The following is a 45,365-nucleotide window of genomic DNA, read 5'->3' as shown; positions in this document are numbered from 1 at the left end:
GGCGGTGGCCCGCCACGTCGAACTGGCCGAGTGGGCCCAGGCGGTCGTGGTCTATCCCGCAACCTTCCACTTCACCGCTCGGCTGGCGCTGGGCCTGGCCGACTCCCCGGTGCTGCTCGCCTGCCATTGCACCCGGGCACCCGTGGCGGTGGCCCCGGCCCTGCCGCCGGGCGGGCTGGAGAGCGCCGCCTTCCAGGCGCACTGGGCGGCGCTGGCCGCCCGGCCGAACATCGTCCTCGCACCACCGCACCCGGGCGTCAGCCTGACCACCGGTCGGGCAGACGCATGGGTACCACCCCTGTTGCCGGAGGTCATCGGCATGCTTGAACACCGTCGCGCCGAGCTGGAGGCCGGCCTGCCGGACCGGGAGCCGCCCGCCGCCCCCGCCGAGTTCGCCGCCGACCTGGCCCGCTCATGAGCGGGCCGGAAGCAGCGTCCGGGACCACTCCCACGACGCCCGGGGCCGCTGAGGAGGTGGAGTACGGCACCGATCTGCTGCGCACCCGGGTCAGTGCCCTGCCCGGCGGTCATGAATGGACCAGGACGACCGGACGCCTGGCGCCGGAGCCGTTCCGGACCGCCACCGGGCTCGAACATCGGCTGGCCGCGGCCGGGCGGGCCGACGCCGTCCGTCTGGCCGTGGGCCACGGCGGTCCGACGAGCCGTGTCTACCAGGTCGCGGGCGGCGAGTCGGTGGCGAACGCGCTGCTGACCGTCGGCCCCCTGCCACAGCTGCGGGAACCGCTGCGCGGTCTCGGTCTCGCACTGAGCCGACTGCACGCCGGCGGCCCGCCGAACGCGGACCCGCGACCCGGCCCGCCCCGCGGCCTGCGGCGCCTCGACACCTGGCTGGCGGGACGGGCACCGGTCGCCCGTGCTGCCTACGTGGGCGCCGAGTTGCGCAGCCGGCTGGGACCCGAGCGCTGGTCCCGGGTCACCGCCTGGTGCCGCCGGACCGGCGAGGACAGCGACGTGACCCTGGTGCACGGCGCGCCGGGGCTCGGCTCCCTGGTCCCAGGTGACGGCGACGGTACTGCCACCCTGCTGACGGGCGAGGACCTGGCCGTGGCGCCCTGGTACTTCGACCTCGGTTGGGTCCTTGGCGAACTGGTCGAACTCAGATGGCAGTTGGGCGGGGACCAGCAGGGCTGGCAGTTTCTGCTGGAGGCACTCTTCGAGGGGTACGGCCGGGACGTCGGCGAGCAGTGGAATCGCGTGGCGGCGCTGCGCATCCTGCTGCACGTGCACGACATCGCGGCCTATGTCGGCTGGCACACCGCCGGGTTCGACCACTACGCCACGTTCCTGATGTTCCTGATCGACCTGTGACCACGCGCGCCGGGCAGGTGCCGTGCCCCACCTGCCGTTGCCTTCGCACCGCCTTCACCCCCACGGGAGAGCCACGTCATGAACGCCAGCCGTCCGCAGCCGGGCCTGAGCCGGTTCACCCTGCCGAACGGGCTGCGGGTGGTGCTGGACTGCCGGTTCCCGCAGCCGAGGGTGGCCGTCGCCGTGCACTACGGCACCGGGTTCCGTTCCGAGCCGCCAGGCCGGGAGGGATTCGCCCACCTTTTTGAGCACCTGATGTTCCGCGGCAGTGCCAGCCTGCCCGAAGGCCGTTTCTACGAGCATGTGCACCGCTTCGGTGCCCACGCCAACGGCACCACGCACCAGGACTACACCGACTACTACCAAGTGGTGCCGGCGCAGGCGCTGGAGCGGGCGCTTTTCGCGGAGGCGGACCGCATGCGCGCCCCGCTCCTCACCGAGGCCGCGCTGGCCGAACAGCTGCGTGGTGTGGAGCAGGAGATCCGGCAGGCGGTGCACGACAGGCCGTACGGAGGCTTCCCCTGGCCCGTGCTGTCCGGTGTGATGTTCCGGAGCTTCGCCAACGCGCACGACGGATACGGCGACGTGGAGCGGCTGCGCTCCACCACAGTGGCGGACTGCGCGGATTTCTTCGCGGCGCACTACGTGCCCGGCAACGCCGTGCTGACCATCGTCGGCGCGTCCGAGCCCGAGGCCACCCGCGAGCTGGTGGAGCGGCACTTCGCGGGGATCGCGGCCCGCCCGCTGCCGCTCGCACCCGTGCTCGCCGAGCCCCGTCCCGCCGAGGAGCGGTGGGTGGAGTGCACCGAGCCGGGGGTCGCGGCGACTGCGCTGGCGGCCGGCTACCGACTGCCCGACCCGGATACCGACCTGCCGGGCTACCTGGCGCACGCCGTACTGGCCCGGCTCACCGCAGAGCAGGGCCCGCCGGCGGCCGGTCTGCCCCCGGTCAGCACGAGTTGCGGCTTCTTCGGCCCGCTGGACGCCAAGGACCCCGACGCGCTCGTGGTCACGGCACTGCTGCGGCCCGGCACCGACGCGAGGGAAACACTCGCCGCCCTCACCGGGCGGTGGGCCGACTGGGCGGACCGGCCCCCGGCGGACGCGGTACGGCAGACGGTCGGACTGATGGTGGGCGAGCACCACCGGCTGCACGGGAACCTGGAGACCCGGTGCCGTGCCCTCGGCCGGCTGGAGGTCCTCTTCGGCCAGGCCGACCTCCTCGATCTGCTGCCCGCTCGTCTCGCCGCGGTCGGCCCCGCCGAAGTCGCCCGTGCGGCGGGCGAGCTGGCGGGTTCCCCGGCGTCGGCGCTGGTGCTGCGCCCCGGCCCTGTGCGCAGCCGCCCACGATGGTCGTCCGCCGACAAGGGTGATGTCCGGGCCGTGGACGCCGGGGACGGCGGCGGTGGCGGGCGGAATCGGGCCGGGGCCGCGCCCGAGGCCCTGCCACCGGCGCCGTACGGCGTGCCCGTCTGGCCGAGGCGGTCCGGGCTGCACCAGGTGACGTGGGAGAACGGGACGCGTGTGGTGGCCGTCGCCGACCGGCGGGTTCCCTCTGTGGAGGTGCGGCTGCGGCTGCCGCTGGGACCGGCCGGCTGGCGGGACCACGCCGGGCCCGATGCCCGGCTGCGCGACGCACTGGCGCGGACCCGTGCGGAAGCACGCGCGGCGGCCCTGGGCGGCAGCATCCGGGCGGTCGTGGACGGGCAGTGGTGCGACGTCACGGGCTGTACGCCTGCGGAGCGGTTGCCTGCCTGGCTGGCCGTCCTCGCCGAACTCACTGACCCGCACGGCGGGTACGCCGTTCCGGATGTCCCACCCACAGCGCCGCCGGCCGGCCGGCCGACCGCACAGCGCCTCATGGACGACGCCCTGCGCCGGCATTGGCTCGCGCGCGACACGGCCGACGGACTTCCCGGCCGTGTTCCCTCCGGGAGCGGGCCGCCGCTGGGCGACCCGCGGGGCGGCGTTCTCGTCCTGCTCGGCGACCTGGATCCCGAGCAGGCGGTCGCGGCGGCGACCGCAGCGCTCTCCGACTGGGCGTCCGCCCCTTCGGGCTCCGCACGAGGCGCGCGGCGGACGTCCGTGGGCGGACGGCTGCTGGTGCTGCGCGACCCGGCCGAGCCCGAACTGCACCTGACCCTGTGCGCACCTGAGCCGGAGGCCGCGACCGGGCGGGTTTCGACGACCGAGCCGGCCCGCTACCTGGCCACGGCCGTGTTCGGCGGCTACTTCGGCTCTCGGCTGGCCGCGCGCCTGCGCGCCGTGACCAGGGGGGGATACGAGGCCTATTGCGGACGGGACGTCGTGCTGGACACCCCCCGTGTCTTCGTACGGGCCCGGGTGGCGCCCCGCTTGGCCGAGGAGACGCTTCGGGGAGTTCGCGAGGAACTGCGCCGCGCGGGGGACGAGCCGTTCACCGAGGCGGAGACCGAGGCGGCCCGGGAGTTCTGTACCGCCCAGGCGCTCGGGGCCTTCGACTCCCCGGTCACCCAGGCCGACCTGCTCCGTCAGCTGACTGCCGCGGGCCGTGATCCCCGGTGGCTCACCGGCCTTCCGCGCCTGCTGGCCGAGGTCCCCGCCCACGAGGTGACCCGTGCGGGTCGCGAGCTTTTCGCCGGCATCGACATGGACACGGTTCTGCTCGGTGCCATCACCCCGGACCGGGCGTCGCACTTGGTCACGGCCGTGGACGGGTTCGGCTGACCCCCCGTCGGGCCGGGCGCGCCGGGCGGCCCCGGCCTGTCCACACGGCGAGTGGTACGAACCCGGCGTACTGCCGAGGGGTACGCCGGGTTCGTACCACTCGCCGCCGATCCTAGTGCCGCAACGGGCAACGTTCGCCCCGTCGCGACGCCCGGCACGCTCCCCCCAAGCTCTTCGAGCAGGGGCCCCCGGAGCACGCACCGGACGCCGCTCCTCGACGGGCGAACGGTGTTTGCCGAAGCGCTGGGCGCTGTTGCCCGGTCGCGTCTTCCGCCCGGGGGCGGGACGACGGGAGCCAGGGCCTGCCGGGCGGTTCCCGCCGGGCCGCGGCGCCTTCCCGGCCCGGCCGCCGGGCGGTGCCTCCGGGCACCGCGCCTCACCGCGTTGTCGGGCGCACCCACGTGCGTCCGGTTCCGGGACGGCCCCTCCGCGTCGAGGTGCACGGCACCGGCCGCCGCGTGCCGATCCGGTGGGAACGGCCGGACGGCCCTACGACTTGGCCGGGTCGGCGAGGGCCGCGATGCGCCGCAGCTCCGCCAGGTGACCGGCGAGTGCGTCGCGGCCCGCGTCGGTCAGCGCGAGCCAGGTGTGGGTGCGGGAATTCATGGGGGCCTTTCGCACGGTCGCGTAGCCGGCCGCCTGCAACACCTTGACCTGCTTGCTCAGGACGGAGTCGCTCACTCCGAGAGCGTCGCGGACCACCGAGAACTCCAAGGAGTCGACCGCCGCGAGCATGGCGCAGATCTGCAGCCGGTGTGCCGGGTGGATCACTTCGTCCAGTCCGGACATGGTCATGTCCGCCGCAGCAGATCGCGGCGCAGCGCTTCGTCGTTGCGCCTGGTGACATACACGGTGAGGACCAGGGCCAGGAGGCCGGCCACCGACATGGCGCCCGGCAGCTCCGCAGCCAGCTTCAGGCTCAGACCGAGGCCGCCGAGGACGACAAGTGCCAGCAGGTACAGGCCGTTGAGCCGACGGGTGCCCGGGGCGGACACCGAGCGGTTGACGGAGACACCGCGAGAGCGGGCGACGCTCAGGGTGAGTGTCGCCGGGAGGATGATCCCCCCGACGATGACGCCCGAGGGCACCAGGCTGCCGCCCATGTCGATCGAGGCGAAGACGATGCCCACACCGAGGCCCAGCCCGGCGTGGTACCACCAGGGCGCGGTGGCGCGGTCGGCGAGGGCTGCGCGAGCGGAGGCCGCGCCGTCCAGGGCTGCGCGTGCATCGGCAGGATCTTCCGGAACGATGTTTTCCATGTTGGAAAGTCTACATCGACTTTCCAACATGGCAAGTAGCTGTGTGTGTTCGTGCCGTACCGGAGCCGGCTCAGATCCAGCCCCGTTCGCGGGCGAGGAGAGCTGCCTGCGGCCGGCTGGCCGCGTCCAGGATCTGCAGGATGCTCGCCACGTAGCGGCGGTAGGTGCGCACCGACACGCCGAGCTGCCGGGCCCCGATCTCGTCCTTCGTGCCGCGGCACATGGCTTCCAGTACCTGCTGCTCGACCTCCGGCAGCCGATCCCGCTCGCTCCGGCCGCCGAGCGAGGTGAGTTCCGCGGCGGAGGACCAGATCTCCTCGAACAGTGCGACCATGTTGGCGACCAGCCCCGGCTCCTGCGCCACCAGGGCACCGCGCGAACTGTCCGCGGGATCGACAGGCGTCAGCGCGATACGGCGGTCGTAGACGAGGATGCGCGTGGATATCTCGTCCAGCATCCGTACCTCCGCGCCCATGGAGACCAGTTCGCGCAGATAGCCGGCTGTGAGAGGGTCCTCCAGCGCTTCGGTGCGCACGATGTTCCTGATCCGTACCCCCCGCTTGATGCACCGCAAATCCAGTGGCCGGGAGTGCTGGATGTTCTCGTGGGTCAGCGCGGTGTACGGCTCGGCCGACAGGATCTCCTCGCGCGCGAAGAAGGCCAGGGTGTCGATCCTGCTCCGGATCGTCTCCAGGCTCTCGAGCTTCTCCACGACCGGAGCCTCGGCCGGGGCCGACTCCTGTTCGGTGCGGAACGACGCGACCAGGTGCCGTGCCTGTGTGACGGCCCGCATCTCGTCGTGCAGTTGCTTCAGCCGCATGCTGGTCAGGTTGTCCACGACCGACTCGGGGGCGCTCGGTAACAGCCCGCCGTCGGCGCCCTCCGCCACGACGGCAAGGGTGAGGAGACGTTTCAGCGCGTTCTCCACCTCGTGCAGCGGTGCGTTCACCGGCAGGTGGACCTCGTCGGCTCGTGCGCCCGGATGTCTCAGGAGGTGGCGGTAGAGCAGCTCCTCCAGGTTCGACAGTCCCAGGACGGACATCGAGCCGGCGGTCATCCAACACCCCCGCGTATCGATCCCGATCGCGCCCGGGCCGATGGTCGCGAGCAGCCGGCGCGACAGACGGGGCGAGTCTATGGAACACCGCGGAGCAAAGGAACTGGAAATTCCGGGTGTTGCGACCGGTGCGGTGCCGATCGGGCCATGTGCTTCTTCGCCCGGCGGTGAACCGCCACCCGGTGAAGGGTCCGTAAAGGGCGTTTGGAGGGGGTTCCGCAAGGCTGCGCGAGGTCTTCACAGTGCAGCGGAGCGTGGTGTTGTCATCTCGTTAAGTGGTTCCGCTTGACGCCGGTGGTCGCCTCCGCGTTGGCTTTTCAGTCACCTGGGTTGCAATGCTGCGCCCTCGTCCGGAAGGCACCAGAAGTGAGCACCTCGATGCGTCGTATCGTCATAGCCGTGGCCGCGCCCGCGCTGACCTTCTCGCTGGCCTCCTGCGGGGCGCTGGGCGGTTCAGGCACCAGCGCCGACGCGGGCCCGACCAAGGGCAGCGACATGACGGTGGGTCTGCTGCTGCCGGAGACGGACAACACGCGGTACGAAAAGTTCGACTACCCCATCATCAAGGCGAAGGTCGCCGAGCTGACCCGGGGCAAGGGCCGCGTCGACTACGCCAACGCGGGGGCGGACGCCAACAAGCAGACCGGCCAGATGCAGAAGATGATCGACGACAAGGTCGACATCATCCTGCTGGACGCCGTCGACTCGCACGAGATCGCCGGCATGGTGCAGAAGGCCAAGGACGCGGGCATCCCGGTCATCGCCTACGACCGGCTCGCCGAGGGCCCGATCGACGCGTACATCTCCTTCGACAACGAACTGGTCGGCGAGGTGCAGGGCCGTTCCCTGCTGGCGGCGATGGGCTCCGGCACCGACAGCTCCGACAAGATCGTCATGATGAACGGCTCGGCCACCGACCCGAACGCCGCGCAGTTCAAGGAGGGCGCGCTCACCCAGCTCAGCGGGAAGGTGACGATCGCCAAGTCCTACGACACCAAGGACTGGAAGCCGGAGAACGCCGAGGCGAACATGGCCCAGGCGATCGGCGCGATCGGCAAGGACAACATCGTCGGCGTCTACGCCGCCAACGACGGCATGGCGGGCGCCGTCATCAAGACCCTCAAGGCGGCGGGCGTCGCCAAACTGCCGCCGGTCACCGGCCAGGACGCCGAGCTCGAGGCCGTGCAGCGGATCATCGCCGGTGAGCAGCACATGAGCGTCTACAAGTCCTACCCGGTCGAGGCCGAGACCGCCGCCGAGATGGCCGTGGCCAAGGTCCAGGGCAGGGACATCCAGTTCGACGCCCTCACCCGGGACAAGGTCAGCAGCCCCACCCACCAGAACATCCCCGCGCAGCTGGTCTCCGTGGTCGCCCTGACCAAGGACAACATCAAGGGGACGGTCGTCGAGGACAACATCTACAAGGTGTCCGACATCTGCGTCGGCAAGTACCTGGAGGCCTGCGCGGCGATCGGCCTCAAGAAGTAACCGCCGTACCGAGGTGCCCCGCCGGGGCCGCCCCACCACCGTCACCTTGCTGCAACGCGCCGGACGGAGGCCGGGACACACCGGGTGATACCGGTGTTTTCCGGTGGCCGTGCCGGGGGGAGCCGTGTTGCACAGCCGGTCCTGTCCGCGCATAGTTGCGCTGCGGAAGAGGCGGAGACCGGGGGTGGGGTGAGCCATGGCCGGGCACGGAACGGGGGAACATCCACACGGCGCCGACCGGCTGTGCGAGGCCGGGGACCGCGTGTACTCCCGGGCCGTACGGCGCGGCCGGGTGCCGCGGCGGGACGCCGAGCCGGTGCCCTGCCTGCTCGAACTGGCCCTGCTGCACCCGGACCCCGACGACATGGACTTCCTGGTGCCGACCGCGCCCCAGGAGGTCATGACCCGGCTGCTGCGCGGGATGTACGACGAGGTCAGCGAGAGCCATCGGCGGGTGGGCTCGGTGGTGGCCGCCTTCGAGCGGTACGCCGGGCTGGGACGCCGGGTGCGGGAGCCCTCCGCGGGCGGCGAGGGCACGGCGATCCGGGTCCTCGACGGACTGTCCCGCATCCAGGCGGCCATGGACGAGGCGACCCAGGCGTGCACCACCGAGGTGCTGACCGTCCAGCCCGGCGGCATCCGCCGCGAGCACGAGCTGTCGGAGGGGCTGCACCGGGCCCTGGCGCTGCGCGGCCGCGGGGTGCGCATGCGGGACCTCTACACCCACGTGGCCCGGCACGGCCAGGGCCTGCTCACCTACCTGGAGCTGATGGGCGACACGGTCGAGGCGCGCACGCTCGACGAGGTCATCGACCGGCTGATCCTGTTCGACCGCACGGTCGCCTTCGTGCCCGCCAGCGCCGACCACACGATGGCGCTGGAGCTGCGCCACCCCGCGCTGGTGGAGTACCTCGTGACGGTCTTCGAACGGTTCTGGAGGCTGGCGATCCCGCTGACCGCGCCGCTGCCCGACACGGGCATCGAGGGCATCTCCCACCGCGAGCGGTCCATCGCCGCGCTGCTGGCCGAGGGCCACCAGGACGCGGTGATCGCCGAGCGGCTGGGCGTCAGCGTCCGCACCTGCCGGGCGCACATCGCCCGCCTGTCGGAGACCCTGGGCGCGGCCAGCCGTACGCAACTGGGCGTCCGCATCGCCCAGGCCGGCCTGGACGGGCCCCCACGCGCCTCCGGCGGGGCGTCCCTCACTGTCCCTGGTCAAGGATCCCCGACCGCGCGATGAGGTAGCCGAGCTGCGCCCTGCTGGCACTGCCGAGCGTGGCGGCGAGCTTGGCGATGTGCTCACGGGCGGTCCGCACGTTCAGGCCGAGGCGGTCGGCGATCACGGCGTCGGTGTGCCCTTCGACGAGGAGGGCGGCTATGGCCCGCTGCCGGGGCGTGACGCCGTCCGTGGAGGGCCGGTGCACGGTGCGGGGGTACATGGGGGTGGCGAGGTGCCAGAAGCGGTCGAAGACGGTCACGAAGTACGAGATCAGGGCCGGGTGGCGCACTTCGAGGGCGAGGGTGCCGTCGACGCTGGCGGGGATGAAGGCGACCCTGCGGTCGATGACGATGAGGCGGCCGGTGACCTCGTCGAGGGAGCGGGCCTCGGCGTCGCCCCGGAGCTGCTCGTAGCGGGCGAGGACCAGGGGCGTGTGGCGCTGCGTGTGCTGGTAGATCGTGCGGATACGGCCGCCACGGTCGAGCAGGGACTGGTCGCGGTCCATGGCGACGGCATGGGCCGTCCGTTCGCGCTGGTTGCCGTAGTGGCTGTTGGGCTGGATGCAGAGCATTTCCCCGGTGGCGTCGGTCGTGCTCTCGGTGATGGCCAGGTTGATCCGCCGGATACCGCTGAGAACGCGCAGTCCGGGGGTGTCCCCCGCCGGGGGCGGGCCGGCCGCGCGCAGCAGCGGTTCGAACGTCTCGGCCAGCCGCTCCTCCCGCCGTCGCTCCTCGGCGATGCGCTCCCCGGTGGTGCGCAGCAACCGGTGCAGGGCGGTGGCCGGGGCCACCGGTTCCAGCCGGCCCAGGTCGTCGACGGCCGGGTGCAGCAGGCCGAAGTCGAGCAGGCAGGGGGCGCTCCGGACCTCCTGGGCCCCTATCCGCCCCTCGCGCAGGGCTCGTTCGTACAGTGCCGTTCCCGCGGAGCAGAGATCCTCCGGACCGTGCTCCGGATGCGGTACCGGGCTCACCGGGTTCCTCCCGTCGGCTTCAGGGCTCCTGCTTCAGCATGCCGGACTGCGCGATGAGGTAGCCCAGTTGGGCCCGGCTGCCGCTGCCCAGGGCGGAGGCCAGTTTGGCGATGTGGGCCCGGCAGGTGCGGACGTTCATGCCGAGCCGGCGGGCGATGGCCTCGTCGACGTGGCCCTCGACGAGGAGCTTGGCGATGGAGTGCTGGATCTCCGTGATGCCGTCGGGGGCGGTCTCGTAGGGTGCGCCGGCGCTCAGCGGGACCGCCCGGTCCCACATGAACTCGAAGACCTTGACCAGGTAGCGGACGAGGCCGGGGTGCCGGAGCTCCAGGGCGACCTGCCGGTCGTCGCGGACGGGGATGAAGGCCACGGTCTCGTCGCAGATGATGAGGCGTTCGACGAGTTCGTCGATGGTGCGGTACTCGGCCTTCCCGTCCGCGAGCTGGTTCACGTAGGCCAGCCGCTCGGGGCTGTAGCGGGCGGTGTGCTGGTAGAGGGTCCGGATCCGGACTCCGCGCTCGATGAGCGGTCTGTCGCGTTCCAGTCCTTCGATGAGCCGGCGCTCGGGGTGGCGGGCGCTCGGCTGGACGGTGAGGACCTCCTTCCGGCACTGGGCGGTCGCCAGGTCGAGCGCCGCGTTGATGCGGTCGAGCCCCTCCAGCACGGTGATGGAGTGCGTGGACGCCGTCCCCTGGGCGCTGAGGGCCATGAACGGCTCGAAGACCTCGGCCAGTTCGGTCGACAGCCTCCTGCGCTCGGTGATCTCCCGCTCAAGGGGGTTGAGGCGCTGCGCCAGGGCGACCGACGGGGGCACGGGCCGCAGCCAGTCGGCGTCGTCGGGGTCGGGATGGAGAAGGGCGAACTCCATCAGACACGGAGCAACCTCGACATCCGCGCGGGCGATACGTCCGGTGCGCAGCGCGTTCGCGTAGAGACGGACACCCTCCTCGCACAGATCCGTCAAAGTATGGGGATGCGTCTCCTTGGTCGGATTCGTCACTAAATCTCCACCCCCCAGGGTCCTGAACATGCAGGAACATGATGCACCGATCGGGTGGCCATGATGTGCCCGAATGAGCCATCGTCTTACTCGACGGGGGAAGAGGGGACTTTCAAGTGAGGACGAAGCCAACTATGCGTAAGAGAATGCTTCGCTCGGTACTTGTCGCCGCCTTCTCCGCCGTTGTGGCCTTCGGGACGCTGAGTGGCCTCTCTGGCGCGAAGGGTGACGTTCGAGCGGACACTGTCTGGTCGGTCACCGCTCCCAAGGCGCCGGCCGGTGACGACGGAGCGCCTGCCGTTCCCAATGACACCGTGTGGAGCTGACGTGACCACACCACCCGACGACCGCTCCTTCCGTCGTGAGATGGCCACCGCCTACCGCTCCGGCTGGCACTTCATCGACCTGGTCACCGCCATCCCCCACAGTGGTGACTCGCTGATGGTGACCGTCTTCGGTGAGCCGGTCGTCGTCACGCGGGACGAGGACGGAGACGTACGGGCGTACCGGTGTCTGCGGCGGCCACGGGGGGCGCCACAGCCCGTACGGTGTGCCGTCCGATACGGAATGATCTTCGTGAATCTTGACCAGCGGGACCATCGGCAGGTGGCGCCGGACCCCGCCGACCCCAGGACCATCTCCGCCACCCCCCGCAGTGCCTGACGCGATTCCCCCGTCGTAACAGATCGCTCAGGTGCTTCCCCCCGCAGCGGCGTCACCGTGACCTGAACACGGTGACGCCGCTGCAGTTTTCCCGGAAATCTCCGGGTATCGGCGTATTCGATCACTGACCTGAAACGGCCGCCCGCGCCCCGTCGCGCCCGCGGTGCCCGCGGTGCCCGCGGCGGCCCGGGCCCGGCCGCCGTGCGGAACCGGCCCGGTGCCGGTGTCCGCCCATGTTCGCGATCGGTCGAGGGAATACGTGGTGGTGGCCATGGGGCCGTGCCCCGGCCCGCCTGACCCGCCTGACCCGCCCGGCGCGCCCGGCCCGACTGATCCGCCTGATCCGACCGGGCAACCGTGTGATCCGACCCGGGTGGTGCTCCCGAACAAACCTTGAGTGGAATAGACTCAAGTTTGTGCAGGTTGACCGAGTCAGCACTGGGAGACGTGGCTGAGCGCTGACGTCAAGCGGTCAAGCCGCCGAGGAGCCAAGGGCCAAGGAGGAGAGAAGCGACCGTGGACGCCGAGCTGACCAACAGGAGCCGGGACGCCATCAACGCGGCCGGCAACCGGGCCGTGCGGGAGGGGCACCCCGACCTCACCCCCGCCCACCTGCTCCTCGCGCTGCTCGAGGGACAGGACAACGAGAACATCATCGACCTGCTGGCGGCCGTCGACGCCGACCAGGCGGCCATCCGCTCCGGCGCCGAGCGCGTGCTCGCGTCCCTGCCCAGCGTGACCGGGTCCACCGTCGCGCCCCCGCAGCCGAACCGCGAGCTGCTGGCCGTGATCGCGGACGCGCAGAGCCGGGCGAAGGACCTCGGGGACGAGTACCTGTCCACCGAGCACCTGCTCATCGGGATCGCCGCGAAGGGCGGCGCGGTCGGCGAGGTGCTGACCGGGCAGGGGGCCGGTGCGAAGAAGCTGCAGGACGCTTTTCGGAAGGTGAGGGGAGGGCGCCGGGTGACCACACCCGACCCGGAGGGCCAGTACAAGGCCCTGGAGAAGTTCGGCACGGACCTGACCGCCTCGGCGCGCGAGGGCAGGCTGGACCCGGTCATCGGCCGGGACCACGAGATCCGCCGCGTCGTGCAGGTGCTGTCGCGCCGTACGAAGAACAACCCGGTCCTCATCGGTGAGCCCGGCGTCGGCAAGACCGCCGTCGTCGAGGGGCTCGCCCAGCGGATCGTCAAGGGCGACGTGCCCGAGTCCCTGAAGGACAAGCGGCTGGTCGCCCTCGACCTCGGGGCGATGGTCGCGGGCGCCAAGTACCGCGGCGAGTTCGAGGAGCGGCTGAAGACCGTACTGGCGGAGATCAAGGACTCCGACGGCCGGATCATCACCTTCATCGACGAGCTGCACACCGTCGTCGGCGCGGGCGCCGGCGGCGACTCCGCGATGGACGCCGGCAACATGCTCAAGCCGATGCTGGCCCGCGGCGAGCTGCGCATGGTCGGCGCCACGACGCTGGACGAGTACCGGGAGCGGATCGAGAAGGACCCGGCCCTCGAGCGGCGCTTCCAGCAGGTGCTGGTCGCCGAGCCGACCGTCGAGGACTCCATCGCGATCCTGCGCGGGCTCAAGGGCCGCTACGAGGCCCACCACAAGGTGCAGATCGCGGACAGCGCGCTGGTCGCCGCCGCGGCCCTGTCCGACCGGTACATCACCTCCCGCTTCCTGCCCGACAAGGCGATCGACCTCGTCGACGAGGCCGCCTCCCGGCTGCGCATGGAGATCGACTCCTCGCCGGTCGAGATCGACGAACTCCAGCGCGCCGTCGACCGGTTGCGGATGGAGGAACTGGCGCTGGACAAGGAGACCGACGCCGCCTCCCGCGAGCGGCTGGAGAAGCTGCGCCGCGACCTCGCCGACAAGGAGGAGGAGCTGCGCGGCCTGACCGCCCGCTGGGAGAAGGAGAAGCAGTCCCTCAACCGGGTCGGTGAGCTGAAGGAACGGCTGGACGACCTGCGCGGCCAGGCCGAACGCGCCCAGCGGGACGGCGACTTCGACAGCGCCTCCAAGCTGCTGTACGGGGAGATCCCCAGCCTGGAGAAGGAGCTGGAGGCCGCCTCGCAGGCCGAGGAGGAGGCCGCCGGGGACACCATGGTCAAGGAGGAGGTCGGCCCGGACGACATCGCCGACGTGGTCGCCTCCTGGACCGGCATCCCGGCCGGCCGCCTGCTCGAGGGCGAGACGCAGAAACTGCTGCGCATGGAGGAGGAGATCGGCAAGCGGCTGATCGGCCAGACGGAGGCCGTACGGGCCGTCTCCGACGCCGTACGCCGCAGCCGCGCGGGCATCTCGGACCCCGACCGGCCGACGGGCTCGTTCCTCTTCCTCGGCCCGACCGGCGTCGGCAAGACCGAACTCGCCAAGGCGCTCGCCGACTTCCTCTTCGACGACGAGCGGGCGATGGTCCGCATCGACATGTCGGAGTACAGCGAGAAGCACAGCGTGGCCCGGCTGGTCGGCGCCCCGCCCGGCTACGTCGGTTACGAGGAGGGCGGCCAGCTCACGGAGGCGGTCCGCCGACGCCCGTACAGCGTGGTGCTCCTCGACGAGGTGGAGAAGGCCCACCCGGAGGTCTTCGACATCCTCCTGCAGGTGCTGGACGACGGCCGCCTGACGGACGGCCAGGGCCGTACGGTCGACTTCCGCAACACCATCCTGGTGCTGACCTCCAACCTGGGCAGCCAGTACCTGGTCGACCCGCTGACGAGCGAGGAGGAGAAGAAGGAACAGGTGCTGGAGGCGGTCCGCGCCTCCTTCAAGCCGGAGTTCCTCAACCGCCTGGACGACCTGGTGGTCTTCTCCGCCCTGACCAAGGACGAGCTGAGCCGGATCGCGAAGCTCGCCATCGACCGCCTCGCCAGGCGCCTGGCGGAACGCCGCCTCACCCTGGACGTCACCCCCGACGCCCTGGCCTGGCTCGCCGACGAGGGCATGGACCCGGCCTACGGCGCCCGTCCGCTGCGCCGCCTGGTCCAGACCGCCATCGGCGACCGCCTCGCCAAGGAGATCCTCTCCGGCGAGATCAAGGACGGCGACACGGTCCGCGTCGACCGCTTCGGCGAGGGCCTGCTGGTGGGCCCGGCCACCGGAAAGACCCTGTAACGGCGCCCGCGCCCCCTCGGCCCCCTTCCCCGGTGAGCGTGGGAGGGGGCCGAGGGTGCGGGTACTCGGGAGCACGGCTGCCCGGGTGACCGGATCCTGTCAGCCGAGGGCTTACAGGGGCCGCCGGGGCTTGCCACCACCCTCCCCGGATGGGGGAGGATGGCGGGATCCGTACGAAGGGAAAAACACGGTGAGCATCGACCCGTCCTCGATTCCGAACTTCGGGGGCCAGCCCGAGCCGCAGCCCCAAGGACCGGCGGGCCCCGTCGTCCCGGATCAGGACCTCGTGAAGCAGCTCCTGGACCAGATGGAGCTCAAGTACGTCGTCGACGACGAGGGCGACCTCGCGGCGCCGTGGGAGCAGTTCCGTACGTACTTCATGTTCCGTGGCGAGGACGAGCAGCAGGTCTTCTCGGTGCGGACGTTCTACGACCGGCCCCACAAGATCGACGAGAAGCCCCAGCTGCTCGAGTCCATCGACGACTGGAACCGTAGGACCCTTTGGCCCAAGGTTTACACCCACACCCACGACGACGGCACCGTCCGCCTGATCGGCGAGGCCCAGATGCTGATCGGCATGGGCGTGAGCCTGGAGCACTTCGTCTCCTCGACGGTCAGCTGGGTGCGGGCCGCCATCGAGTTCGACCGCTGGCTCGCCGAGCAGCTCGGCCTCGAGCAGGAGATCAACGACGCGGAGAAGCCCGAGGACGACGAGGAGTAGTCCCGCGGCGGTTCCACGGCGGTGTCCGCTCGCCCGCGGGCGGATACGTCCCGTGGGGAAACGGGAGCCCGGCCGGAGCGCAGGCCGGGCTCTTGCCGTACACGGTCCGTGACCGGTCAGACGGCCAGGGTCTTCAGGCGCTCGGCCGCCTCCTGGAGCACCGTCGGCTGCTTGCAGAAGGCGAAGCGGGCGAAGGGGGCGCCCTCGGCTCGGTGGTCGTAGAAGACGGCGTTCGGGATGGCGACCACGCCCGCGCGTTCCGGCAGCGAGCGGCAGAAGGCGAAGCCGTCCGTCTCCCCCAGGGGGCGGATTGTCGGTGGTGATGAAGTACGTGCCCGCCGGCCGGAACACCCCGAAACCCGCCTCGGCCAGGCCCGCCGCCAGTACCTCCCGGCGGGCCCGCATGTCCTCGCGGAACGCGGCGAAGTACGACTCCGGCAGTGCCGGCGCCTCGGCGATCGCGTACTGGAAGGGGCCCGAGGCCACGTACGTCAGGAACTGCTTGGCCGAGCGCACCGCCGTCACCAGGCCGGGTGCCGCCGTGATCCAGGCCACTCCTTATTCGTACACCTACTGGCCCGCGGCGCGGGTCAGGTCGCGAGGAGGGCGGTCAGGACGACGGCAGGGTCGGCGTCGGGTGGTCCGGCCGGCCACCAGGTGCCTCGGTCCTTGGTGTACGGGTACCACAGTCCGTCGCGGCCCAGCCGCAGTTGGCTGTCGCGGCCCTCGACGGTCCAGCGGTTGCGCCAGGAGCGGAGCCGGGGTGGTCTGCCGTCGGCCCAGTCTGCGCGCAGCGCCTCGCGGGCGCGTTCCAGGCGGGAGGCGGGTGGGTTCCAGGGGCTTTCCAGTACGTCCAGGGATGCTGCGCCGCCGTATCGCCACGCACGGGTGGCGGCTGCGAGTTCGCTGGGGGTGCGGCCGCAGTTCGAGGCGATCCTGGCGAAGACGTCCGTGGTGGGATGAGCGGCGGCGAGACGGACGGCGTCCTGCCATTCGGTGAGCGGGGCGGGTGGGGCGGTATCGGCGTGCCGCGCACCGAGAGCCCCGGCGAGGAAGTGATGGGCACGCGTCGCGGTGTCGACGGCGAGCAGTTCCAGGGCGGCCGGGTCCACACCGGGCTCCGGGACGGCGGAATCCACCAGCGAGGGGCCGCGGCCGGGCCGATCGGGGAGCGGCGGCGGGCCGGGCAGGGGCGGTAGCGCGGTACGGGAGGCGAAGGCGGGCCCGGCTGGATCACCGGGCCGGGCCGGGAGCGCGGCCGGAGCCGCGCCTGCGGTCGCTGCGGACGCGGCGGCTTCGGCGGAGGCGCGGGCGGTGTTGCGGCGGCCGAGCTCGTCCATCAGCTCCCGCTCGCCGCGACCCCGCAGGAGCAGCAGCACGAAGGGGTCGCGGTCCAGGAGTCGGGCGACCTGGTAGCAGAGGGCGGCGGCGTGTTTGCAGGGGTAGCCCCAGTCGGGGCAGCTGCACTCGGGGTCGAGGTCCCGAGGGCCGGGCAGCAGTGGGACACCGGCGGCTGCGGCGTCGTCGGCGAGCCCGGTGGGCATCTCGCCGTCCAGCAGCGCGGCGATGTTGGCGGCCCGCTCGGCGATCATGTCGAGCAACTGGTCCCACTGCCGATCCGTCAGCTGCTCGACCTGGACCGTGGAGCGGTACGGGGTGCGGCGGCTGCCCTGCACCGGGGCGGCGGCCGAGCCGGGAGCGACGGTGACCGGTCCGACCGCGCCGCCGCGCGCGTAGGTCCGGCCGCGCGAAAGGCGGCCGGAGTCCAGGGAGGACTCCTCCAGGGAACGTAGCCATTCGCGGCCCCACCAGGACTCGGCGAAGGGTGCACGGCTGCCCTTGGTCGGCGGGAGTGCCTCGAAGGTACGGGCGGCCGACTTGTCCGGCCGACTACGCCTGGTCATCGTCCCGTCTTTCGCAGTGTGACCAGCTCGGCCAGTTCGCTGTCGCTCAGTTCGCTGAACGCCGCCTCGCCCGAGCCGAGCACCGAGTCGGCCAGTTCCCGCTTCTGCCGGAGCATCTCGGCGACCCGGTCCTCCACGGTGCCCTCGGCGATCAGCTTGTGCACCTGGACCGGCTGGGTCTGTCCGATCCGGTAGGCGCGGTCGGTGGCCTGGTCCTCCACGGCCGGGTTCCACCAGCGGTCGTAGTGGATGACGTGTCCGGCCCGGGTCAGGTTCAGACCGGTCCCGGCGGCTTTGAGGGACAGCAGGAACACCTTCTTCTCGCCGGTCTGGAAGGCGTCGACCATCTCCTCGCGGCGTTTGACCGTGGTGCCTCCGTGCAGGAACAGGGTGTCCACACCGCGGTCGGCCAGGTGGCGCTCGATCAGCGTGCCCATGGCCACGTACTGGGTGAAGACCAGGGCCGACCCGTCCTCGGCCAGGACGGTGTCCAGGAGTTCGTCCAGGAGCTCCAGTTTCCCCGAGCGGCCCGGGAGCTTGACGTTCGCGGGTTCCTTCAGGAACTGCGCGGGGTGGTTGCAGATCTGCTTCAGGCCGGTGAGGAGCTTCATCACCAGGCCGCGCCGGGCGATGCCCTGCTTCTCCTCGATCTCGGCCATGAGCTCGCGTACCAGCGCCTCGTACAGCGAGACCTGTTCCTTCGTCAGGGACACTGGCTGGTCGGTCTCGGTCTTGGACGGCAGTTCGGGCGCGATGCCGGGGTCGGCCTTGCGCCGGCGCAGCAGGAAAGGGCCGACCAGCGCGGCCAGCCGCCGGGCGGCCTGCTCGTCGCGGTCGCCCTCGACGGCCGTGGCGTAGCGGTCACGGAAGGAGGTGAGCGTGCCGAGCAGGCCGGGGGTGGTCCAGTCGAGCAGTGACCACAGTTCGGACAGGTTGTTCTCGACCGGGGTGCCGGTCAGCGCGACCCGCCCCCGCGAGGGGATCCGGCGCAGGGCCTGGGCGGTGAGCGAGTGCGGGTTCTTGACGTGTTGGGCCTCGTCGGCGACGAGCAGGCCCCAGGGCTGCTCGGTGAGGCGTTCGGCGTCGCGGCGCATGGTCCCGTAGGTGGTCAGGACGAAGCCGCCGTCCGCTCCGCCGTCGAGGCCGGCCAGGTCGCGGTCGGGGCCGTGGAAGCGGCGCACCGGGGTGGCCGGTGCGAAGCGCTGGATCTCGCGTTCCCAGTTGCCGAGCAGCGAGGCGGGGCAGACCACCAGGGTGGGGCCGGCGGTGGTTTTCTGTTCCTGGCGACGCAGGTGGAGAGCGATCAAAGTGACGGTCTTGCCCAGGCCCATGTCGTCGGCGAGGCAGCCGCCCAGGCCGAGCGAGGTCATCCGGTGCAGCCAGTTCAGGCCGCGCAGCTGGTAGTCGCGCAACGTCGCGGCCAGGGCTTTCGGCGGCCCCTGGGGCTCGCGCGCGGCGCGATCCTCGGGGGCGGCGATCCGGGAGCGCAGCTCCTCCAGTACGCCGCTCGCAGTGACCGCCACCTGTTCGCCGTCCACCTCGACGCTGCCGGTCAGCGCGGCGCCCAAGGCGTTGATGGGGGTGAGCGAGGCCGTCCTGGACTGCGTGGCCCGTCGCAGCCGGCGGACCAGCTCCGGGTCCACGACCACCCACTGGTCGCGCAGCCGTACGATCGGCCGGTGCGCCTGGACCAGCCGCTCCAGCTCCTCCTCCGTGAGCTCCTGGTCCCCGAGGGCGACCCGCCAGCGGAAGTCCAGCAGGCCACCGGAGGACAGGAAGGACGCGGCCGAGGACTGCGTCCCCTGGCGGCGTACGGGTTCCAGGACGCCGGAGGCGGTCAGTTCGCGTACCAGCTCCTTGGGCCAGTGCACGGCGACACCGGCGGCGGCAAGGCTTTCGGCCGCGTCGCCCAGCAGCGACTGGGCCTCCTCGTCGGACAGCTCCAGACCGGCAGGGGCGGCGGAGTCCAGCATCCGGCCGGCCGGGGGCCAGGCGCGGGCGGCCCGGCGCAGTGTCAGCAGCGTGTCCACCTTGGCTCGTGGACCGAACAGTTCGGGGGCGGTGGCCCTGCCGGACCACAGGTCCGCGGCGTCGGCGAGCACCGTGGGATCGGCCAGGCTGCGCAGTTGGACCACGGCTCGGAAGGAGTCCGCGCGGCCCAGTTCCAGCCGCAGCGACACCGCCAGCCCCGCGTCGCGGCCGGCGGCGACCTCCGCCGCCCAGCCTCGCTGCTCGGGCACGGACTGCGGAGCTCGGACCGCGAACGCCGGTCCGCCGGTCACCTGGCGGGCGGCGGGAGGGCGGGCGAGGGAATCGGCCACGGCATCCAGGAAGGCCCGCAGCAGCGGCTCGGCCGCCGGAAGCGTGAGGGGGGAGAGCCCGGGAACCGCGACCGAGCGGGCCCAGGGAGGCATGGTGGCGGCCAGGGAAGCCAGCCACTCGTGGTCCTCGGTGTCCAGCGGGCCGATCCGCCACGCGTCGAATCCTTCCGGCGACACCCCGGGCAGCATCCGGCCCCGGGCGAGCAGCCGCAGTCCCAGCAGGGCCGCTGTGCCCCAGAACGCGGTACCGGCCGACGCCCGCCCACTGCCGTCCGCACCGAGTGCCCGGCAGCGGGTCAACAGCGGCAGCGCCTGCTCCACCGGCAGCAGCACGGCGACCACCCGCGCCCGGCGCACGGACGAACCGTGCGGGCGAACCACGGTGAGTTCCTCGGGTTCCACCCCGAGGTCCGGCGGCTCACTCCCGGGCGTCCAGAACGCCATCCGTCCCATCCGGGGCGGATCCGCGGGAAGGAACACCGCCTCGCCCCGGGCGAGCTCCGGCAACCAAGCGACCATCCGTTCCCAGTCCGGAGCTGTCGACTCGTGCTCCGCCGACGGGTGAACCTTCGCCACTACGCCCACTCCTGGCCCAGGCTCCTGCAATTGTTCGGAAGGGCGCGGGTCACCCACGAGCCCTCGGCGGGTCAAGGCTATCCCCGCAGACGGGCAGCGCGTGCCAGAAGTGCTTCGCTCACTCGGCGCAGTGCGGGAAGATGCCACCGGCACCCAGCAGAGACGGCCGCGACACCTTTGCGGTTGTGGCCCCTCATCGGTGTCGGAATCCGTCTCCGCCTTGAGGGAACCCTTCGCCGTGACCGCCAAGCTCGTGCCGACCTACCAGTTGAAGATCGCTCTGCGAGACACCAGCCCGCCGATCTGGCGCCGGGTCACCCTGCCCGCCGACACCTCGCTCGGCTGCCTGCACGACATCATCCAGGCATGCTTCGGCTGGGACGACTCGCACCTGCATTCCTTCACCGAACCTTCCTCCGGTCGCCAGTTCGTCGACTTCGACGGCCCGTTGGACCACGATCCTCTCCGCGACGCCGACGAGGAGTCCGTGACCGTGGCCGAGGTACTGCCCTACGAAGGCGGTCGGCTGGAGTACACCTACGACTTCGGCGACGACTGGCGGCACCGGATCACCCTGGAGAAGACCCTCCCCGCGTCCACCCCCGACCGACGCGTCCGCTGCACCGGTGGACGCCGCGCCATGCCCTATGCCGAGGACACCGGCGGCGCCTGGGGGCTGCAGGCCGTACTCGACGCCGTCGTGGACCGTGGCGCACCGGCCCCCGAGCCATGGACCGACCTGGTCGAAACCCTGCGAGAGGAGGGGTTCGACCCCGCCTGCTTCGACCGTGACGCCCTGGACCGGGAACTGGCCGAGCTGGACCCGCGGCCGCCTGCGGCCACCCCGGCACAGCGGGGAAAGCTCAGCCTGGCCGAAGCCGCTTCCAGCGGGCGGCGCTGTTTTTGCGGCGAGGTCCACGACGACGAGTACGACGAGGACCTCGCCGGGGAGTCCGTCCCGGTGCGACCCGTCTCCCTGGCACCACGCGCGGAGCTCGCCGCAGCCGCCCGGCAGGTTCCGCTGATCGCCTCAGCGCTCCGCCTGGCCCACTGGTGCCAGGGCGGACGAGCCGTCACGTCCCGGGATGTGCTCAAGCCCGCACTGGGCCGCCTGGCTGTCCAGGAACTCGAGCTGTGGGCCCAGGACGACGAGCTGAGAGCACTGCGGCCCGCGGAGCGCGACGAGCGGCTGGCCCGCCTGCGCAGCTCTGGCGACCTGCCCTGCCTGGACGGTCCCTGGCAGCTCGCTCTGTACACGGACCTGGTGGGGATCAGCGCGGGCACCGCCCGTCCCGGTGCCGACCTGCCCGCCGCCGCGGGGGACGAGGGAGTGCTGAAGATCTGGTGTCAGGCGCTCGAGGACGAACTCGACGCCCTGAACGAGCTCGAAAACCTCGGTCTGCCTCCGTGGCTGCCGACCGCGCTGGGCATGCAGGACGAGGACGGCGACGGCTTGGCAGTGGTGGTGCTGCGGGCACTGTACGAGGTTCCCGACGGCGAATGGCTGGACCCGGCGCTGCTCGTCGGCGCACTCCGCGAGGGCCTCCCGAAGCAGGAGGCACGACTGGTCGAGCTGTTCCTCCTGCAGATCCTCGACCAGGCGGCCCTCATCCTCGCCGAGTACCAGGCAGCGGAGGTCGAGACCGGCCCGGAGACGAGCCGACAGCGCGATCACATCCTCCTCGGCATCCTCGGCATCGAGGCGAGCACCGAAGACAGCGACGGCACCCCGCCCGCCGGGGCACGGCTCAGGCTCACACCACTGGGACGCCACGGACTGCGCGAGTACCTGCTCGCCGAGGGATTCCAGGCCCCGCTGATCGGCGAACTGGCCGACGCCGACGCCCCGACGCTGCTGGACGCCCTGCTCGACTACGACCAGGACGCCGCCCACGCCGAGATCACCGGATGGATCAGCCATCGGGGCCAGGGCCCGGCCGCTGTCCAGCTCATCGACGCCTGCGCCGGGTTGGAAGCCGATGCGGCCCTCCGCCGCCTGGCCGCTGCGCCGGTGCTTGCGGAACTGGATGAGCCCAAGGCGCTCACCGTCCTGCGCAAAGCCGCGGCCTCCCAGGTCCCCGGCTGCGCCGAGACCGCGGCGATCGCGCTGGCCGGCCGTGGCGAGATCCCTGAGGGACACGGTCGGGAACTCCAACTGTGGGGGCTCGTGGACCATCTGTGGGGCCCGCTGGGCGTGGCGGACGAGGCGCTTGCCGCGTTCCTGGACCAGGAGGAGGACTTGGTGCTGCCCCTCCTGGAGCAGACCGCCGACGATCTGTGGCGCTGCGACCATCCCGCCACCGGGGCCGTCCTGGAAGCGGCAGGTCGACAGCTGAGGGATCGGGACAAGGCGCTTGCCAAGCGGCTGCGCAGGTCCGCGACCAAAGTCGGATCCCGGCGCCGACGATGAGGTGCCGGCACGGGTGAGCGCTGAGCGACGCTGGTACCGGCAGGGGCTGTGCCCGATCCCTGGGTTCTGTCAGCTCTCGTAGTGGTAGCGGCACTGTGCGATCAGGACGCCGTCCTCGGTGGCCTTGTAGATCAGTCGGTGCTCGTCGTTGATGCGGCGCGACCAGTAGCCCTGGAATCCGGGCTTGAGCGGTTCCGGTTTGCCGATCCCCTCGTTGCCGTTCCGGGCAATGTCCGCGATGAGCGTATTGATGCGCTTCAGGATCTTCCGGTCCTGAAGCTGCCACCACAGGTAGTCCTCCCAGGCGCGGGAGGAGAAGGTGATCTTCATTCGCGACCCTTATTCGTCGGTCGCCAGCTCGCGTACGGTGCCGCCGCCGTTTTCCAGCTCGTCGATGGACGCGAGCAGGCGTCGGGCGTTCGCCGGGCTTCGCAGCAGGTACGCCGTCTCCTTCAGGGACTCGTAGTCCTCGAGGGAGACGATGACGACCGGCTCATGTCCGGCCCGGGTGATGACGACCTCCTCGCGGTCGTCGGTGACGGAGTTGAGCACCTCGGCGTACCGTGCGCGCGACTCGGAGTACGTCATGGTCTTCACGATCGACCCTCCTTATACGTACAGGAAATTGTACGTCGATCCCTGTGGTGCGGCAAACACCGGAATGACGACCGCGACCGGGCGGCCGACGGCGCGAAAGTTCCGGGCGGGTGAGGTGCGGCAGGCAACGAGGAATGCAACGACCGGCCCCGCAGGGCGGCAGGTCAGTGCTCGAATGCCTTGCGGAGCCGTTCCGTCGCGCCTGCCAGCACATCGACGCGTTTGCAGAACGCGAAGCGGACGTAGGGTGCCCCGGCCTCTTTGTGGTCGTAGAAGACCGAGGTGGGGATGGCGACGACGCCGGCGCGTTCCGGGAGGGCGAGGCAGAAGGCTTCGCCGTCGGTTTCGCCGAGGGGACGGATGTCGGCGGTGATGAAGTAGGTGCCTGCCGGCCGGAACACCCCGAAGCCCGCCTCCGTCAGGCCCGTCGCCAGCAGGTCCCGCTTGGCGCGCAGGTCCGCGCGCAGATCGGTGTAGTACGTCTCCGGCAGCGCGAGTGCCTCGGCGACCGCGTACTGGAAGGGGCCCGAGGCCACGTACGTCAGGTACTGCTTGGCCGAGCGCACCGCCGTCACCAGGCCGGGTGCCGCCGTGATCCAGCCGACCTTCCAGCCGGTGAACGAGAACGTCTTGCCGGCCGAGCCGATCGTCACCGTCCGCTCGCGCATGCCGGGGAGCGTGGCGAGGGGGATGTGCTCGGCGTCGTCGAAGACCAGGTGCTCGTAGACCTCGTCGGTGACCACCAGCAGGTCCCGTTCGACGGCCAGCTCGGCGATCGCGGTCAGCTCCTCGCGGGTGAGGACCGTACCGGTCGGGTTGTGCGGGGTGTTGATCAGCAGCAGCCGGGTCCGGCCGGTCACCGCCGCACGCAGCTCGTCGAGGTCGAGGCGGAACGCGGCGCCCCCCTCGGTGTGCGGGCGCAGGGTCACCGGTACGCGCGTGCCGCCCGCCATCGCGACGCAGGCCGCGTAGGAGTCGTAGTACGGCTCCAGGGCGATCACCTCGTCGCCCGGTTCGACGAGGGCCAGCAGCGCGGCCGCGATCGCCTCCGTGGCGCCCGCCGTGACCAGCACCTCGGTGTCCGGGTCGTAGGTGAGCCCGTAGCGCCGCAACTGGTGTGCGGCGACGGCCGCGCGCAGCTCGGGGACGCCCGGGCCGGGCGGGTACTGGTTGCCGCGCCCGTCGCGCAGCGCGCGCACGGCCGCCTCGCGGATCTCCTCGGGGCCGTCGGTGTCGGGGAAGCCCTGCCCCAGGTTGATCGACCCGGTCGACACGGCCAGGGCGGACATCTCGGCGAAGATCGTCGTCCCGAACTCGGCGAGCCGGCGGTTGAGGAACGGGCGCGCGCTGGAGGTCATGGCGGCCATCCTGCGCCGAAGCTCTGGACTTCCTCAAGTGTGCTTTGACCGGTCCGGCGGCCGGGCATGTCCTGCTCACGCTACGAGCGTGGCGCCCACGGGGGAGTGGAAGGAGGGGGACGCCATGGTTCTCGGCATCTTTCTGGCGGTGATCGCGGTGGTGTTGCTGGCCGGGACGGTCGCCGTGCGCCGAAGGGGACGCCGCGGCCCGTACGCCAAGGCGTACGCGGGCCGGCGCGCGCGGTCGCTCGGCGGGGGGAGCGCGGACGGCGGCACCGGCTGGTGGGCCGCGTCGGACGGCGGCTGCTCGTCCGGCGGCCCGGGTCACTCGGGAGGGCACCACTCCGGCGGCCACCACTCGTGTGGGGGTCACTCGTACGGGGGGCACTCCTCGTGCGGCGGTGGGTCGTCGTGCGGGGGCGGATGCGGGGGAGGCAGCTGACACGGGGCAGCTGAGCTGCGCAGGGGGAACCGCATCCGGGCCGGCGCCCGCCGGGGGCACACTCCGGCGGGCGCCGCGGCCCCGACTCGCGCGCCCCGGCGCATGCGAGGGTTGAACAGTTGAGCTGTGGGGCCCTCTGAGGGATGGAAACACCACGAAGTTGGGTAAAAACGCTGTGGTGGAACCGCTGTTCATGATTCCCTCTACATCACCTGCGCAGCCCCTCGGACGTTCTGCACACCCCCCTCCCGAACTGGGCTGACCGGGCCGTTGCCCCTGTGCCGACGGGGCGCTCTGGCCCATGCCTCCCTCTTCTTTGCGTGCTAGCGGAGCCGATCCATGCTCACGACCCTGAACACCTCCTACACCGACACGCGCGCGGCCGACCTCGCCTGGGCCCTGGGGCGCGAGCCGTTGCCCGCACTGGCCACCCTGGATCTTGAACTGACCCGCGCGAAACTCCAGTTGAGACTTCTCGGCGCGTCCCACCAGGTGCTCCTGGAGGAGGACCGGGGCACCTGCTCGGAGACCGTGGCGTGCATGCCGGGCTCCAGCACACCGCTGCCGCTCGGCGTCGCCAAGCGGGTGGGCGACTGGGAGTACGAGTTCGCGGCCCGTGTCGAGGTGCTCTCGCCGGGCTCGTTCGCGGGCCGCGCCCAGGAGTTGCTGGCCCTCGTCTCCGAGCATCCGCGCGGCCTCGCGGGTGTCTTCCCGGGCAGTCCGCACGCGTTCACCGCGATGCTGGCGCAGCGGCACGAGGGCCAGGTGCACTGGCGGACCTGGCACGCCTACCCCCAGGACGGCCAGTTGGTGGCGACCCGGACGAGGGTGGGAGTGCGCCGCTCCGCGCTGACCGGGACCGGTTGAGCGCGGGCAAACACGGGATACGCCGGCAGCGGCCCTTTCCACACGTGTGGGTGACGAAGCGTGCCACGCCCGTGACGTAACGTCGCAGTCGTGATCGAACCGCACGCCCCGGCCCCGCCCGCCCCGGCGCCGCCCTTCAGCGGTCCCGCGAGGCTGCCCGTCCGGCCGGGCACCGGTCGGTACCTCGTCCTCGCGGGTGTCTTCGTCTGCGCGGCCTGCGGACTCGTGTACGAACTCGAACTCGTGGCACTGGCCTCGTACTTTATGGGCGACTCGGTCACCCAGGCATCCGTCGTGCTGTCCGTCATGGTGTTCGCGATGGGGATCGGCTCGCTCGCCGCCAAGCGGCTGCGCCGGCACGCCGCCATCGGCTTCGGCGCGATCGAGGCGGTGCTCGCCCTGGTCGGGGGCTGCAGTGCCATGGCGCTGTACGCGGTGTTCGCCTGGACCGGCGACTGGGGCGGCATGTGGGCGGACGGCCCGCGCTGCCTGCTGGTCGTCTTCTCCCTCGCGATGGGCCTGCTGATCGGCGCCGAGGTGCCGCTGCTGATGGAGCTGATCCAGCGCATCCGCCGCCAGGACGCGGGTGGGGCGGTCGCGGACCTGTTCGCCGCGGACTACGTGGGCGCGCTCGTCGGCGGGCTGGCCTTTCCGTTCCTGCTGCTGCCGCTGCTGGGGCAGTTGACCGGCGCGCTGCTGACCGGTGCCGTGAACGCCGTGGCAGGCGGCGGGCTCGTCCTCGGGCTGTTCCGGCGGGACCTGACCCCGCGCGGCCGGTGGCTGCTGCTCGTCGCCAACGTCGCCGTACTCGGGCTGCTGGCCTCGCTGGCCGCGCTGGTGGGCGACTTCGAGCGGGCCGCGCGGCAGGCGGTGTACGGCGGGGACGTCCGGGTGGCGCTGCGGACCGGCGAGCAGGAGGTGGTGCTCACCGGCGGCACCGGCGGGCGTCCGCTGAGGCTGTTCCTCGACGGGCGGCTGCGGGCCGGCGGTCGCGACGAGCGCCGCTACCACGAGGCGCTCGTCCACCCCGCGATGGCCGGGCCGCACGCGCGCGTGCTGATCCTCGGCGGCGGTGACGGGCTCGCCGCCCGCGAGGTGCTGCGGCACCCCGGCGTCGAGCGGGTGGACGTCGTCGAGCCCGACCCGGCGGTCGTCCGCCTGGCGCGCGGCGATCCGGCGCTCGCCCGGCTCAACGCGCACGTCTACGACGACCCACGCGTGCGCGTGGGTACCGCCGACGCCTTCCGCCGGCTGCGGGAGGCGGCGCCGGCGGCGTACGACGTGGTGATCGAGGACCTGCCCGACCCGGACGTCACGTCGAGTACGAAGCTGTACGCGCTGGAGTTCTACGGCCTGGCCCGGCGGGCCATGGCGCCTGGTGGCCGGCTGGTGGTGCACGCGGGCCCGGTCTCCTCCCGCCCGCGTGTGTTCTGGACGGTGGAGTCCACGGTCCGCGCGGCCGGACTGCGCACGGTGCCGTACCGCGTGACCGGCCGCGAATCCGGCCCGGCCGGCGCCTCCCGCGCCCTCCAGGACTGGGGTTTCGTCCTGGCGGCCCGCACCGCCCCCAGCCTCGGCCTGGACCCCAGGACCCCCCGCCCGCGCACGCTCACCCCCACGTCGCTCACGGCGGCCGCCCGGGCCGCGGCCCGCACCCGCGTCCCCCGCCTGCCGCCCTCGACGCTGGTCCACCCCCGGTACACCGGCTGACGCGATGCCCCTGTGCCGCGCGCGTGCGCGTGCGCCGGGCCGGGCGTGTGAGCGAGGGGAGGGTATTTGGAAGCGGTACTGGGTACGCTCGGCTGACATGGAGCACGAGGTGTTCGTTCCGGTTCCGGTCCAGCGGGTGCGGGTGGCGCTCGCCGACCCCGCGCTGGTCGCCCGGGCGGTCCCCGGGCTCCAGCAGGACGCGGGCAGCGAGCCCGTCGCCGGCCGGCTGAAGGTGCGGATCGGCAGCCACTCCATCACCTACCGCGGCACCCTGCGGGTCTCCGCCCGCGACGACGGTTCGTACGCCGTCGAGGGCGACGCGGCCGAGTCCCGCGGCACCGGTTCGGTGAAGCTCGCCCTCACCCTCCGCCTCCGCGGCACCGACGAAGGCTCCGCGCTCGTCTTCGACGGCACCGCCTCCGCCGACGGCCGCGTCACCGAGCTGCCCCCGGAGGCCGTGCACACGGCGGTGATCCGCCTGCTGAACCGCTTCGCGGAGAACCTGGCCGCCGAGGCCCCCGAGCCGACGGCACCCGAGTCCCTGGCCACCGAGGACTTCTCCCCTCTGGCCACCGGCGACTTCGATGCCGCCCCGGACGCCGACGACGCGCCGGTGCCTCCGCCCGCCGAGTCCGCCGAGCCCGCCGAGCCCGCCGAGGCCGGCGAGGCTCCCGAGGCCCGCCCGGCCGGGCCCGCCCCCGTCTTCGACGACGAGATTCCGCCCTCCGCCCTCGACCCGCTGGCCGACGAGGAGGACGAGGACGACGAGCCTCCCGTCTCCGAGGACTTCACCGAGCCCGCCGAGCCGCCCGCCGAGGCGGCGCACGCGCGGCGGACGATGATCGGGCGCAGCGCCGAGGAGGTGGACCACGCCCCGCCCCGCGGCCGCTACGCCCCCGTCCCCGCCCCGCTCACCGTCGCCGCCGGCCCGGCCCTCCGCTGGGCGGCCCCCGCGGCGGCACTGGTCGTGGCATCGGCGATCATCGTGGGCCGAGCCCTCAGGCGCCGCCGCTGACCACCGCGAGGCCGGACCGCACCCGTTCTGCGCGTCCGGGGCGCGTCCGCCGCGGACGTCAGGCCCGCTCCGCCGCGCGTGGTGGTACCGCGCGGCGGGGCGGGCCTGTCCCGTGCGGCTGCACTCGCTTCGTGCCGTGGTGCCACGAGGGCGGTCGGCGCCCGTCCTGTGCCGCTGGGGCGAGCGCGTCCCGCGGGGCCGGAGCGTCCGCCGTGTGCGGCGGCACCGTGCGACGGGTGGGCGTTGCCCGGGTGGCCGGGCGGAGCCCGGTGTACGGCCGGGGGTGCCCGTGTCGCGCGGCCCGGCCGCGCCCCCGCACCGCCGTCCCCGGCGGGAACCGCCCCCTTGATCCGCACAGTAGCCTCGTCGCGTGAGTAACGAAGACATCACGCTGACCGCGGGCGACGCGGAGGCGACCGTGCGGCCGGACAACGGAGGGCGCATCGCGGGGCTCCGCGTCGGGGGGCTGGAGCTGCTCCGCCAGGGAGAGCGGTTCGGCTGCTTCCCGATGGTCCCCTGGTGCGGCCGTATCCGCGACGGCCGGTTCCGGGACGGTGCCACCGTCCACCAGATGCCGCTCAACTCCCCGCCGCACGCCATCCACGGCACCGCCCGCGACGGCGCCTGGCGCACGGCCCGCACCTCGGCGAACGAGGTGGTGATGACGTACGACCTGGTCGACCCCTGGCCCTACTCCGGCCGCGTCACCCAGGTGGTCGCCCTGACCGAGGACGCCCTGACGCTGACGATGTCCGTGGAGACGTACGAGTCCTCCTTCCCGGCCCAGATCGGCTGGCACCCGTGGTTCAACCGCAGCCTCGGGGGAGACGACGTACAGCTGGACTTCCGGCCCGCCTGGCAGGAGGAGCGCGGCGAGGACCACCTGCCCACCGGCCACCGCGTCGATCCCGAGCCCGGCCCCTGGGACGACTGCTTCGGCATGCCCGGCGGCGTCGACGTCACGCTCACCTGGCCCGGGCAGCTGGACCTGAGGGTGACCAGCCCCGTGGAGTGGGTCGTCGTCTACGACGAGCAGCAGGCCGCCGTGTGCGTGGAGCCGCAGACCGGCCCGCCGGGCGGCCTGAACACCCTCCCGCGCCTGGTCACGCCGCTGGAGCCGCTGGAGGCCACGACGACCTGGACCTGGCGCCGCGCTTAAGCTGGCTGGCATGAGCGACGTTCGCGGCGAGCTGCTGCAGCAGATCAAGGACAAGGCCGTGGTGCACGGCAGGGTGACGCTGTCCTCCGGCCTGGAGGCCGACTACTACGTCGACCTGCGCCGCGTCACCCTCGACGGCGAGGCGGCCCCGCTGGTCGGCCAGGTGCTCCTGGACCTGACCGCCGGCCTCGAGTTCGACGCGGTCGGCGGCCTGACCATGGGTGCCGACCCGGTCGCCGCGGCGATGCTGCACGCCGCCGCCGCGCGCGGGCGCAGGCTGGACGCCTTCGTGGTGCGCAAGGCCGCCAAGGCGCACGGTCTGCAGCGGCAGGTGGAGGGCCCGGAGATCAAGGGCCGCCGGGTGCTGGTCGTCGAGGACACCTCCACGACCGGCGGTTCCCCGCTCACCGCCGTGGAGGCCGTGCGCGAGGCGGGCGCCGAGGTCGTGGCCGTGGCGACGATCGTCGACCGGGCGACCGGCGCGGCCGAGAAGATCCGTCAGGGCGCCGGGGTGCCGTACCTGTTCGCGTACTCGAAAGACGAGCTGGGACTGGACTGAGCCGACGGGCCGGGCGACCCGGTTCGTCCACGGGCCGGACGGGGTGTCCGACACTTCCGGCAACGTCTGCGAAGATGGGGCCGACGATGACGTCACTCCCTAGGTCAGGGCCGTAAGCACGCAGACGCACCCGCAGATACAAGGAGCGGACAGATGCCCATCGCAACCCCCGAGGTCTACAACGAGATGCTCGACCGGGCGAAGGCAGGCAAGTTCGCCTACCCGGCCATCAACGTGACGTCCTCCCAGACCCTGCACGCCGCCCTGCGCGGCTTCGCGGAGGCGGAGAGCGACGGCATCGTCCAGATCTCCACCGGCGGCGCGGAGTTCCTGGGCGGCCAGTACAGCAAGGACATGGTCACCGGCGCCGTGGCCCTGGCCGAGTACGCGCACATCGTCGCCGAGAAGTACCCGGTCAACATCGCGCTGCACACGGACCACTGCCCGAAGGACAAGCTCGACGGGTACGTACGTCCGCTGCTCGCCATCTCCGAGGAGCGCGTCAAGGACGGCAGGAACCCGCTGTTCCAGTCCCACATGTGGGACGGCTCCGCCGAGACCCTGGCCGACAACCTGAAGATCGCCCAGGAGCTGCTCGTCCGCACCGCCGCCGCGAAGATCATCCTCGAGGTGGAGATCACCCCGACGGGCGGCGAGGAGGACGGCGTCTCCCACGAGATCAACGACGAGCTGTACACCACGGTCGAGGACGCGATCCGCACCGCCGAGGCCCTGGGCCTGGGCGACAAGGGCCGCTACCTGCTGGCCGCGTCCTTCGGCAACGTGCACGGCGTGTACAAGCCGGGCAACGTCGTCCTCCGCCCGGAGCTGCTGAAGGAGCTCAACGAGGGTGTCGCGGCGAAGTTCGGCCGCCCGGCCGACAGCAAGCCGTTCGACTTCGTCTTCCACGGCGGCTCCGGCTCCACGGAGGAGGAGATCCGCACCGCGCTGGAGAACGGCGTGGTGAAGATGAACATCGACACGGACACCCAGTACGCCTTCACGCGCCCCGTGGCCGACCACATGTTCAGGAACTACGACGGCGTCCTCAAGGTCGACGGCGAGGTCGGTTCCAAGAAGACCTACGACCCGCGCACCTGGGGCAAGCTGGCCGAGGCGTCGATGGCCCGGCGCATCGTCGAGGCCTGCGGCAACCTGCGCTCGACGGGCACGAAGATCAAGTAACTCCCGGTTCCGTCCGACGGGCCCGGTGCTCCGGCACCGGGCCCGTCGTCCGTCCGTTCGCTCGTCGTCCGTCCGTTCGCTCGTCGTCCGTCCGTTCGCTCGTCGTCCGTCCGCTCGTCGTCAGCCCGCCTGGCCCGGAACCGGCCCGCGCGGGATGATCGCACCATGGCTGTCACCGCACAGCACACCCCGGCCGTCCGGATCTCGACCCCCACCGGCCGCTGGATCCTGCTCACCACCGTGCTCGGTTCCAGCATGGCCCTGCTGGACTCGACCGTCGTCAACGTCGCCCTGCCCCGCATCGGCCGCGACCTGGACGCGAGCCTCGCCGCCCTGCAGTGGACGGTCAACGCGTACCTGGTCACCCTGGCCGGTCTGATCCTCCTCGGCGGCGCGCTCGGCGACCGCTACGGCCGGCGCAGGATCTTCGTGCTCGGGGTCGTGTGGTTCACCACCGCCTCCCTGCTGTGCGGCCTCGCACCGAACCCGGCCGTCCTGATCGCCGCCCGCGCCCTGCAGGGCGTCGGCGGCGCCCTCCTCACCCCCGGCTCCCTCGCCCTCATCCAGGCCTCCTTCCACCCGGACGACCGGAGCAGAGCCGTGGGCCTGTGGTCCGGCTTCGGGGGCATCGGCGCGGCCGTCGGCCCGTTCCTCGGCGGCTGGCTGGTGACCGGGCCGGGCTGGCGCTGGGTCTTCCTGCTGAACATCCCCCTGGCCCTGGTCTGCGTGCCCGTCGCCGTGCGCCACGTCCCCGAGTCGTCCGACCCGGCCGCCCACGGCCGCTTCGACGTCCTGGGCGCGGCGCTCGGCGCGCTGTCCCTCGCCCTGGTGACGTACGCCCTGATCGAGGCCCGCACCGGCTCCCCGGCCGTCCCCCTGACCGCGACCGCGGGGGTGCTGGCCGCCGTCGCCTTCGTGTGGGTCGAGAAGCACCGCCGGGACCCGATGATGCCGCCGGCCATCTTCGCCTCCCGCCAGTTCACGGCGGTCAACGCGGTCACCCTGTGCGTGTACGCCGCCTTCGGCGGCTTCTTCTTCCTCACCGCGCTCCAGCTCCAGGTCGTCGCCGGCTACTCGCCGCTCGCCGCGGGCACCGCCCTGCTCCCGACCACCGTCCTCATGCTTCTCTTCTCGGCCCGCTCGGGCGCCCTCGCCGACCGCATCGGCCCGCGCCTGCCGCTCACGGCCGGACCGCTCCTGTGCGCGGCGGCGATGCTGCTGATGCTGCGGGTCGGCAGCGGCGCGGACTACCTGACCGACGTCCTGCCGGCCCTGCTGGTCATGGGCGTCGGCATGGTCGTCCTGGTCGCCCCGCTGACCGCCACCGTCCTCGCCTCGGTGGACACCTCCCGCGCCGGCCTGGCCAGCGGCATCAACAACGCCGCCGCCCGCGCGGCCGGTCTGATCGCGGTGGCCGCCCTGCCGCTGCTGTCCGGCATGGGCCCGGAGGCGTACCGCTCGGCGACCGCCTTCGACGCCGCGTTCCGGCGGGCGATGCCGATCTGCGCGGCGGTCCTGGTGGTGGGCGCGGTCCTCGCCTTCACGACCGTCCGCCGCCCGCCCCCCGGCTGCCGCCACCCCGAGTGCCGCACCCACGGCTGGGTGACGGCACCGCCACTGGAGGGCCGCCGGGCACGGGACGGGGCCCTGCGTGCTCCCGGTACGCATCCAGCAGACTGAGACCATGAACATTCACGAGAACCTCCTAGGCGGACCGCCCCCCACCCACCTCCCCGACGACCCCGAGCCCCGCGAGCTGCTCGCGCAGGGGACCTCGCCCACCGAGGTCGCGGCCCGGTACCCGGCGTCGTCGCTGGCGTGGGCGCGGTTGGCCGACGACGCGTTCGAGCGGGGTGCGGCCGTCGAGTCGTACGCGTACGCCCGTACGGGTTACCACCGCGGTCTGGACGCGCTGCGCCGCAGCGGCTGGAAGGGACACGGCCCGGTCCCCTGGGAGCACGAGCCGAACCGCGGCTTCCTGCGGGCCCTGCACGCCCTCGCGCGCGCCGCGCGGGCGATCGGCGAGCAGGAGGAGTACGAGCGCTGCGCGCAGTTCCTGAAGGACTCCTCCCAGACGGCGGCGCAGACGCTGGGCTGAGCGACGCACGGCACATCGCAGGGCCCGCCCGAACGACCGGACGGGTCTTGCGGTCCGTGCCCGTGGTGCGCAGGATGCCGGTGGGGACCGGGGCCCCCGTGCCGGCATCGGCAGGGGCGGACCGCTACCCGGAGTACAAGCAGGAGACAGCGATGTCCCAACAGGCTCACCCGACCCCTCAGCACACCGAGGCCGCTGAGGCCAATGAGCCCGAGACCCCGCATCTCGACTTCGAGGGCACGACGCCGTACGAGGACTACGTCAGGGCGGACGTGCTCACCCACCTCCAGCAGACCCTCTCGGACGACCCCGGAGAGATGGTCTTCCTGGTCACCACCCAGGTGATGGAGCTGTGGTTCACCGTCATCGTGCACGAGTGGGAGACCGCCGCCCGCGCCCTGCGCTCGGACGACGTCCCGACGGCGGTCGCCGCGCTGAAGCGGTCCGTACGGGAGCTTCAGGCGCTGAACGCCTCCTGGAAGCCGCTCGCCGCACTCACGCCGGCCCAGTTCAACAGCTACCGCGGCGCCCTCGGCGAGGGCTCCGGCTTCCAGTCGGCGATGTACCGCCGCATGGAGTTCCTGCTCGGCGACAAGTCCGCGTCCATGCTCGTCCCGCACCGCGGCGCCCCCCGCGTCCACGCGGAACTGGAGAAGGCGCTGCACGAGCCGAGCCTGTACGACGAGGTGCTGCGGCTGCTCGCCCGGCGCGGCCACGCGATCCCGGACGCCGTCCTGCACCGCGACGTGTCGCTGCGCCACGAGCCGTCGGAGGAGGTCGAGGCCGTCTGGGCGGCGCTCTACTCCGGTGACCCGGACGACGAACTCGCCCGCCTGGGCGAGGCGTTGACGGACGTCGCCGAACTGGTGTGGCGCTGGCGCAACGACCACCTCGTCGCCACCCGCCGCGCGATGGGCGCCAAGCCCGGCACGGGCGGTTCCGCCGGGGTGGCCTGGCTGGAGAAGCGAGCCCGCAAGAACGTCTTCCCCGAGCTGTGGACGGCGAGGTCCCATGTCTGACCTGACCCTCAAGGCAGAGAAGTTGGACGCGGCGGACGAACTGGCCGCGCTGCGCGACCGGTTCGTCCTCGACGAGGGCGTCTACCTGGACGGGAACTCGCTCGGCGCGCTCGCCGCACACGTCCCGGAGCGGATCGCCGACGTCGTCCGCCGCCAGTGGGGCGAGCTGCGCATCCGCTCCTGGACGGAGAGCGGCTGGTGGACCGCGCCCGAGCGGATCGGCGACCGGATCGCCCCGCTGGTCGGGGCGGCGCCCGGCCAGATCGTGGTGGGCGACTCGACCAGCGTCAACGTCTTCAAGGCGCTGGTGGCGGCCGTACGGATGGCCCGGGAACAGGGCAGCGGCGGCGGTGACCGGGACGAGATCGTCGTCGACGCGACGACGTTCCCCACGGACGGCTACATCGCGCAATCCGCCGCCCGGATGACGGGCTGCGCCCTGCGCCCGGTGACACCGGCCGAGGTGCCCGGGGCCCTGTCCTCCCGCACCGCCGCGGTCCTGCTCAACCACGTCGACTACCGCACCGGCCGCCTGTACGACCTGCCCTCCCTCACCGCGGCCGTGCACGCGGCGGGCGCGTACGCCGTCTGGGACCTGTGCCACAGCGCGGGCGCCCTGCCGGTGGGGCTGGACGAGCACGGCGTGGGCCTGGCGGTCGGGTGCACCTACAAGTACCTGAACGGCGGCCCGGGTTCACCGGCGTTCCTGTACATCCGCCGCGACCTCCAGGACCGCTTCGACTCCCCGCTGCCCGGCTGGAACTCGCACGCCGAGCCCTTCGGCATGCGGGACGCGTACGAGCCGGCGGCGGGCGCGCTGCGCGGCCGCGTCGGCACCCCGGACATCCTCTCCCTGCTCGCCCTGGAGGCGGCGCTGGAGGTCTGGGACGGGGTGACGGTCGAGGCCGTGCGCGCCAAGTCCCTCGCGCTGACGGACTTCTTCCTGGAATGCGTCGCCGCGTACGTCCCCGCCGGACGCGTGGAGTGCCTGACCCCGCCGGCCCACGGGGAGCGGGGCAGTCAGGTGGCCCTGCGCTGCCCGGACGCCGGGGACGTGATGAGACGGCTGATCGAGCGCGGCGTGGTCGGCGACTTCCGCCACCCCGACGTGCTGCGCTTCGGCTTCACCCCGCTGTACGTCGGCTTCGCGGACGTGGAGCGGGCGGCGCGGGTGCTGGCGGAGGAGCTGCTCGGCTGACCCGCCGCCGGCACGGCCGGTCCCGGAGAACGGTTCCGCCGCACGGTCCCGCGCCGTGCGGCGGAACCGCCCGGCCCCACCGGGCGTGACATGCCCGCCTCCGCGCACGTCACCGGCCTGGTACCGTCCCGGCCAACGGCCGAACGATTTCCCTCCGGTCCGCACATCTGTTTCATCGCTGAGAGGTCGAAGCATGCCGGACGCCGCCGCACCCCGCGATGCCGCAGAACCGGAGAACACCGCCGGCCGCGACGCGGCCGCGCGTGCCGCCGCGGAGGAGGAGTCGGCCTTCTCGCACGCGCCCGTCGACCCCGACGCCACGGCCGCCTACGGCGACCACCCCGACCAGGTCGTCGACTTCTACGCCCCCCGCGACACCCCCGACTCCCCGGCTTCCCCGGCGCCCGACTCCCCCGCACCCCTCGTGGTGGTGCTGCACGGCGGCGCCTGGCGGTCCCCGTACGACCGCCGCCACATCACCCCCTTCGCGGACTTCCTCGCCCGCCGCGGCTTCGCCGTGGCCAACGTCGAGTACCGGCGCGGCGGCACCACCCCGGCGGCCGGGGGCGGGGCACCGGTCGCGGGCCGCTGGCCGGACACGTTCGACGACGTGGCGGCGGCGCTCGACGCGCTGCCCGCGCTCGCCCGGGAGGCGCTCCCCCAGGCCGACATACGCCGCACGGTGATCACCGGTCACTCGGCGGGCGGCCACCTGGCCCTGTGGGCGGCGGCCCGCCACGTCCTCCCGGCGGACGCCCCCTGGCGCACGGACGGCCCCGCACCGCTGCGCGGCGTGGTCGCCCTCGCTCCGGTCGCCGACTTCGCGGTCGCCGAGAAGCTGGACGTGTGCGGCGGAGCGGCCCGCCAACTGCTGGGCGGAGACGAGGGCTTCGAGGAGCGCCGGCCCTACGCCGACCCGGCCCTCCTCCTGCCCACCGGCATCGCGACCACCCTCGTCCAGGGCCGCGGCGACCTGGACGTACCGCAGGCGGTCGCGGAGTCCTACGCGGAGGCGGCGGCGAAGGCGGGTGAACTGGTGGGCCTGACCCTCCTGGAGGAGGTCGGCCACTTCTCCCTGATCGACCCGGCGGCGGACGCGTGCGCGGTGGCGGCGGAGGAGATCGCCCAGCTGGCGTGGTGAGCCCCGGGGACCCGGTCGGGCGGTAGTACCTGAGACGGACCGGGAAAGACCCCCCTCACTGGGGACGACCGCGCCCCCGCCTCCGCCTACCGTTTCCACCGTGACCGAGACGACCCAGACGCAGCGGACGGCGCCGGACGGCGCGTTCGGCGCGCACAAGCCGCGCAGCCCCGAGTACACGCTGGCCGCGAACGTCCTGCGACAGGATCTGTTCCAGGGCGCCTTCGCCTACCGTCCGATGCGCCGCATGAGCGTCGACGGCCCGCTGACCCGGCGGCTGCCCGGACGCCTGCGGGAGTACGCGGCCTGGGCCCCGCACGCCGTGGTGGTGGGGGCCGGCCTGCTGGCCATGCTCCTCGCGTGGGTGAGCGCCCACGGCGGCCCGGCACCGGTATACGGCCTGCTGGCCCTGGTGCCGGTCCTGCTCACCCTGGTCCGCCCGGTCGGAGCCTTCTGGCTCTCCCTGGGGGCGACCGCGGCCTCGTGGGTGGTGTTCGGCAACCTCGGCGGCTGGCCGTGGTCGCCCGGCAGCTTCGTCGCGCACCTGACGGTCCTCACCGTGGTGGCGATACGCACCCGGCCGCGTACGGCGGCGTGGACCTGGATGGTCACCGCGTGCTACGCCTTGGCCGCCGAGACCGTGTACGGCCACCACTCCGGCGACAACTCGGGACCCATGCTGGTCCTCTCCGCGCTCGTCCTCCTCGTCGTCGCCCTCTGGCACATCCGCCGCGACGCCGAGCAGGAGGTGACCGCCCAGCAGACGGTGACCGCGCACGAGCGGTCCCGCCGCACCCTGCTGGAGGAGCGCACCACCATCGCCCGCGAGCTGCACGACGTCGTGGCCCACCACATGTCCGTCGTCGCCATCCAGGCCGAGGCCGCCCCCTACCGGGTGCAGAACCCGCCGCCCGAGCTGGAGAAGGCCTTCGCCACGATCCGCGAGAACGCGGTGGCGGCCCTGACCGAACTGCGCCGCGTCCTCGGGGTCGTCCGCGCCGAGGACTACGAGGCCCCGCAGGCCCCGCAGCCCACCCTCGCCGACCTCGACACGCTGCTGGCGAACGTGCGGGAGGCCGGCCTGACCGTGGAGAAGACGGTGATGGGCGCGGTGCGCGAACTCCCTCCGGGCGTGGAGCTGTCGGCGTACCGGATCGTCCAGGAGGCCCTGAGCAACACCCTGCGGCACGCGCCCGGAGCGAGCGCCCGGGTGGAGGTCGGCCACGTCCTCGGCGGGCTCGCCCTGCGCGTGGTCAACGGCCCGCCGCCCGCGCCCTCGTTGACGAAGCCCTCGCCCGGATCCGGGCACGGCATCACCGGCATGCGGGAGCGGGTGTCGATGCTGGACGGCGAGATGACGGCGGGCCCGACCGACGACGGAGGCTACGAGGTGGCGGTGTTCCTGCCGGTCGCCACGGTGGCGGAGCGCGCGGACGACGACGAGGCCGGGGCATGACGGCCACGGACGGCACGATCCGCGTCCTGATCGCGGACGACCAGATGATGGTGCGCGAGGGTTTCTCGGTCCTGCTGAACGCGATGCCCGGCATCGAGGTCGTCGGCGAGGCCGTCAACGGACGCGAGGCGGTGGAGCGGGTACGCGAACTGGCCCCGGACGTGGTGCTGATGGACATCCGGATGCCGGAGCTGAACGGCATCGAGGCGACCCGGGAGATCGTCGCCGCGGACGGCACGGCGAAGGTGCTGGTGCTGACCACGTTCGACCTGGACGAGTACGTGTACCAGGCGCTGCGGGCGGGAGCCTCCGGCTTCCTGCTCAAGGACGCCTCGGCGCGGCAGCTCGCCGACGGGGTGCGGGTGGTCGCGGCCGGCGAGGCGCTGCTCGCGCCCTCGGTCACCCGGCGGCTGATCACCGAGTTCTCGAAGATGGCCGAGTCCTTGCGGCCGGCGGCCACCGCGCAGGCGGCGTACGGGGACCTGACCGAGCGGGAGACGGAGGTGCTGGTGCTGATCGCGCAGGGTTTGTCGAACGCGGAGATCGCCGGGCGGCTGGTGGTCGCCGAGTCGACCATCAAGACCCATGTGAGCAGGATCCTGGTCAAGCTGGGCCTGCGGGACCGCACCCAGGCGGCGGTGTTCGCCTACGAGGCGCGGCTGGTCACACCGGGGTGAGCCGCCCCGGCCGGGCGGTGTGAGGTGAGACGCCACCCCTGGTCAGACCGGGGGCGGCCGGGCTAACGTCCGGGCATGTCCGCACTTTCCGACCTCGCCTTCGACCCGTGGGACCCGGCGTTCGTCGCCGACCCGTACCCGGCGTACGCCGAGCTGCGCGCGCGGGGCCGCGTGCTCTACTACGAGCCCACCGACCAGTGGCTGGTCCCGCACCACGCGGACGTCTCGGCGCTGCTGCGGGACCGCGGGCTGGGCCGGACCTACCAGCACCGGTTCACGCACGAGGAGTTCGGCCGTACGGCGCCCCCGCCGGAGCACGAGCCGTTCCACGTCCTCAACGACCACGGGATGCTCGACCTGGAGCCGCCGGACCACACCCGGATCCGGCGGCTGGTGTCGAAGGCGTTCACGCCGCGCACGGTGGAGCGGCTGAAGCCGTACGTGCACCGGCTGGCGAACGAGCTGGTCTCCGCCCTGGTGGAGGCGGGCGGCGGCGATCTGCTCACGGACGTCGCGGAGCCGCTGCCGGTCGCGGTGATCGCCGAGATGCTGGGCATCCCCGAGGCGGACCGGGCCCCGCTGCGGCCCTGGTCGGCGGACATCTGCGGGATGTACGAGCTGAACCCGTCCGAGGAGGCGGCGGAGAAGGCGGTGCGGGCGTCGGTCGAGTTCTCCGACTACCTGCGGGAGCTGATCGCCGAGCGCCGCAAGGAGCCGGGCGAGGACCTGATCTCGGGGCTGATCGCCGCGCACGACGAGGACGACCGGCTGACGGAGCAGGAGATGATCTCCACGGCCGTCCTGCTCCTCAACGCCGGCCACGAGGCCACCGTGAACGCCACGGTCAACGGCTGGTGGGCGCTGTTCCGCAACCCGGACCAGCTCGCGGCCCTGCGCGCGGACCACTCCCTGGTCCCGTCCGCGATCGAGGAGCTGATGCGCTACGACACGCCGCTGCAGCTCTTCGAGCGCTGGGTCCTGGACGAGGTCGAGATCGACGGCACGACGATTCCCAGGGGCGCGGAGATCGCCATGCTCTTCGGCTCGGCCAACCACGACCCGGCCGTCTTCACCGACCCCGGGCGCCTGGACCTGACCCGCCGGGACAACCCGCACATCTCCTTCAGCGCGGGCATCCACTACTGCATCGGCGCCCCCCTGGCCCGTATCGAACTGGCGGCCTCCATGACGGCCCTGCTGGAGCGGGCCCCCACGCTCACCCTGGCGGCGGAGCCGCGGCGGAAGCCGAACTTCGTGATCCGGGGGCTGGAGGGGTTGAGCGTGGTGGTGGGCTGACGCCGGGCCCGGCTCACCCGTTCGGCTGATCTCCGTACGAGTACGCCCGGTCGTGATCGCAGGCTCGGCAAGCTGGTGCCGGCCTGCGAGAGGAGGCACCATGACGGTTATGGCGCAGCACACGTCCCAGATGTCCGTAGAGGAGTTCGAGGAGCTCGCCGCGCACGTGGCCAAGAGGTTCGACGCCGTCAGGTTGGAATTCATCAACGGACGGGTCGGGATCAAGGGCATGACGGACGGCAACCACAGCGAGGTCATCCGGTGGCTGCAGGAGTGCTTCTTGGTGGCCGGTACCGGGCTGTGGCTCTACGGGGGCGGCGAGCTGGGGCTGCGGATCGAGAGGTATCGCAAGGGCCGGGCGCTTCCCGACGCGGTGCTGGCGCCACGGGGCACGTTCGCGGGCAAGGGCGACTGGGCCGACACCGCCGGTGTGCTGATGACCGTCGAGGTCACCTCGTACGACGCGGATACGCACCGCCGGGACCGTGAGGAGAAGCCCCTCGGATACGCCGAGGCGGGCATCCCCTACTACCTGTTGATCGACCGCGACGACGCCTCCGTCACGCTCTACAGCGATCCCGTCCCGGGTGAGGGATACCGCGGTGCCAACAAGAAGTCGTTCGGAGCCAAGCTCTCGCTGCCGGAGCCCCTCGGCATCGAACTCGACACCGAGGAGCTCAAGCAGTACGCCGACTGAGCCGCCCGAGCCGCACCCCTCGGCGCACGCTCAGCCGCCGACGTCCCGTCTGCGCAGGCCCGCCAGCCCCCCGGCCACCAGGAGCGCCGCGAGTGCGAGCAGGACGCCGACCGGCCCCCACTCCATCCGCCCGCCCGGCAGCTTGGGCAGGTGCCCGAAGGGGGAGAGGTCCAGCACGAACTGCGGGACGTCCAGCGCCGGGCCGATCCAGCCGATCAGCAGCACCGCCCCGGCCACACCCCACGCGGCCACGGCGCCCCGCGGCAGGACGCCATGGAGCAGGACGGTGATGCCGCCCACTACCCACACCCCGGCCACCTGGACCAGGCACGCGCCGAGCACCGGCCCGGCCTGCCTGCCGTGGCCGACCGCGATGCCCAGCCCGGCCAGGAGCATGATCAGGACCGAGCCGCCGAAGGCGATCAGCAGATGCCCGGCGGCCCAGCGCAGCCTGCCCACCGCGCCCGCCAGCACCGGCTCGGCACGGCCCGAGCTCTCCTCGCCGCTCAGGCGCAGCACGGAGGAGACGACATGGAGCGCGGCGACCAGGCCGAGCATCCCGACCATCGCGGCGAGGAAGGCGTCCGTCAGGCCGGCCTGACCGCCCATCCGCTGGAAGATCTCCCGCGCCTTGGCGTTGTCGCCGACCAGCTGGGCCGCGCCGTCCGCCATCCCGCCGTAGACGACTCCCGCGACGAAGAAGCCGGCGCTCCAGCCGAGCACGCTGCCCCGCTGCAGCCGCCAGGCCAGCGCGCCCGCCGTCCCGATACGGCCCCGGGCGGGTCCCGGCCGGGCCGGCAGGAAACTCATGCCGGTGTCCCGGCGCCCGGCCAGCTCGTAGGCGACCGAGGCCTGGACGACCGCCGCGGCGGCGAACAGCGACAGCACCCACCAGCGTTCGCCGGCGAAGGCCCGCAGGTTCTCCAGCCAGCCCAGCGGGGACAGCCAGGTCAGCACGGATGCGCCGTCGTCCGTCCCGGAGTCGCCGGCCGCCCGCAGCACGAAGGCCGCGCCCAGGACGGCGGAGGTCAGGCCGCGGGCCGGCCGGGCGCTCTCCGTGAGCTGGGCGACGATCGCCGCCATCGTGGCGAAGACCATGCCCACGCCCGCCACCCCGAGCCCGAGGGCGAGGGCCCCCAAGGCGCCCTGTCCTGCCAGACCGGCCGTGATCAGCAGGGCCAGGACCGCGTTGGCGACGGCCGCCGCCAGCAGCGCCGCCGTCAGCGGGGCCCGGCGGCCCACCATTCCGGACGAGACCAGTTCCTGCCGTCCGCTCTCCTCCTCGTCCCGGGTGTGCCGTACGACGACGAGCAGGCTCATCACGGCGGCGAGCGCCCCCGCGTACACCCCGACCCGCCAGGCCGTCAGCGCGCCCAGCGAGTCGCCGAACACCGGGCCGACCATGGCGCGCAGGGAGGGGTTCGTCGCCATCTGGTGCATCAGGTCGGCGCGTTCGGCCGGGGTGGCGTACAGGCCCTTGATCGTGTTCGGCATGGACAGGACCATCAGCGCGTTGACCGCGACCCAGACCGGGATCATCACGCGGTCGCGGCGCAGGGCGAACCGCAGCAGGGTCCCGGTGCCGGCCAGACGGCGGGAGCGGTCGGCCCGCGCGGCGGGGACGGGGGAGGCGGCGGCGGTCATCGCGCCACCTCCACGGTTCCGCTTCCGGCGTCCGAACCGGCCTCGTCCTGGTAGTGCCGCAGGAACAGCTCCTCCAGCGTCGGCGGGGTGGAGGTCAGCGACCGCACCCCCGTCCCGCTCAGCGAGCGCAGTACCTCGTTCAGCTTGTCGGTGTCCACCTGGAGGCGGACCCGGTGGCCCCGGACGTCGAGGTCGTGGACGCCGGGCAGGCCGGCGAGCCCGTCGGGCGGCCCGGCGAGCTCGGCGGTGACGCTGGTGCGGGTGAGGTGGCGCAGATCGGCCAGCGAACCGCTCTCCACGGTGCGGCCCTTGCGGATGATGCTCACCCGGTCGCACAGCTCCTCGACCTCGCTGAGGAGGTGGGAGGAGAGCAGGACGGTGCGGCCGCGGTCGCGCTCCTCCGCCACGCAGCGCTGGAAGACCTCCTCCATCAGCGGGTCGAGGCCCGAGGTCGGCTCGTCCAGGATCAGCAGGTCGACGTCGGAGGCGAAGGCGGCGACCAGGGCGACCTTCTGCCGGTTGCCCTTGGAGTACGTCCGGCCCTTCTTCGTCGGATCCAGCTCGAAGCGTTCGACCAGTTCGTCCCGGCGCCGCCGGTCGAGTCCCCCGCGCAGCCTGCCGTACAGGTCGATGACCTCGCCCCCGGAGAGGTTGCGCCACAGGGTCACGTCCCCGGGGACATAGGCGATCCGGCGGTGCGCCTCCACCGCGTCCGTCCAGGGGTCGCGGCCCAGCACCCGCGCGGCGCCGGAGTCGGCGCGCAGCAGGCCGAGCAGGATCCGGATGGTGGTGGACTTGCCGGAGCCGTTGGGGCCGAGGAAGCCGTGGACCTCGCCAGCGGCGACGTCCAGGTCGAGGCCGTCCAGGGCGTGGGTCCGGCCGAAGGACTTGTGCAGCCCGGAGACCGTGATTGCCTGCGTCATGCTGCGCAACGTACGCTTCTTTCAGAAATTTGTGAAGTTAAGAAAACGTATGAATTACGGATAGGCTGGAGGGCATGGCGGAGTCGAAGGCGGCGGCGGTGGAACGGGACCCGGAGGCGGTGTCGCGGTTCGTGGAACACTTCGCGGCGCAGCTCGTCGAGGCGGGNNGTGCCGCGCATGCCGGCCCGGGTCTTCGCCGCGCTGCTCGCCTCCGACTCGGGCACCCTGACCTCGGCCGAACTGGGCGAACGGTTGAGGATCAGCCCGGCGGCGGTCTCGGGCGCGGTGCGCTACCTGTCCCAGGTGCACCTGGTCTCCCGCGAGCGCGAGCCCGGCTCGCGCCGGGAGCGCTACCGGGTGCACAGCAACCAGTGGTACGAGGCGCTGACCAGCCGCGACGCGATCATCAAGCGGTGGGAGGACGCCCTGCGGGAGGGGGTCGCCAGCCTGGGCGCCCAGACCCCGGCGGGCCGCAGGCTGGCCGAGACCCTGGAGTTCTTCGAGTTCATCGAGCGGGACGTGGCGGGGATGATGGAGCGGTGGCGCGAGTACCGGGAGAAGAACCCGGGCGGGTGATGTAGTCGATCGGATACTCTGAGTGGCGGACTGGTCTGCTTCAGAGGGAGGGCGCATCATGACGTTGATGACAGAGCGACCGGTAATAAGCGATGCCAAACCCCACGGCGGCTTCGAGGGACTGCTGGACCTCCTCGACGAGCTGAACGTGCCTGACGGCTACAAGGCAGAAATCATCAGGGGGAACATCGTCGTGTCGCCGTGGTCGAAGGCCTATTACGCGGATGTGATGGACTTGGTCTGCGACCAGCTGCGTCCCTGTCTGCCCGAGGGGCACCGGATCACGTGGGGCCCCTTGCTGTACGTGTTTCCGGGCGTCGAGAGCGCGTACGGACCTGACATTCATGCGGCTCACCGACGTGCCCGCCGCTCCACCAGCAACCGCCTCGACGGGGAAGCCCTCTCGTTCGTCGCCGAACTGACCTCTCCCTCCACGCGAGTGGATGACCTGACGGAGAAGGTCGAGACGTACGGCAAGGCCGGAGTCCCTGTCTACTTGCTCCTCGACATGCAGAAAGAGGAAGCCACAGTCTTCTGGGCACCGTCCTCCAAGGGATACCAGGGACAGCTCACCAAGTCGTTCGGCGAGAAGCTCTACATCCCGGAACCCCTCGACTGCACCCTCGACACCGACGGCTTCCAGGCACCGCAGAAGGACGACGACCAGGCCTGACTCACCCCGCCGAAACCGGCAACACCAGCCCCCAGGCCCCCTCCACGACCCGCCACGTCCGCGTCCGCACCGGCCCCGACACCACCGCGTCCGCCCGGTACCGGAAGTCCGCGCCCGAGACGGTCACCGTGCGCCCCCGGGTCAGCACGGGCGAGATCTCCGCGCCGGGCCCCGACAGCGGCCGTACCTCCACCGCCGCCGTCCCGGAGTCCCCCGGCGCGACCGACACCGCCTCCACCGGCTGGTCCAGGTCCACGACCGTCACCCCGTCGACCTCCACACGCAGCCGGGCCGGCCCGGGGCCGGTCACGTTCGCCGTCCGGGGCGGGCGCGGCACC

At 72.4% G+C, this 45,365-nt stretch carries 38 protein-coding genes and 3 pseudogenes; 27 read left to right on the top strand and 14 right to left on the bottom strand.

What is annotated here, in order from left to right; genetic code table 11:
• The 3 genes from RH94_RS28075 to RH94_RS28065 all read left to right on the top strand — a co-directional run.
• Positions 1 to 418, top strand: a 418-nt coding sequence (locus tag RH94_RS28075; protein WP_324614320.1) for a flavoprotein, incomplete at its 5' end; no start/stop codon positions are given.
• A 56-nt stretch (positions 419 to 474) separates the two neighbouring features.
• Positions 475 to 1,329 (top strand): aminoglycoside phosphotransferase family protein, encoded by an 855-nt coding sequence (locus RH94_RS39955; RefSeq protein ID WP_073951082.1) that lies wholly within the window; start codon positions 475 to 477, stop codon positions 1,327 to 1,329.
• A gap of 78 nt (positions 1,330 to 1,407) precedes the next feature.
• Entirely contained in the window at positions 1,408 to 4,035 is a 2,628-nt protein-coding gene (locus RH94_RS28065; protein WP_073951080.1) for a M16 family metallopeptidase, read from the top strand.
• Between the two features lie 489 nt (positions 4,036 to 4,524).
• Here RH94_RS28065 and RH94_RS28060 read toward each other — a convergent pair whose 3' ends face one another.
• The 3 genes from RH94_RS28060 to RH94_RS28050 form a co-directional block, all read right to left on the bottom strand.
• Complete coding sequence (locus tag RH94_RS28060; protein ID WP_324614319.1) at positions 4,525 to 4,830, bottom strand: transcriptional regulator; 306 nt, start codon at positions 4,828 to 4,830, stop codon at positions 4,525 to 4,527.
• The gene (locus RH94_RS28055; protein WP_234426091.1) at positions 4,827 to 5,294 is read right to left on the bottom strand and encodes a hypothetical protein; all 468 of its coding nucleotides are present in this window, start codon (positions 5,292 to 5,294) and stop codon (positions 4,827 to 4,829) included. Before RH94_RS28055 ends, RH94_RS28060 begins: the two co-directional genes overlap by 4 nt.
• Positions 5,295 to 5,364: 70 nt before the next feature.
• Positions 5,365 to 6,351 carry a helix-turn-helix transcriptional regulator gene (locus RH94_RS28050; RefSeq protein WP_073951074.1) on the bottom strand — a complete coding sequence of 329 codons (987 nt, stop codon included), beginning with the start codon at positions 6,349 to 6,351 and terminating at the stop codon, positions 5,365 to 5,367.
• A 378-nt stretch (positions 6,352 to 6,729) separates the two neighbouring features.
• On the opposite strand from RH94_RS28050, the gene RH94_RS28045 reads away from it, so the two are divergent.
• A complete protein-coding gene (locus RH94_RS28045) occupies positions 6,730 to 7,839 on the top strand; it encodes a sugar ABC transporter substrate-binding protein (RefSeq protein ID WP_073951072.1) in 1,110 nt (369 codons plus the stop codon).
• A 196-nt stretch (positions 7,840 to 8,035) separates the two neighbouring features.
• On the top strand, positions 8,036 to 9,079 hold the full coding sequence (locus RH94_RS28040) for a helix-turn-helix transcriptional regulator (protein WP_073951070.1): 1,044 nt from the start codon (positions 8,036 to 8,038) through the stop codon (positions 9,077 to 9,079).
• On the opposite strand, the gene RH94_RS28035 is transcribed toward RH94_RS28040, so the two are convergent.
• Both RH94_RS28035 and RH94_RS28030 read right to left on the bottom strand, forming a co-directional pair.
• Entirely contained in the window at positions 9,042 to 10,028 is a 987-nt protein-coding gene (locus RH94_RS28035) for a helix-turn-helix transcriptional regulator (RefSeq protein WP_073951068.1), read from the bottom strand. The genes RH94_RS28040 and RH94_RS28035 overlap by 38 nt on opposite strands.
• Before the next feature lie 19 nt (positions 10,029 to 10,047).
• A complete protein-coding gene (locus tag RH94_RS28030) occupies positions 10,048 to 11,058 on the bottom strand; it encodes a helix-turn-helix transcriptional regulator (RefSeq protein WP_073951066.1) in 1,011 nt (336 codons plus the stop codon).
• Positions 11,059 to 11,355: 297 nt separating this feature from the next.
• Between RH94_RS28030 and RH94_RS28020 the strand changes: the two genes are divergently transcribed.
• From RH94_RS28020 to RH94_RS28010, 3 genes are all read left to right on the top strand, one after another.
• Entirely contained in the window at positions 11,356 to 11,691 is a 336-nt protein-coding gene (locus RH94_RS28020; protein ID WP_073951063.1) for a Rieske (2Fe-2S) protein, read from the top strand.
• A 516-nt stretch (positions 11,692 to 12,207) separates the two neighbouring features.
• Positions 12,208 to 14,805, top strand: a complete 2,598-nt coding sequence (clpB, locus tag RH94_RS28015; RefSeq protein ID WP_073951061.1) for an ATP-dependent chaperone ClpB — start codon at positions 12,208 to 12,210, stop codon at positions 14,803 to 14,805.
• Between the two features lie 190 nt (positions 14,806 to 14,995).
• On the top strand, positions 14,996 to 15,526 hold the full coding sequence (locus RH94_RS28010) for a type III secretion system chaperone family protein (RefSeq protein WP_073951059.1): 531 nt from the start codon (positions 14,996 to 14,998) through the stop codon (positions 15,524 to 15,526).
• Positions 15,527 to 15,642: 116 nt separating this feature from the next.
• Here the strand turns inward: RH94_RS28010 and RH94_RS28005 are convergent.
• The 3 genes and pseudogenes from RH94_RS28005 to RH94_RS27995 all read right to left on the bottom strand — a co-directional run.
• A pseudogene (locus tag RH94_RS28005) lies at positions 15,643 to 16,081 on the bottom strand (aminotransferase class I/II-fold pyridoxal phosphate-dependent enzyme); the annotation flags it as partial.
• Between the two features lie 35 nt (positions 16,082 to 16,116).
• Positions 16,117 to 17,430, bottom strand: coding sequence for an SWIM zinc finger family protein (locus RH94_RS28000; protein WP_073951057.1), 1,314 nt, complete (start codon positions 17,428 to 17,430; stop codon positions 16,117 to 16,119).
• The gene (locus tag RH94_RS27995; protein WP_073951233.1) at positions 17,427 to 20,270 is read right to left on the bottom strand and encodes a DEAD/DEAH box helicase; all 2,844 of its coding nucleotides are present in this window, start codon (positions 20,268 to 20,270) and stop codon (positions 17,427 to 17,429) included. The genes RH94_RS28000 and RH94_RS27995 overlap by 4 nt, the downstream gene beginning before the upstream one ends.
• 295 nt (positions 20,271 to 20,565) lie before the next feature.
• On the opposite strand from RH94_RS27995, the gene RH94_RS27990 reads away from it, so the two are divergent.
• Positions 20,566 to 22,737: a plasmid pRiA4b ORF-3 family protein gene (locus RH94_RS27990; RefSeq protein ID WP_073951056.1), complete on the top strand. Its 2,172-nt coding sequence runs from the start codon at positions 20,566 to 20,568 to the stop codon at positions 22,735 to 22,737.
• 69 nt (positions 22,738 to 22,806) lie between these two features.
• Here RH94_RS27990 and RH94_RS27985 read toward each other — a convergent pair whose 3' ends face one another.
• From RH94_RS27985 to RH94_RS27975, 3 genes are all read right to left on the bottom strand, one after another.
• Positions 22,807 to 23,067 (bottom strand): Txe/YoeB family addiction module toxin, encoded by a 261-nt coding sequence (locus RH94_RS27985; protein ID WP_073951054.1) that lies wholly within the window; start codon positions 23,065 to 23,067, stop codon positions 22,807 to 22,809.
• Positions 23,068 to 23,076: 9 nt separating this feature from the next.
• A complete protein-coding gene (locus RH94_RS27980) occupies positions 23,077 to 23,334 on the bottom strand; it encodes a type II toxin-antitoxin system Phd/YefM family antitoxin (protein ID WP_037676836.1) in 258 nt (85 codons plus the stop codon).
• 164 nt (positions 23,335 to 23,498) lie between these two features.
• A complete protein-coding gene (locus RH94_RS27975) occupies positions 23,499 to 24,701 on the bottom strand; it encodes a pyridoxal phosphate-dependent aminotransferase (RefSeq protein WP_073951052.1) in 1,203 nt (400 codons plus the stop codon).
• 772 nt (positions 24,702 to 25,473) lie between these two features.
• On the opposite strand from RH94_RS27975, the gene RH94_RS27965 reads away from it, so the two are divergent.
• The 15 genes from RH94_RS27965 to RH94_RS27895 all read left to right on the top strand — a co-directional run bounded on the left by RH94_RS27965 (position 25,474) and on the right by RH94_RS27895 (position 41,211).
• A complete protein-coding gene (locus tag RH94_RS27965; RefSeq protein WP_073951048.1) occupies positions 25,474 to 26,001 on the top strand; it encodes a DUF2617 family protein in 528 nt (175 codons plus the stop codon).
• A 90-nt stretch (positions 26,002 to 26,091) separates the two neighbouring features.
• Positions 26,092 to 27,711: a polyamine aminopropyltransferase gene (locus tag RH94_RS27960; RefSeq protein WP_073951046.1), complete on the top strand. Its 1,620-nt coding sequence runs from the start codon at positions 26,092 to 26,094 to the stop codon at positions 27,709 to 27,711.
• A 97-nt stretch (positions 27,712 to 27,808) separates the two neighbouring features.
• Positions 27,809 to 28,726: an SRPBCC domain-containing protein gene (locus tag RH94_RS27955; RefSeq protein ID WP_079189209.1), complete on the top strand. Its 918-nt coding sequence runs from the start codon at positions 27,809 to 27,811 to the stop codon at positions 28,724 to 28,726.
• 370 nt (positions 28,727 to 29,096) lie between these two features.
• Positions 29,097 to 29,885 (top strand): aldose 1-epimerase, encoded by a 789-nt coding sequence (locus tag RH94_RS27950; protein WP_073951044.1) that lies wholly within the window; start codon positions 29,097 to 29,099, stop codon positions 29,883 to 29,885.
• 10 nt (positions 29,886 to 29,895) lie between these two features.
• Positions 29,896 to 30,444 (top strand): orotate phosphoribosyltransferase, encoded by a 549-nt coding sequence (gene pyrE, locus RH94_RS27945; RefSeq protein ID WP_073951042.1) that lies wholly within the window; start codon positions 29,896 to 29,898, stop codon positions 30,442 to 30,444.
• 153 nt (positions 30,445 to 30,597) lie between these two features.
• Positions 30,598 to 31,629 carry a class II fructose-bisphosphate aldolase gene (fbaA, locus tag RH94_RS27940; RefSeq protein ID WP_073951040.1) on the top strand — a complete coding sequence of 344 codons (1,032 nt, stop codon included), beginning with the start codon at positions 30,598 to 30,600 and terminating at the stop codon, positions 31,627 to 31,629.
• A gap of 165 nt (positions 31,630 to 31,794) precedes the next feature.
• Positions 31,795 to 33,309 (top strand): MFS transporter, encoded by a 1,515-nt coding sequence (locus tag RH94_RS27935; RefSeq protein WP_073951038.1) that lies wholly within the window; start codon positions 31,795 to 31,797, stop codon positions 33,307 to 33,309.
• Positions 33,310 to 33,313: 4 nt separating this feature from the next.
• Positions 33,314 to 33,727, top strand: a complete 414-nt coding sequence (locus tag RH94_RS27930) for a DUF3151 domain-containing protein (RefSeq protein ID WP_073951036.1) — start codon at positions 33,314 to 33,316, stop codon at positions 33,725 to 33,727.
• Positions 33,728 to 33,879: 152 nt separating this feature from the next.
• Positions 33,880 to 34,746: a tryptophan 2,3-dioxygenase family protein gene (locus RH94_RS27925; protein WP_073951034.1), complete on the top strand. Its 867-nt coding sequence runs from the start codon at positions 33,880 to 33,882 to the stop codon at positions 34,744 to 34,746.
• Positions 34,739 to 35,944: a kynureninase gene (gene kynU, locus RH94_RS27920; protein ID WP_073951031.1), complete on the top strand. Its 1,206-nt coding sequence runs from the start codon at positions 34,739 to 34,741 to the stop codon at positions 35,942 to 35,944. The genes RH94_RS27925 and kynU overlap by 8 nt, the downstream gene beginning before the upstream one ends.
• Positions 35,945 to 36,137: 193 nt before the next feature.
• Positions 36,138 to 37,085, top strand: coding sequence for an alpha/beta hydrolase (locus tag RH94_RS27915; protein ID WP_073951029.1), 948 nt, complete (start codon positions 36,138 to 36,140; stop codon positions 37,083 to 37,085).
• 100 nt (positions 37,086 to 37,185) lie between these two features.
• Complete coding sequence (locus RH94_RS27910) at positions 37,186 to 38,541, top strand: sensor histidine kinase (protein ID WP_073951027.1); 1,356 nt, start codon at positions 37,186 to 37,188, stop codon at positions 38,539 to 38,541.
• Complete coding sequence (locus RH94_RS27905; RefSeq protein WP_073951025.1) at positions 38,538 to 39,218, top strand: response regulator; 681 nt, start codon at positions 38,538 to 38,540, stop codon at positions 39,216 to 39,218. The genes RH94_RS27910 and RH94_RS27905 overlap by 4 nt, the downstream gene beginning before the upstream one ends.
• Before the next feature lie 75 nt (positions 39,219 to 39,293).
• A complete protein-coding gene (locus RH94_RS27900; protein ID WP_073951023.1) occupies positions 39,294 to 40,514 on the top strand; it encodes a cytochrome P450 in 1,221 nt (406 codons plus the stop codon).
• A gap of 100 nt (positions 40,515 to 40,614) precedes the next feature.
• Complete coding sequence (locus tag RH94_RS27895; protein WP_073951021.1) at positions 40,615 to 41,211, top strand: Uma2 family endonuclease; 597 nt, start codon at positions 40,615 to 40,617, stop codon at positions 41,209 to 41,211.
• Between the two features lie 30 nt (positions 41,212 to 41,241).
• Here the strand turns inward: RH94_RS27895 and RH94_RS27890 are convergent, their stop codons facing one another.
• Together RH94_RS27890 and RH94_RS27885 are read right to left on the bottom strand one after the other, a co-directional pair.
• Positions 41,242 to 42,855, bottom strand: coding sequence for an ABC transporter permease (locus tag RH94_RS27890; protein WP_073951019.1), 1,614 nt, complete (start codon positions 42,853 to 42,855; stop codon positions 41,242 to 41,244).
• Positions 42,852 to 43,778, bottom strand: a complete 927-nt coding sequence (locus RH94_RS27885; protein WP_073951017.1) for an ABC transporter ATP-binding protein — start codon at positions 43,776 to 43,778, stop codon at positions 42,852 to 42,854. The genes RH94_RS27890 and RH94_RS27885 overlap by 4 nt, the downstream gene beginning before the upstream one ends.
• A gap of 74 nt (positions 43,779 to 43,852) precedes the next feature.
• On the opposite strand from RH94_RS27885, the pseudogene RH94_RS44830 reads away from it, so the two are divergent.
• The 3 genes and pseudogenes from RH94_RS44830 to RH94_RS27875 all read left to right on the top strand — a co-directional run.
• A pseudogene (locus RH94_RS44830) lies at positions 43,853 to 43,944 on the top strand (MarR family transcriptional regulator); the annotation flags it as partial.
• A 2-nt stretch (positions 43,945 to 43,946) separates the two neighbouring features.
• On the top strand, positions 43,947 to 44,354 hold a 408-nt coding region (locus tag RH94_RS27880), incomplete at its 5' end, for a GbsR/MarR family transcriptional regulator (RefSeq protein ID WP_234426090.1).
• A 58-nt stretch (positions 44,355 to 44,412) separates the two neighbouring features.
• Entirely contained in the window at positions 44,413 to 45,027 is a 615-nt protein-coding gene (locus RH94_RS27875; protein WP_073951013.1) for a Uma2 family endonuclease, read from the top strand.
• 1 nt (position 45,028) lies between these two features.
• Here RH94_RS27875 and RH94_RS44825 read toward each other — a convergent pair.
• Positions 45,029 to 45,365, bottom strand: a pseudogene (locus tag RH94_RS44825) (diacylglycerol kinase); the annotation flags it as partial.

The sequence above is a fragment of the Streptomyces kebangsaanensis genome (genome assembly GCF_001906585.1).
GTDB lineage: Bacteria > Actinomycetota > Actinomycetes > Streptomycetales > Streptomycetaceae > Streptomyces > Streptomyces kebangsaanensis.
Note: the sequence above shows the minus strand (reverse complement) of the source record. Positions and strands in the feature narration are given on the sequence as shown.

Bases quoted from the DNA above. Each gene is read 5' to 3' on its own strand.
- RH94_RS28065 (WP_073951080.1), top strand. From the start codon at position 1,408: ATGAACGCCAGCCGTCCGCAGCCGGGCCTGAGCCGGTTCACCCTGCCG.
- RH94_RS28060 (WP_324614319.1), bottom strand. From the start codon at position 4,830: ATGACCATGTCCGGACTGGACGAAGTGATCCACCCGGCACACCGGCTG.
- RH94_RS28055 (WP_234426091.1), bottom strand. From the start codon at position 5,294: ATGGAAAACATCGTTCCGGAAGATCCTGCCGATGCACGCGCAGCCCTG.
- RH94_RS28050 (WP_073951074.1), bottom strand. From the start codon at position 6,351: ATGACCGCCGGCTCGATGTCCGTCCTGGGACTGTCGAACCTGGAGGAG.
- RH94_RS28045 (WP_073951072.1), top strand. From the start codon at position 6,730: ATGCGTCGTATCGTCATAGCCGTGGCCGCGCCCGCGCTGACCTTCTCG.
- RH94_RS28040 (WP_073951070.1), top strand. From the start codon at position 8,036: ATGGCCGGGCACGGAACGGGGGAACATCCACACGGCGCCGACCGGCTG.
- RH94_RS28030 (WP_073951066.1), bottom strand. From the start codon at position 11,058: ATGTTCAGGACCCTGGGGGGTGGAGATTTAGTGACGAATCCGACCAAG.
- RH94_RS28000 (WP_073951057.1), bottom strand. From the start codon at position 17,430: ATGACCAGGCGTAGTCGGCCGGACAAGTCGGCCGCCCGTACCTTCGAG.
- RH94_RS27995 (WP_073951233.1), bottom strand. From the start codon at position 20,270: ATGGTCGCTTGGTTGCCGGAGCTCGCCCGGGGCGAGGCGGTGTTCCTT.
- RH94_RS27985 (WP_073951054.1), bottom strand. From the start codon at position 23,067: ATGAAGATCACCTTCTCCTCCCGCGCCTGGGAGGACTACCTGTGGTGG.
- RH94_RS27975 (WP_073951052.1), bottom strand. From the start codon at position 24,701: ATGGCCGCCATGACCTCCAGCGCGCGCCCGTTCCTCAACCGCCGGCTC.
- RH94_RS27965 (WP_073951048.1), top strand. From the start codon at position 25,474: ATGCTCACGACCCTGAACACCTCCTACACCGACACGCGCGCGGCCGAC.
- RH94_RS27955 (WP_079189209.1), top strand. From the start codon at position 27,809: ATGGAGCACGAGGTGTTCGTTCCGGTTCCGGTCCAGCGGGTGCGGGTG.
- pyrE (WP_073951042.1), top strand. From the start codon at position 29,896: ATGAGCGACGTTCGCGGCGAGCTGCTGCAGCAGATCAAGGACAAGGCC.
- fbaA (WP_073951040.1), top strand. From the start codon at position 30,598: ATGCCCATCGCAACCCCCGAGGTCTACAACGAGATGCTCGACCGGGCG.
- RH94_RS27935 (WP_073951038.1), top strand. From the start codon at position 31,795: ATGGCTGTCACCGCACAGCACACCCCGGCCGTCCGGATCTCGACCCCC.
- RH94_RS27930 (WP_073951036.1), top strand. From the start codon at position 33,314: ATGAACATTCACGAGAACCTCCTAGGCGGACCGCCCCCCACCCACCTC.
- RH94_RS27925 (WP_073951034.1), top strand. From the start codon at position 33,880: ATGTCCCAACAGGCTCACCCGACCCCTCAGCACACCGAGGCCGCTGAG.
- kynU (WP_073951031.1), top strand. From the start codon at position 34,739: ATGTCTGACCTGACCCTCAAGGCAGAGAAGTTGGACGCGGCGGACGAA.
- RH94_RS27915 (WP_073951029.1), top strand. From the start codon at position 36,138: ATGCCGGACGCCGCCGCACCCCGCGATGCCGCAGAACCGGAGAACACC.
- RH94_RS27905 (WP_073951025.1), top strand. From the start codon at position 38,538: ATGACGGCCACGGACGGCACGATCCGCGTCCTGATCGCGGACGACCAG.
- RH94_RS27900 (WP_073951023.1), top strand. From the start codon at position 39,294: ATGTCCGCACTTTCCGACCTCGCCTTCGACCCGTGGGACCCGGCGTTC.
- RH94_RS27895 (WP_073951021.1), top strand. From the start codon at position 40,615: ATGACGGTTATGGCGCAGCACACGTCCCAGATGTCCGTAGAGGAGTTC.
- RH94_RS27890 (WP_073951019.1), bottom strand. From the start codon at position 42,855: ATGACCGCCGCCGCCTCCCCCGTCCCCGCCGCGCGGGCCGACCGCTCC.
- RH94_RS27885 (WP_073951017.1), bottom strand. From the start codon at position 43,778: ATGACGCAGGCAATCACGGTCTCCGGGCTGCACAAGTCCTTCGGCCGG.
- RH94_RS27875 (WP_073951013.1), top strand. From the start codon at position 44,413: ATGACGTTGATGACAGAGCGACCGGTAATAAGCGATGCCAAACCCCAC.